The sequence below is a fragment of the Pseudomonas sp. FW305-3-2-15-E-TSA4 genome (genome assembly GCF_058787295.1).
On sequence record NZ_JBYSZP010000030.1, the window covers coordinates 1 to 41,414 of the forward strand.

General features: G+C 61.8%; 43 protein-coding genes. 21 read left to right on the plus strand and 22 right to left on the minus strand.

Annotated features, from left to right (window positions below; translation table 11 throughout):
• Positions 1 to 164: 164 nt before the first annotated feature.
• Both AC3WMV_RS27520 and AC3WMV_RS27525 read right to left on the minus strand, forming a co-directional pair.
• Positions 165 to 1,067: a transporter substrate-binding domain-containing protein gene (locus AC3WMV_RS27520; RefSeq protein ID WP_027610600.1), complete on the minus strand. Its 903-nt coding sequence runs from the start codon at positions 1,065 to 1,067 to the stop codon at positions 165 to 167.
• Between the two features lie 41 nt (positions 1,068 to 1,108).
• A complete protein-coding gene (locus tag AC3WMV_RS27525) occupies positions 1,109 to 2,350 on the minus strand; it encodes a D-amino acid dehydrogenase (RefSeq protein WP_097089000.1) in 1,242 nt (413 codons plus the stop codon).
• Between the two features lie 108 nt (positions 2,351 to 2,458).
• Here AC3WMV_RS27525 and AC3WMV_RS27530 point away from each other — a divergent pair, with 108 nt between their 5' ends.
• Positions 2,459 to 3,376 (plus strand): LysR family transcriptional regulator, encoded by a 918-nt coding sequence (locus tag AC3WMV_RS27530; protein ID WP_103369372.1) that lies wholly within the window; start codon positions 2,459 to 2,461, stop codon positions 3,374 to 3,376.
• Between the two features lie 43 nt (positions 3,377 to 3,419).
• Here AC3WMV_RS27530 and trhA read toward each other — a convergent pair whose 3' ends face one another.
• Positions 3,420 to 4,037, minus strand: a complete 618-nt coding sequence (gene trhA, locus AC3WMV_RS27535) for a PAQR family membrane homeostasis protein TrhA (RefSeq protein ID WP_103369371.1) — start codon at positions 4,035 to 4,037, stop codon at positions 3,420 to 3,422.
• 142 nt (positions 4,038 to 4,179) lie between these two features.
• Between trhA and AC3WMV_RS27540 the strand changes: the two genes are divergently transcribed.
• Positions 4,180 to 5,100 carry a LysR family transcriptional regulator gene (locus AC3WMV_RS27540; protein ID WP_103369370.1) on the plus strand — a complete coding sequence of 307 codons (921 nt, stop codon included), beginning with the start codon at positions 4,180 to 4,182 and terminating at the stop codon, positions 5,098 to 5,100.
• A 196-nt stretch (positions 5,101 to 5,296) separates the two neighbouring features.
• On the opposite strand, the gene madM is transcribed toward AC3WMV_RS27540, so the two are convergent.
• From madM to pilG, 17 genes are all read right to left on the minus strand, one after another.
• Positions 5,297 to 6,061, minus strand: coding sequence for a malonate transporter subunit MadM (madM, locus tag AC3WMV_RS27545; RefSeq protein ID WP_103369369.1), 765 nt, complete (start codon positions 6,059 to 6,061; stop codon positions 5,297 to 5,299).
• A gap of 1 nt (position 6,062) precedes the next feature.
• Positions 6,063 to 6,479, minus strand: coding sequence for a malonate transporter subunit MadL (madL, locus tag AC3WMV_RS27550; protein WP_103369368.1), 417 nt, complete (start codon positions 6,477 to 6,479; stop codon positions 6,063 to 6,065).
• 66 nt (positions 6,480 to 6,545) lie between these two features.
• Positions 6,546 to 7,466: a malonate decarboxylase subunit epsilon gene (gene mdcH / locus AC3WMV_RS27555; protein WP_103369367.1), complete on the minus strand. Its 921-nt coding sequence runs from the start codon at positions 7,464 to 7,466 to the stop codon at positions 6,546 to 6,548.
• Positions 7,463 to 8,083, minus strand: coding sequence for a malonate decarboxylase holo-ACP synthase (locus AC3WMV_RS27560; protein WP_103369366.1), 621 nt, complete (start codon positions 8,081 to 8,083; stop codon positions 7,463 to 7,465). The genes mdcH and AC3WMV_RS27560 overlap by 4 nt, the downstream gene beginning before the upstream one ends.
• Positions 8,077 to 8,862 carry a biotin-independent malonate decarboxylase subunit gamma gene (mdcE, locus tag AC3WMV_RS27565; protein ID WP_103369365.1) on the minus strand — a complete coding sequence of 262 codons (786 nt, stop codon included), beginning with the start codon at positions 8,860 to 8,862 and terminating at the stop codon, positions 8,077 to 8,079. Before mdcE ends, AC3WMV_RS27560 begins: the two co-directional genes overlap by 7 nt.
• The gene (locus tag AC3WMV_RS27570) at positions 8,859 to 9,710 is read right to left on the minus strand and encodes a biotin-independent malonate decarboxylase subunit beta (protein ID WP_103369364.1); all 852 of its coding nucleotides are present in this window, start codon (positions 9,708 to 9,710) and stop codon (positions 8,859 to 8,861) included. The genes mdcE and AC3WMV_RS27570 overlap by 4 nt, the downstream gene beginning before the upstream one ends.
• Positions 9,703 to 10,002, minus strand: coding sequence for a malonate decarboxylase subunit delta (locus tag AC3WMV_RS27575; protein ID WP_003229075.1), 300 nt, complete (start codon positions 10,000 to 10,002; stop codon positions 9,703 to 9,705). Before AC3WMV_RS27575 ends, AC3WMV_RS27570 begins: the two co-directional genes overlap by 8 nt.
• Positions 10,002 to 10,874: a triphosphoribosyl-dephospho-CoA synthase gene (locus AC3WMV_RS27580; RefSeq protein ID WP_103369363.1), complete on the minus strand. Its 873-nt coding sequence runs from the start codon at positions 10,872 to 10,874 to the stop codon at positions 10,002 to 10,004. Before AC3WMV_RS27580 ends, AC3WMV_RS27575 begins: the two co-directional genes overlap by 1 nt.
• Positions 10,874 to 12,544: a malonate decarboxylase subunit alpha gene (mdcA, locus tag AC3WMV_RS27585; RefSeq protein WP_103369362.1), complete on the minus strand. Its 1,671-nt coding sequence runs from the start codon at positions 12,542 to 12,544 to the stop codon at positions 10,874 to 10,876. Before mdcA ends, AC3WMV_RS27580 begins: the two co-directional genes overlap by 1 nt.
• Before the next feature lie 102 nt (positions 12,545 to 12,646).
• Positions 12,647 to 13,402, minus strand: coding sequence for a hypothetical protein (locus tag AC3WMV_RS27590; protein WP_146038512.1), 756 nt, complete (start codon positions 13,400 to 13,402; stop codon positions 12,647 to 12,649).
• Positions 13,403 to 13,636: 234 nt separating this feature from the next.
• A complete protein-coding gene (locus tag AC3WMV_RS27595) occupies positions 13,637 to 14,002 on the minus strand; it encodes a DUF6124 family protein (RefSeq protein WP_103369360.1) in 366 nt (121 codons plus the stop codon).
• A 531-nt stretch (positions 14,003 to 14,533) separates the two neighbouring features.
• Complete coding sequence (locus tag AC3WMV_RS27600) at positions 14,534 to 15,004, minus strand: chemotaxis protein CheW (RefSeq protein WP_096795755.1); 471 nt, start codon at positions 15,002 to 15,004, stop codon at positions 14,534 to 14,536.
• Positions 14,997 to 20,897, minus strand: a complete 5,901-nt coding sequence (locus AC3WMV_RS27605; RefSeq protein WP_103369359.1) for an Hpt domain-containing protein — start codon at positions 20,895 to 20,897, stop codon at positions 14,997 to 14,999. The genes AC3WMV_RS27600 and AC3WMV_RS27605 overlap by 8 nt, the downstream gene beginning before the upstream one ends.
• 11 nt (positions 20,898 to 20,908) lie before the next feature.
• The gene (locus tag AC3WMV_RS27610) at positions 20,909 to 22,963 is read right to left on the minus strand and encodes a methyl-accepting chemotaxis protein (protein WP_027610585.1); all 2,055 of its coding nucleotides are present in this window, start codon (positions 22,961 to 22,963) and stop codon (positions 20,909 to 20,911) included.
• A 154-nt stretch (positions 22,964 to 23,117) separates the two neighbouring features.
• Positions 23,118 to 23,657: a chemotaxis protein CheW gene (locus tag AC3WMV_RS27615; protein WP_103369358.1), complete on the minus strand. Its 540-nt coding sequence runs from the start codon at positions 23,655 to 23,657 to the stop codon at positions 23,118 to 23,120.
• Positions 23,658 to 23,667: 10 nt separating this feature from the next.
• A complete protein-coding gene (gene pilH / locus AC3WMV_RS27620; protein WP_025109154.1) occupies positions 23,668 to 24,033 on the minus strand; it encodes a twitching motility response regulator PilH in 366 nt (121 codons plus the stop codon).
• Between the two features lie 60 nt (positions 24,034 to 24,093).
• Positions 24,094 to 24,498 (minus strand): twitching motility response regulator PilG, encoded by a 405-nt coding sequence (gene pilG / locus AC3WMV_RS27625; RefSeq protein ID WP_003229093.1) that lies wholly within the window; start codon positions 24,496 to 24,498, stop codon positions 24,094 to 24,096.
• Positions 24,499 to 24,723: 225 nt separating this feature from the next.
• Between pilG and gshB the strand changes: the two genes are divergently transcribed.
• The 7 genes from gshB (at position 24,724) to AC3WMV_RS27660 (ending at position 30,836) form a co-directional block, all read left to right on the plus strand.
• Positions 24,724 to 25,695, plus strand: coding sequence for a glutathione synthase (gshB, locus tag AC3WMV_RS27630; RefSeq protein WP_103369357.1), 972 nt, complete (start codon positions 24,724 to 24,726; stop codon positions 25,693 to 25,695).
• Positions 25,696 to 25,802: 107 nt separating this feature from the next.
• The gene (locus tag AC3WMV_RS27635; RefSeq protein WP_007964106.1) at positions 25,803 to 26,702 is read left to right on the plus strand and encodes an energy transducer TonB; all 900 of its coding nucleotides are present in this window, start codon (positions 25,803 to 25,805) and stop codon (positions 26,700 to 26,702) included.
• Positions 26,703 to 26,937: 235 nt separating this feature from the next.
• The gene (locus tag AC3WMV_RS27640) at positions 26,938 to 27,510 is read left to right on the plus strand and encodes a YqgE/AlgH family protein (protein WP_025109150.1); all 573 of its coding nucleotides are present in this window, start codon (positions 26,938 to 26,940) and stop codon (positions 27,508 to 27,510) included.
• The gene (gene ruvX / locus AC3WMV_RS27645) at positions 27,510 to 27,947 is read left to right on the plus strand and encodes a Holliday junction resolvase RuvX (protein ID WP_003229101.1); all 438 of its coding nucleotides are present in this window, start codon (positions 27,510 to 27,512) and stop codon (positions 27,945 to 27,947) included. The genes AC3WMV_RS27640 and ruvX overlap by 1 nt, the downstream gene beginning before the upstream one ends.
• Before the next feature lie 81 nt (positions 27,948 to 28,028).
• Entirely contained in the window at positions 28,029 to 28,535 is a 507-nt protein-coding gene (gene pyrR, locus AC3WMV_RS27650) for a bifunctional pyr operon transcriptional regulator/uracil phosphoribosyltransferase PyrR (RefSeq protein ID WP_027610583.1), read from the plus strand.
• A 28-nt stretch (positions 28,536 to 28,563) separates the two neighbouring features.
• Positions 28,564 to 29,568 carry an aspartate carbamoyltransferase catalytic subunit gene (locus AC3WMV_RS27655; RefSeq protein ID WP_003229107.1) on the plus strand — a complete coding sequence of 335 codons (1,005 nt, stop codon included), beginning with the start codon at positions 28,564 to 28,566 and terminating at the stop codon, positions 29,566 to 29,568.
• Entirely contained in the window at positions 29,565 to 30,836 is a 1,272-nt protein-coding gene (locus AC3WMV_RS27660; RefSeq protein WP_103369356.1) for a dihydroorotase, read from the plus strand. The genes AC3WMV_RS27655 and AC3WMV_RS27660 overlap by 4 nt, the downstream gene beginning before the upstream one ends.
• 152 nt (positions 30,837 to 30,988) lie before the next feature.
• On the opposite strand, the gene AC3WMV_RS27665 is transcribed toward AC3WMV_RS27660, so the two are convergent.
• Positions 30,989 to 31,420: an NINE protein gene (locus AC3WMV_RS27665; RefSeq protein ID WP_007964113.1), complete on the minus strand. Its 432-nt coding sequence runs from the start codon at positions 31,418 to 31,420 to the stop codon at positions 30,989 to 30,991.
• A gap of 248 nt (positions 31,421 to 31,668) precedes the next feature.
• Between AC3WMV_RS27665 and AC3WMV_RS27670 the strand changes: the two genes are divergently transcribed.
• Entirely contained in the window at positions 31,669 to 32,295 is a 627-nt protein-coding gene (locus AC3WMV_RS27670) for a C40 family peptidase (RefSeq protein WP_003229112.1), read from the plus strand.
• Between the two features lie 143 nt (positions 32,296 to 32,438).
• Here the strand turns inward: AC3WMV_RS27670 and AC3WMV_RS27675 are convergent, their stop codons facing one another.
• The gene (locus AC3WMV_RS27675; RefSeq protein ID WP_003229114.1) at positions 32,439 to 33,473 is read right to left on the minus strand and encodes a type IV pilus twitching motility protein PilT; all 1,035 of its coding nucleotides are present in this window, start codon (positions 33,471 to 33,473) and stop codon (positions 32,439 to 32,441) included.
• A 56-nt stretch (positions 33,474 to 33,529) separates the two neighbouring features.
• On the opposite strand from AC3WMV_RS27675, the gene AC3WMV_RS27680 reads away from it, so the two are divergent.
• From AC3WMV_RS27680 to AC3WMV_RS27730, 11 genes are all read left to right on the plus strand, one after another.
• Positions 33,530 to 34,216: a YggS family pyridoxal phosphate-dependent enzyme gene (locus tag AC3WMV_RS27680; protein WP_103369355.1), complete on the plus strand. Its 687-nt coding sequence runs from the start codon at positions 33,530 to 33,532 to the stop codon at positions 34,214 to 34,216.
• 28 nt (positions 34,217 to 34,244) lie between these two features.
• Positions 34,245 to 35,063, plus strand: coding sequence for a pyrroline-5-carboxylate reductase (gene proC, locus AC3WMV_RS27685; RefSeq protein ID WP_103369354.1), 819 nt, complete (start codon positions 34,245 to 34,247; stop codon positions 35,061 to 35,063).
• Between the two features lie 10 nt (positions 35,064 to 35,073).
• The gene (locus AC3WMV_RS27690) at positions 35,074 to 35,664 is read left to right on the plus strand and encodes a YggT family protein (RefSeq protein ID WP_096795760.1); all 591 of its coding nucleotides are present in this window, start codon (positions 35,074 to 35,076) and stop codon (positions 35,662 to 35,664) included.
• Positions 35,661 to 35,954, plus strand: coding sequence for a DUF167 domain-containing protein (locus AC3WMV_RS27695; protein WP_103369353.1), 294 nt, complete (start codon positions 35,661 to 35,663; stop codon positions 35,952 to 35,954). Before AC3WMV_RS27690 ends, AC3WMV_RS27695 begins: the two co-directional genes overlap by 4 nt.
• A 231-nt stretch (positions 35,955 to 36,185) precedes the next feature.
• Positions 36,186 to 37,325: a homoserine O-succinyltransferase MetX gene (metX, locus tag AC3WMV_RS27700; RefSeq protein ID WP_103369352.1), complete on the plus strand. Its 1,140-nt coding sequence runs from the start codon at positions 36,186 to 36,188 to the stop codon at positions 37,323 to 37,325.
• Positions 37,326 to 37,332: 7 nt separating this feature from the next.
• Entirely contained in the window at positions 37,333 to 37,953 is a 621-nt protein-coding gene (metW, locus tag AC3WMV_RS27705) for a methionine biosynthesis protein MetW (RefSeq protein ID WP_103369351.1), read from the plus strand.
• 26 nt (positions 37,954 to 37,979) lie between these two features.
• A complete protein-coding gene (locus AC3WMV_RS27710; RefSeq protein ID WP_027610575.1) occupies positions 37,980 to 38,414 on the plus strand; it encodes a DUF4426 domain-containing protein in 435 nt (144 codons plus the stop codon).
• Entirely contained in the window at positions 38,411 to 39,007 is a 597-nt protein-coding gene (gene rdgB, locus AC3WMV_RS27715; RefSeq protein WP_096795762.1) for an RdgB/HAM1 family non-canonical purine NTP pyrophosphatase, read from the plus strand. Before AC3WMV_RS27710 ends, rdgB begins: the two co-directional genes overlap by 4 nt.
• Positions 39,004 to 40,209 (plus strand): radical SAM family heme chaperone HemW, encoded by a 1,206-nt coding sequence (gene hemW / locus AC3WMV_RS27720; RefSeq protein ID WP_007964125.1) that lies wholly within the window; start codon positions 39,004 to 39,006, stop codon positions 40,207 to 40,209. The genes rdgB and hemW overlap by 4 nt, the downstream gene beginning before the upstream one ends.
• Before the next feature lie 29 nt (positions 40,210 to 40,238).
• On the plus strand, positions 40,239 to 40,562 hold the full coding sequence (locus tag AC3WMV_RS27725; RefSeq protein WP_003229134.1) for a DUF3392 domain-containing protein: 324 nt from the start codon (positions 40,239 to 40,241) through the stop codon (positions 40,560 to 40,562).
• Positions 40,563 to 40,701: 139 nt separating this feature from the next.
• Entirely contained in the window at positions 40,702 to 41,250 is a 549-nt protein-coding gene (locus AC3WMV_RS27730; RefSeq protein ID WP_103369350.1) for an RNA 2'-phosphotransferase, read from the plus strand.
• Positions 41,251 to 41,414: the final 164 nt, after the last annotated feature.

Here is a 41,414-nt window from a genome sequence, read left to right on the forward strand (position 1 = left end):
GATTGAATGCCATGCTGCGAGACGGCACAGAGTGGCGGTGACGAATGGTGGCAGTAAGACAGTTGCTCCCACATTGGATTTCCAGTGAGCACAAATTTTGTGTACACCCGAGAACTACTGTGGGAGCGGGCTTGCTCGCGAAAAGCTTCCCCTCGGTCTGACTGTCACTCCACCGGATCACTGACTGGCCTGGCAATGATCGCCTTCAACTCGCTGGTCATCGGAAACTCCAGGTTCAACCCCTTTGGCGGGATCGGCTGTTCGAACCACTTACGGTAGATCCCGTTGATCTCCCCCGAGCTGTACAGATCGGCCAGCGCGTCGTTCACCAGCGCGAGGAATGGCGGATCATCCTTGCGCACCATGCAGCTGTAGATTTCCCGCGATTGTTCCTCCCCCACCACGACCCAGTTGTGCGGGTCCCGCGCCTTGGCCCGCTCGCCGTAGAGCAATGCGTCGTCCATGTAGAAGGCCGCTGCCCGTCCCGACTGCAGCATCTGGAACGCCTCGCCGTGATCCTTGGCGCTGATCACGAACATGTTCAGTTTGTGGTCGAGGTTGTAGCTCTTCAGATAGCGCTCGTTGGTGGTGCCGGCGGTGGTCACCACGTTCTTGCCGCGCAGGTCATCGAAGCTGTGAATGCCGCTGTCCTTTGCGGTCAGCAACTGCCCTTTTACGTAGATGAAACCGTAGGAGAACGCGACCTGTTTCTGCCGCTCGGCCGTCACCCCGGTGGAGCCGCACTCAAGATCAACCGTGCCGTTCTGCACCAGCGGAATCCGCGTCTGCGACGTCACCAGGTTGTACTTCACCTTCAGCTCCGGCAACGCCAGTTGCTGCTTGATCCGCTCGACAATCTTGCCCGCCAGCTCCACCGAATACCCCATAGGCTGTCCGGTGTGATCGCCCACATACGAGAACGGCACCGACGCATCGCGATAGCCCAGGGTGATGCTGTTGGCGCTGGCGATCTTGCCAAGCGCGCCGGTCAGCGGCACTTCATTGGCCTGTGCCTGGGCGCCGATGAACAGCGCCAGTGTGCAGCCGAGCAACGTGATTTTTTGCATTGTTATTCTCCGTTGTGGTTGGGGTGTTTGAGCAGAAGCCGTCACGCCGCACGGGGATTGAAGCCGTGCAGATCAATGGATGTACGCTGCTGGCCGATCAGTTCGCTGAGCAACTGCCCGCTGCCGCAGGCCAGGGTGAAACCGAGCGCGCCGTGGCCGAGGTTGAGCCACAGATTGCGATACGCCGTGGCGCCCAACAACGGTACGCCGGTTGGGGTGGCCGGGCGCATGCCCGCCCACTCCACAGCCGCGTCGTAATTGCCGGCATCGGGAAAGGTGTCGCGGGCCTGGCGCTTGATCAGTGCCAACCGCTCGGGATCTACCGCCGGGTCGAAACCGACGATGTCGACCATCGCCGCCACGCGTAACTGTTCGCCGATGCGCGCGTAGACGATCTTGCGGTCGTAGTCGGTGATGCTCACGTCCGGCGCCCGATGCCCGTTGCCGATCGGCACGGTCAGGCTGTAACCCTTCAGCGGATACAGCGGCACGTGCAGGCCGGGCAGCGCCAGCAAAGGGCTTCGGTGCCCGGCGGCGATCACCAGTTGGTCGACCGGCAGGGTTTCGTCGCCAAGCTCAATGGCGGTGACGGCGCCGTGGCTGTGACGAATGCCGCTGACTGCCTGACCGAAACGAAACTCGCAGCGGCCCGACGCCTTCAATCGCACCGCCAACTGCTGGCAAAAGGCGTGACAGTCGCCGACTTCTTCATCCGGCGTGTAGATCGCGCCCACAAACGGCGCCTTGGCCAAGGCCGGTTCCAGTTGCGCACATTCGGTGGCGGACAACACCTGTTGTTGCTGCGGATCGGCCAGGCCCTTGCGCGCATGGTCGAAGCTGACGGCATTGCGGAAGGTCACCAGTTTGCCGTTGCGCCGCCAGTTGAAACCGGTGAGTCCGTCATCCTCGCGCCAGCGTTTCAGCGTGCTCTGGCTGAACAGCGCCAGACGCAACAGATGCGCCGCGTTTTCGCGGTTGACCGAGGTTCGGCAGGCGGCGAGAAACGACGCCATCCAGCGCCACTGCGCCGGGTCCAAACGCGGGCGCAGCTTGAGGGGTGAGTCGCCGCGCAGCATCCAGCCGATCGCCTGCATCGGCACGCCGGCATCGGCCAGCGGCGCCACATAGCGGTAGGACAACTGGCCGCCGTTGGCGAAGCTGGTTTCGCTGCCCAGCGACCGCCGCGCCTCGACCACTGTCACTTCGAAACCGTCGCGCACCAGCGCATAGGCCGTTGCCAACCCGATCACGCCGCCGCCGATGATGCACACACGCTGAGCCATGTCCGTCCCTATTTCTATGTGAAGACGAGGCTGAGGTTAGGGTGAGGTGACAGGCGCCGAACAATGAATAAAGATGCCAGACCTATAAACAAAGGTTATGGACTCGCCATGCGCCTTCGCCACATCGAGATTTTCCAGGCCATCCGCCAGACCGGCTCGGTCAGCGCCGCTGCGCAATTGCTGCACGTCTCGCAACCGGCGGTGACCAAAGTGCTGCAGCACGCCGAGCAGCAGTTGGGCTTTCCGTTGTTTCTGCGGGTGCGCGGTAAATTGCAGGCGACCCCGGAAGCGCTGGAGCTGGAGCGCGAAGTCGACAAGGTCACGGAAAGTCTGCAGGGCGTGCGGCGCCTGGCACAGAGCCTGCGCCGCGAACCCGGCCACAGCCTGCGGATCGGCGCGACTCCTGCGCTGGCGCTGTCGTTGCTGCCACCGGCGATCCGGCAATGGACGGCGCAGTTCCCGGACATCGCCTGCGAACTGTCCAGTGCCCACAGCCGCGAGTTGATGCAGAACCTGCTGATGCGCGAAGTGGACGTGGCCCTGACGTTGCAGTTGCCGGATCACCCGGGGCTGAAAGCGCAGCCGCTGGCGGCGGGGGTGCTGGTGGCGTTGGCGCCAAAGGACTTCTGGCCGCCGGCAGACGTCGGCAAACCGCTGCCACTGATGGAGCTTGCGGATGTGCCGCTGATTGGTTTATCCAGCGCCGATCCATTGGCGGCAAGGCTCGACAGCTATCTGGAAGCGGTGGAGCCACCGCCACGGGTGCGGATTGCCGTGCAGACCTATTCGCTGGCACGGGCGATGGTCGAGTCCGGTGCCGGCGTCGCGGTGATCGATCCGTTCACCGCACTGGGCGCCTCTGTGGCAACCACCACCCTCCGCCCCCTCGCCCCGCCACTGCCGATCACTTTGTACGCCGTGACCCGCGCCAGCGAGCCACCACCGCATACGCTCAACGATCTGCTGCAGATTTTCAGTCAGCGAGCTGAACAACAACTCAATAACCTGCACTCGGCACAAGTCTGATGTGGGAACACAATCTAATGTGGGAGATTGGGGACAATTCCAGTTAGAGGACATAAAACAGAATCGCCACAAAGTGCAGCAGACTCCCGGCGATCACGAACAGATGCCAGATCCCGTGCGCATGCCGTAACCGGTGATCCAGGGCAAAAAAGATGATGCCCACGGTATACAACACCCCGCCCGACGCCAGCCAGGCAAAGCCTGCCCTGCCCAACGCCGCAATCAACGGTTTGACCGCCACCAGCACGATCCAGCCCATCACCGCATAGATCACGATCGACAGGATTCGCGCTTCGGAGCGTGGTTTGATCTCCTGCAGGATGCCGATCAGCGCCAGCCCCCAGACAATTCCGAACAGCGTCCAGCCCCACGGCCCGCGCAGCGTCACCAGACAGAACGGCGTGTAGCTGCCGGCGATCAGCAGGTAGATCGAGAAATGATCAACCTTCTTCATGATCGCTTTCTTGCGCCCGCGCACGCTGTGGTACACGGTCGAGGCGCTGTAGAGCACCAGCAAGGTAAAGGCGTAGATCGCCACGCTGACAATTTTCCACGGACTGCCGTCGAGGCTGGCAATCACAAGCATCCACACGCCGCCGATAAATGCGGCCACTGCCCCGACCAGATGCGTCCATGCGTTGAGTTTTTCCCCGTGATACATGTGTCGCTCACCTCGTTATTCGTTACCGCAGCGCGCAAGGCTCGGGCCTTGAGCGTAAAAGCGCAATGTTTCTGTTCAACGCGGACCTGCGCACGCCACGGTAATTGGGCACAATCGGTCGATACCAAAAAGAGTCCGCGCCATGCTGATCGACGAAGAATTGACCCTGAAAAAACTCGAGGTGTTCCTCGCCTTCATGCGCACCGGCAACCTGGCGCGCGCCGCTGTCGAGTTGCAGACCAGCAATGTCAGCGTGCACCGGGCGATCCATTCGCTGGAAAGCGCCCTGCGCTGCCCGCTGTTCAAGCACGAAGGGCGCAACCTGACGCCACTGGAAAGCGCCTACGTGCTCGAAGAACGCGCGCAGAAGCTGATTCAGGACGTGGTCGAAAGCGTGCGCCTGACCCGCGAGGCCGCCGGGTTCTCCGCTGAACGCTTCAAACTCGGCTCGCTGTATTCGCTGACGGTGAAAACCGTACCGCAACTGATCATGGGCCTGAAGATCCGTCGCAGCGAACTCAACATCGACCTGATCCTCGGCTCGAATATCGACCTGCTCTACAAGCTGAAGAACATGGAAGTCGACGCGATCCTGGTGTCGCTGGACGACACGGTCAGCGACCCGGACTGCGAGCAGATCCCGCTGTTTTCCGACGACATTTTCCTCGCCACGCCGGCAGATTCAAGATTCGCTCAACGCAGTGAAGTCGATCTGGCCGAGGTGCGCGATGAAACCTTCATCACCCTGACCCAGGGCTTCGCCACCCATCAGGACGGCATCCGGGTGTTCAAACAGGCGGGGGTCGAGCCGAAGGTGGCGATGCAGGTCAACGACATCTTCACCCTGCTGAGCATGGTCAGCTCGGGGGTGGGTTATGCGTTGCTGCCAGGAAGGATTGCGGCGGTGTACGAGAACCGGGTGAAGCTGATTCCGTTGCAGGAGAAGTACCGGTTGCAGCAGCACATTGGCGTGGTGTTCTTGAAGGCCAAGGAGCGTGATCCGAATCTGCTGGCGTTGCTGGCGGAGTGTCGGATGTATGCCAATCGACAGGTTGGGATTTAGAGCAAAATCAAGATCAAGAGCTACCCCCTCACCCCAGCCCTCTCCCCCAAGGGGTAGAGGGGGAAAGGGAGCAGATCTTCATGGGTTTCAAGACCTGAGTTCGACTCAGGACTTTCAAGTCGGCATACCTCCAGCATCCAACTCGGTCAGTCCCCTCTCCCCCCGGGAGAGGGTTAGGGTGAGGGGCTTTTGATTTTCAGCCCACAATCCCGCGAACAATGAAGAACAACAGCGAAGGCCCCAGCAAGCACCCAAGCCCGGTGTGAAACGTCGCCGTCAACGCCCCATAAGGCACCAAGCGCCGATCCGTCGCCGCCAGCCCTGCGGTCACCCCGCTCACCGTTCCGGCCAGACCACCGAACACCATCGCCGAACGCGGGTTATCCAGGCCCATCCACCGCGCCGCGACCGGCGTGCCGACCATCACCAGAATCGCCTTGATCAACCCGGTGGCAATCGACAGCGCCATCACATCCGAGGTCGCGCCAATCGCTGCACCGGTCACCGGGCCGACGATGTAGGTCACCGCGCCCGCGCCGATGGTGGTCATGCTCACCGCATCGCGATAGCCGAAGGCCCAGGCCATGCACGCGCCAACAATGAACGGCAGGATGGTTCCGAGCAGCAGCGCAATCACACCAATCATCCCGGCCTTCTTCGCCTCGGTCGCCTGCACTTCGAACGCCGTGGCGACAATCGCGAAATCCCGCAGCATCGCCCCACCCATCAGGCCGATGCCGGAGAACAGCGTCAGATCCGCCAGGCCTTTCTGGCCACCGGTCATGGTGCCGCCGACCCAGGCCAGCACCAGACCGATGACGATGGCAATCGCCGAGCCGTGAATGCGCCCGAAGGTCAGGCGTTTCGAGAGAATCACCGAGACCCACATGATCACGCCGACGAAAGCGAACGCGGTGATCAGGCCATTGTGTTCCAGACCGTTTTCAATGAGTGCCCACATGTCAGCGACCTCCTACCGGGGTGCCGACCGGAGTGACTTCCACCGGTTCGTCGGGCAATGGTTCACCCTTATGGGTGCGGCTGATCAAGGCAATCGTGCAGCCACAGACCAGCACCGAACCGATGGCCGCCAGCACCGCCACCGGGCCGCCGTGCAGGGCGGTGACGACGTTCTGTTGCGCGGCCATCGCTACCACCACCGGAATGTACATCGCGCCCCAGAAGCCGACGCCCATTTCGCAATCCCTGGTCATGCCGCCGCGTTTTTGCATCCACAACCGCGCGCAGATCAACAGGATCATGGCGATGCCGACCCCGCCGACGTTGGATTTGACGCCCAGCAACACGCCGAGCATGTCGCCCATGATCACCCCTGCCAGCGTACAGATCGCCAACAGCGCCACACCGTAAATAATCATTGTTGTAGTCCTCAAAGTGCATCGTCGAATGTTGTTTTTGTTGTTCGAAGCCTGAGTCGCGGCGGTTTATGGTCGGCGGCCACCCTCCTCTCGCAACAGCGCCTGCAAGGTGTCCAGACGCGCACTGTCAAAGGCAGTGACCGTGCCCGATTCAAACACCCGGCGCGCCAGCCCGGTCAGCACCGCACCGGGCGGCAGTTCGATTTGTAAACGTACGCCGCGCTCGTAAGCGCTTTGCACGGTGCCGCGCCAGTCCACCACGCGGCACATGTTGAAAGCGAGGTCATCACGCAACGCATCAGGCTTGATCAGCGGACGCGCGCGACTGCCACTCAGATAAGCGATTTTCGGGATTTGCAGTTCCACTTTGGCGAAGGCCTCGGCGAGGATTCGCGCAGGCTGATCCAGCAACGGACAGTGCGACGGCACGCTCACCGCCAGGCGTTTCGCCAGACCGGCGCCACGACTGCGCGCCAGTTCCGCCACCGCTTGCATGGCCTTGTCGCTGCCGGCAATCACCACCTGGTTATCGGCATTGATGTTGGCCAGATACACCGGCGACTCCGCGCTGTGCACCTGCGCCAGCAGCGTTTCGACGGTGGATAATTGCAGACCGATGATCGCGGTCATGCCATAGCCCTGTGGATAAGCCTGCTGCATCAACTCGCCACGCAGGCTGACCAGATGCAGCGCATCGCTGAAGCTCAAGGCCCCGGCGACCACCGCTGCCGGGTATGCGCCGATGGACAGGCCGGCGACGTAATCCGCCGTGATTCCGTCCTGCAGCAATTGTCGTGAAGCAGCGACCCCGGCGATCAACAGGCACAGCTGAACCGCCCGGGTGCTGCGTAACGCATCGGCAGAATCGAGCAGCGCGACATCTTCACCGAGCACATCGCTGGCCTCGGTCAAGGTTGCCCGAGACAAATGCTGGAGCATGCCCGGTTGCTGCGCGCCCTGACCGGGGAACACCAACAGACTGCTCACGCTGCCTGCTCCTGCGGGTTCCACGGGTCAGCCACCAGACAGGCTTGATGGGCGTTTTTCAGCAGCACCCGTGCAGACCCGCCGGCCCATTCGCGCAAAGCCACTGCACCGAACGGCGTCTGCAACTGCATATCGACCCGGCACACAGCTTGATCAAAGAGCTCGACCAGTTTGCGTGCCTGATTGCGGGGGATCAGCTGCGGTGTACGCAGAATCAGATCGAGATCGCTGGCCGCGTGCATCGCCCTAAAACCACTGGCCAATTCAAACCCGACACTACCGCTGATACCCCAGACCCAACCGCAATCATCGAGCATCGGCCGCAGTTGTTTGAGTGCCTGCATCACCGGTAAATCACGCTCGCACTCAACATGACACAGCGCCTCAGGACTAACGCGACAGGCAATCGAATCGACCGGCATGAACGCCGCCAGCCGCTGCTCACGCACCACACCGCGCACGCCCACCGCGACCAAACCTTCAGCGCTCACCGCCCGCCGCACCACCACCGGTTGCCTGGCAGCCAGCGACTCGATCGCCCACTGCGGCGCATCCGCCGGCAGCTGCGCCGGGGTCATGCCCCACAGCAGGTCGTGGGCCAGTGGCAGGTTCACCACTGCGCCCTCAGCAGTTCACGCACGCGACTGGATGCCTCACGGTTTTTCGCGCCGAGACGCTTGCGCAAGTCAGTGCTGGAGATATCGTCGATGGCCTGTTTCAGGCACTCGGTCACCCGCGCCAGATCTTCCACAGTCGGCTGCTCGATCTGCTGCACCGACAAGGTTTCCCAGAGCAATCCGAGGCTGGCATAGCTGTCGATGTCATAGGCCATCGGCGGCACGCTGGCAGCCAGTGCTTCCAGTTCCTCGACACTGCGCAAGGTCACCCGCGCCGCCGAGGCCTTGCCCATCGCATGCACCATCACCCCGGGATCACGCAGGGCAATCAAGCGGTTGGCCTGATAACCGTGAGCGAGAAACGCCCCGGACATGGCCTTGCCCACCAGCAGCGCAATCACCGGATGCCCGGCCAGACGGGCGCGGGCATAACTGTCCGCCGCACCGGCCAGTGCCTGGTGAATGCCGAGGGCTTCTTCGCGACGACCGTAAGCCTGGCTCGGGACGTCGACGATGGCGATGATCGGGCGTTTCTGCGCTTTATCGCGATCCGCCGTGATCGCGTCATCCACAGTCTTGGCCAGCCCCCAGCCTTCGAGCAAACCGACTTCGCCGTTGCGAGCCCGTGGGAAACGGTTGTCGGGGTCAGCAACCACAGCGATAAACCGCCCCAGCTCACCGTCAGCAACCTTCAACGATGGCGGCAAACCTCCGACCGCTTTCGCCCCACCAGTCAGGGCGTTGAACCAGTTCAAACCGCGCACGGAATAACCACTCATGAGCGCTCTCCTTGATACAGATCGCGAACCACCGACGGTTCGATTTGCTTGTCGGTGTCCAGGCTCGCCAGACGTTCCAGGAACCATTCGGCGCGCTGACTGCGCGGCTGAGCAGGCAAGCCTTGTTGCAACAACTCGCCCACCTGCTGGCGAATCTGTGCCACATCATCGGCGACATAACGATCCACCAGCCCGCTGGCAAAACGCTGCTCGCCACCAGTCAGGCTCCAGATGAAGGGCCGGTCGCGGGAGTCGTACTCTTCGATCCCGGCTTCCTGCTCGATCACTTGGGGGCCGTTGAGGCCGAGGCGCGCTTCCTGGGTCACCAGCAAATAGCTGCACAACGCAGCGGCAATCGACATACCGCCGAAACAGCCGACACTGCCCGCGACCACACCAACCACCGGTTGGTACTGCTGCAAATCGACAATCGCCGCATGAATATCGGCAATCGCCGCCAGCCCGAGGTTGGCTTCCTGCAAACGCACGCCACCGGTTTCCAGCAGCAACACGGCGCGGGTCGGGATGCCTTTGCGGTTGTCTTCGGCGGCCAGTTCCAACGCGCCGGCAATCTTCGCTCCGCCGACTTCGCCGAGGCTGCCGCCCTGAAACGCGCCCTCGATGGCGGCGATCACCAGCGGCAAACCGCCAAGGCTGCCCTTGGCGATCACCACGCCGTCATCGGCTTGCGGCACCACGCCCTGGCGTTCGAGCCATGGCGACATGACCCGTTGAAACGGGTCGAGCAATTCGCGGAAGGTCCCGGCATCGAGCAAGGCTTTCGCCCGTTGCCGAGCCCCGAGTTCGACGAAGCTGTGCTTGTGCAACAGCGCTGCGCTGTCAGTCATGGCCGATCTCCTCGAAACCTTGTTCCAGGCGCAAACGCACCACCCCCGGCGTGGCGCCGAAATCGTGGATATCGATGGCCATCGCCGGTGGCGTGGTGCCGTCGAACATCCGCGCAAACAGATGCTGCCAGCGCTGTTGCGCGCCGTTGACCGAGGTCTGCACATTGATCGTCAGCTTGCCAGCCAGACCCGGTTCGATCAGCACTTCCAGATCGCCCGAGCCGACACAACCGACCAGCGCCCGCCCGCGTGGCGGCTGCCCGGCGGGGAATTCAAAGGATAAGGTTTCCATCAAAACGCTCCCTGAAGGATGCCGTCGCGCTCGATTCGATCGAGCAGCAGCGTGGCGGCGAGCAAGTCGGCGGCGCCACCGGGCGAGGCATTCAATGCGATGAGTTGTTGATCCAGTTCGTGCAGGCGCCGACGCCCGCCGAGGCTGGCGCTGCCGCCGGCGTCGAGCACCGCTTGCGCGCCGTGTTGCATGGCGTGCAGGCCTTGTTCACCGGCGCGGTAGAGCACGCATGTGTCGGCCAGATCGGTCATGATCGCCAGCAGCGCATCGAGCCGGGCGTTCTGTTCGCCGTGGCCGCTGGCGCGGCTGCGTTTGAGTTGCGGCAGGCCGCGTTGCAGCACGGACGGAAAGCCGAGTTGCGCTTCCTCACGGGCACCGCGTGCGCCGTAACGCAGGGCGACTTGCGCGCCGTGGCTCAGCGGTTTAGGTGCGTAGCGGTCATCGACTAATGCCAGACGTGCGGCGCGAACAGAGACAGCGTTGGCACTTGAGGATTTCGGTACCAGCGCAGCGGCGGTCACCAGTAATCCCAGTGCCCAAATTGCCCCGCGATGGGTATTCACCCCGTTGGTGGTCGCGAGCATCGCTTGCTCGCCTTCGCGACCGATGCGACCAATCGCTTCGCGTAACGGCAAACCGACTTCGCCCATCGCGCTGGCGGCCTCGGCCATTTCCTTGAACGCCGGCCACAACGACAACGCCGAAGCGTGCATCAGGCCCAAGTGCAGATCGGTGTGCGCGCCATTGCCACGTCGGTCGACCAGCGCCGGTTTCGGCGACAGATCGGCTTCGTCGATCAGCGCATCCACCGCCAGATCGGCCAGGTGTTCGCTGAGGCTCAGGGGTTTCGCTTGCAGGTTGAGTGCGTGCATTACCAGCTCCTGAACTTGGCGGGCGGGTTGTACAGGCCGCCGGACCACTCGACCAGATCGGCCACGCTTTTCGCCGCCAGCAGTTCGCGGGTGGCGTCGGTGCGGCGGATGCCGAGGTCTTCGGGCAAGGCGATCAGGCCTTCGCGGCGCATGCGTTCGGTGTCTTTCGGGTTGTGGCGCAGGCCGATGGCAGTCACGCCCGCAACCGCAGCGATCATCGCTTGGCGTTCTTCCAGCGAGCGCGCTTTGTACAGGTAGGCGATGCCCTCTTCGGTGAGCAGGTGGGTAACGTCGTCGCCGTAGATCATGATCGGTGCCAGCGGCATACCGCTTTTCTTCGCCACTTCCACCGCGTCGAGGGTTTCGACGAAGGTCGGTTTGCCGCCCTCCTGAAAGGTCTCGACCATTTGCACCACAAGTTTCTTGCCGCGTTCGAGCATCGGTTGCTGTGAATCGTCGTGGCGCATGTCGAGCCAAGCCGGGGTGCCGTGACGGCGACCGCGCGGGTCGTGGCCCATGTTCGGTGCACCGCCGAAACCGGCGAGGCGACCACGGGTGACGGTCGAGGAATGGCCGTCGCCATCGACCTGCAGGGTCGCGCCGATGAACAGATCCACCGCGTATTGCCCGGCGAGTTGGCAGAACATCCGGTTGGAACGCAGCGAGCCGTCGCGCCCAGTGAAGAACACGTCCGGGCGCGCGGCGATGTAGTTTTCCATACCGAGTTCGGTGCCGAAGCAATGCACGCTTTCGACCCAGCCGCTTTCGATCGCCGGGATCAACGTCGGGTGCGGGTTGAGCGTCCAGTTGCGGCAGATCTTGCCTTTGAGGCCGAGGGATTCACCGTAGGTTGGCAGGATCAATTCGATCGCGGCGGTGTTGAAACCGATGCCGTGGTTGAGCGACTGCACGTTGTGTTTTTCGTAGATCCCGCGAATCGCCATCATCGCCATCAACACGTGCACCGGTTTGATGTGCCGTGGGTCGCGGGTGAACAGCGGTTCGATATAGAACGGCTTGTCGGCCACCACCACGAAATCCACCCACGAGGCCGGGATGTCGACGCGCGGCAGTTCGCTGACGTCATCCACCAACTGGTTGACCTGAACGATGACGATGCCATCGCTGAACGCCGCCGGTTCGATCAGTGCCGGGGTGTCTTCGGTGCTGGGGCCGGTGTAGATGTTGCCGGCGCGGTCGGCCATGAACCCGGCCGAGAGCACGACGTTGGGGATCAAGTCCACCACCAGCCGGGCGTAGAGTTCGATGTAGGTATGAATCGCGCCGATTTCCAGCAGACCGTCTTCGAGCAACTGGCTGATGCGCAGGCTTTGGGTGCCGGCGAAGGAAAAATCGAGCTTGCGGGCGATGCCGCGCTCGAACAGATCCAGATGCTCGGAGCGACCGACGCTAGGCATGATCATGTGCAGATCATGCAGCTTTTCCGGATCGGCTTTGGCCAGCGAACGGGAAAGGAAATCCGCCTGCTTCTGGTTGTTGCCCTCCAGCACCACCCGGTCGCCGGGATGGATCAACGCTTCGAGTGCGGCGACGATCTTGTCGCTGGGCAACACCACACCGTCGGCCAGCCCGCGCACCTTGTCGAGACGCCGCTGCTTCTCGTCACGCCGCCGCGTCCAGCGCGAGTCGGCGGAAATTGTTGTTGTCATGCTCACTCCACGGGGTTCGCTGTCGTGGAGCTACGTTAGGCGTGTGGATTGGGGGCATCAATCAAGCGCGGTGGTGAATCATTACGCTGAGCGTAACGGACACTATAACGGCGGAGTTCGACTCCGACTCCGATTCAACTTCCACTCCCATAAGCTGATGATTAGCTGAGGCACTAACAACACTGCGAAAGTTACTGCGACTAAAGACGGCGAAAAATGCCAGACGCCCGCGAGGGATTGAAAGAACACCGCAGTCAGCAATGACAGTAAGCCCAAGACTATCAGCAGCGACATGCCCTCCCATTTGTTCCAGCCCTTTCCTAGCTCTGCAGCCCCAAGCCCCATACCTGCCAACACGATACTCACCAGAAAACCAGTGAACTGTCCCTTGGTCGCCACGGGCTGTGCGAAGAGTGCTAATCCTGAACTCAGAACCAACATCAAAAGGCTCTCGATAACACCGAACCAAAATAAGATTTGAAATGCCTTCATCAGGTGATGCCGAACAAACGCACGCTGCCTTAGCTCAACCTTTCGTTTGGGTTTAGTGAGCATTGCGGACACCAAAAGCGCTGAACTTACCCCTCCAAGACTCATGATGACGAGGTTTTTGATGATCTCCTTCGACCGGCGCTCCAATCCGTAAAATGTCGAAAGGTCCATATACGTCAGAATCCAAACCGCTCCTATCATCGAAACGCCGAAACCTATTACTTGCCCGATGACCGAGCGATTCATAGAGAGCACCACTGCGGTGATAATTGCTACTGCCGCCCAGCACAGAAGTACGCCGCCAAACGGCGTCTCGTTGTATACCGCCAAAAACCAATCCATTGCATTACTGACCAAAAGCATCACTTAAATATCACTCCTTCCCCTACTGGCTCCATCTTATCGGCACCCCCAACCAGAGCTTTATGCATCAAGACACTCGATGTGACAGCTGCAAAATGTGCAGCGCACATGACGGCCTCTTCGCGAGCAGGCTCGCTCCCACATGGGATTCTTAGTGAACGCACAATTTTTGTGCGCCATAGATCCACTGTAAGAGAGAGCCTGCTCGCGATGGCGTCGCCTGACTCGACGCATTTATCAGTCAGTCGGCACCAACCTGTCCAACACACGGTTGACCGCCATCTCCGCCACCATCACTACTTGAGCAATACCCTGCAGGGTCTTGCGGTGCGCGCTTTGCACCAGCGCCGCATGGTTGTTGAGCATGACCGTAGCGGAGCCAAGGGATTCGCTGGCGTCGGCCAGCAGGGATTCGCTGTCGGCGTCGGGGTTGGCCATGTACAGCGTGTTGGGGGTGTAGGGCGTGGCCATGAGGTCGGGTTTTGGCGGGCCGAGGTAATGGTCGAGGGCGCGCTCGGCGGCTTCGTGGAATTTCTTTGATTCGGGGGCTTCGTAAGGGGATGCCGTGTCGGTGACCGGCGGGTTAGGCGTTACTTTGAACATGGGGATAAACCTCTATTAGGCCGCACCATCCCGCTGCTAAACGATAGGGTGGCGGCTATGCGCAAGTTAGCAGACCGGTCAATCCCCAACCCGGCGCACCCGAAGGTGCCATGCGCACAGCCACCATCAAGCGCAGGCGAATGCCTGACTGGATGAATCTCGTGCACGGGGGAAAGGACAAAGCCGGGCTGCTAAACCCGATCACTGGGAATCAGTGACGGGATCAAGTTACGCAGCCTGCCGAGGGCGCACAAGCCGGCGGATTCTGGTGCATGCGTAGGCAGCGGCGCAAGGATTTGTAGGCGGATTAGGCGTAACACTGAGTGTCTTTAAACAGCTGTGCTGAAGGTGTTTATTGCACTGCAGGAATTGAGGATTTGCCTGTGAGAATTTGCTGATTCAATTGGCCCTATCGCTGGCAAGCCAGCTCCCACAGGGTTTTGTGTGATTCACAAAATCCGAATACGACGCGGACACTGTGGGAGCTGGCTTGCCAGCGATGAGGCCAGTCAAAGCACCACAAAGGCTGGATCAGTGAACCAGCCCTGCCTCCACCAACAACTGCTCCAACCCCAACAAATCCGGGACTTTCGCCACCTGCTCCCCGACCTGCACCGCCGCCTGCTCCAGCGCACACAACGGCACATCGACATAACTCAACTGGCTGTCGAGCTTGTACGAACGCGGGATCCCCTGCACCAGCAGCGCAATGAATTTCAGCTGCGGCAGCCCACCAAGGGCATTGAGGATGACGATCCGCGCGCGTTCGCCGATGACGACTTTCTGCCCGCAGGCCGACTCGAAACTCAGCAGCGGAATCTGCCGTTCGCGCCAGCTCACCCGCCCCAGGTACCACGGCGGTGTGTCGAGGTCGAAGGCGCTGGCCTGGTAGTCGATCAGCTCGGCCACGGCGACGTTGGGCAGGATCAGGTTGCGGTCGGCCAGCGGCAGCAGCAGGCCGGTGAGTTGGCTGGTGCGCGCGTTGTGGCGGCGCTCATGCATGTTTCTTGCTCCAGTGGGCAATGCTTTCGAGCAGCACCGATTCCTGATACGGCTTGCCGAGGTAGTCGTTGACGCCGATGGCCATCGCGCGGTCGCGGTGTTTCTGCCCGGTGCGCGAGGTGATCATGATGATCGGCAGGTGTTGCAGGCGCTCATCGTTGCGCACTTGGGTGGCGACTTCGAAACCGTCCATGCGCGGCATTTCGATGTCGAGCAGCATCAGGTCGGGCATGTGTTCTTCGAGCAGCAGCATCGCGTCGACACCGTCCTTGGCGGTCAGCACGTTCATGCCGTGACGTTCGAGCAAACGGCTGGTGACCTTGCGCACGGTCACCGAGTCATCGACCACCAGCACCAGCAGTGGCTTCTGCGGTTCGCTGTCGATTTCCGTCTGCGCCGGACGCTGCGCAACCCGCGCCTGCATCGCGCGAATCGGTGCGAGCAGATCAAGAATCAGCACCACCCGGCCATCGCCGAGAATCGTCGCCCCGGACACGCCCTGCACCGCCGCAAACTGCGGGCCGAGGCTCTTGACCACGATCTCGCGAGTGCCGGCCATCGCATCGACCTGCACCGCGATGTGCCGGTCATTGCACTGCACCAGAAGCACCGGCAACGGCAGGCTCTGGCCGAGCAGTTTCGGGCGCGGCGCGGTTTTCAGCAGCTCGCCCAGATAGCACAGTTCGTAGCGCTGACCGGCGTAGTGGTAGCTCGGCGGATCGTTGCGGTAGTGCGCTTCCAGATCATTCGGCAACACGCGGACGATGCCTTCGATGGTGTTCAGCGGAATCGCGTATTGATCCTCGCCGCATTGCACCATCAGCGCGCGGTTGACCGACACGGTGAACGGCAGACGAATGCGGAAGTGCACGCCCTGCCCCGGCACCGAGTCGATGCTCATGGTGCCGCCGAGCTGCCGGACTTCCTCATGAACCACGTCCATGCCGACGCCGCGCCCGGAAATCTGGGTGATCTTTTCCGCCGTGGAGAACCCCGGCTGCAGGATGAATTGCAGCACGTCGCGGTCGCTGAGTTCGGCGTCCGGTGCCAGCAGGCCGCGCTTGATCGCCTTGCGCCGCACCGCTTCCAGCGGCACCCCGGCGCCGTCGTCGCGAATATCGAAAACGATGTCGCCACCCTCGCGGGTCAGGTCCAGGGTGATCGTGCCCTGCGCCGGTTTGCCCGCCGCCAGCCGCACTTCGGCCGACTCCAGACCATGGTCGACGGCGTTGCGCAGCATGTGCTCCAGCGGCGCGGCCATGCGCTCCAGCACGTTGCGATCCATCTCGCCTTCGGCGTTGCCGATGATGAACGCGACGTCTTTGTTCAGCTCTTCGGCGACCTGCCGCACGATACGTTTCAGGCGCGGCAGCATGCGTTCGAACGGCACCATGCGCGTACGCATCAGGCCTTCCTGCAACTCGGTGTTGATCCGCCCCTGTTGCTGCAACAGGTTCTCGGCGTCGTGGTTGCGGCGCTCGAGGGTTTCCTTGAGATCGAGCAAGTCGGAGGCGGATTCGAACAGCGCCCGCGACAGTTGCTGCAACTGCGAATGGCGGTCCATTTCCAGCGGGTCGAACTCTTCGTAACCGAGGCGTTCGGCATCAACTTGCTGACGGCTGAGGATCCGTCCCTGGGTTTCGGTGTCGAGTCGGCGCAACTGATCGCGCATGCGTTCGATGGTGGTTTCCATCTCGTTCAGCGCGGTTTGTGCATCGCTGACTTGCTGCTCGATACGCCCACGGAAAATCGAGGTTTCCCCGGCCAGATTGACCAAGTCATCGAGCAGTTCGGCAGAGACCTTGACCATGTCTGCGCCGGCATCAGCGGCGGGTGCCGCAGGTTCGGTCTTGGCCGCAAGCGGCAACGGCGGCGGTATGTCCGGAGTCACCGGGTGGCTGAAATTCTGGATCGCATTGATCAGCCGATCCGCTGGTGGGCATGGCTGCCCGGCGCGCACGCCGTCGAGCATCTGCGCCAACCGGTCATGCCCGCGCTGCACCAGCGCGAACAGTTCGGCGGACGGTTGCAGCACGCCGGTGGCGAGGCTTTCGTAAAGGTATTCGAGCTCATGGGCGAGGTCGCCGATCGGGCCGATCTCGACCATCCGCGCGCCGCCCTTAAGGGTGTGCAGATCGCGCAGCAGGGTTTCCACTTCCTGCCGATTGCCCGGCTCGGCCTGCCAGCGAAGCAACGCCGCGCCGGAGCTTTCGATGATGTCGAAACCTTCTTCGAGGAAGATTTCCAACAGCTCCGGATCATGCGCTGTGCTGTCGGGTGCAGCCGTCGGCTGCGCTGTTTCGGCACTGCCGGACTGGCCCTGACGGAATTGGCGGATCGCTTCGATCAAGTCTTGCGCCGGGGTCAGTGGCTGATGGTTGTGCAACTGTTCAAGCAACTGGGCCAAGCGGTCGTGGCTCTTGTGCAGCAAGCGTCCGAGCAGCTCACTGTAGCTGTGGCGACGATCTACCAGACCTTCGTAGAGACTTTCCAGCTCATGGGCCAGATCGCCGATGGCATCGACCTCGGCCATCCGCGCGCCACCCTTGAGGGTGTGCAGATCGCGCTGCAACGACGACAGCGGCGCAGCGTTGTCCGGGTCGCTCAACCAGCGCTGCAAGGCTTGTCCGGCACTGTCGAGAATGTCCACCGCTTCTTCGAGAAAGATCTCGACGATCTCGTCGTCCGGTGCGGTCTCGGCATTGGCGTGGGCGAGTTCGGCAGTCGCGGCGCCCAGTTCGCTGATGCTCAAGGTCCTGCTGCCGTCGCTGCGAATCAGCCCCATGGCGGTCGGATCGAGGCTTTCATCGAGCAGTTCGTGCAGGGCGCGAATGCGCTGCGGCTGTGGGGTGATTTCCTGACCGGCGGCCAGTTCGTCGAGCATGTTGATCAGCGCTTCATGGGCGTTCTGCGCTTCGTGGAAGAACCTGTCGCTGACCGCCAGGCTGCTTTCTTCGACGGCGCCATACAGGTCGAGCAAGGCTTCGCAGAGCACGTCCACCGGCAGCAGATCGGCGAGGTGTGCGCCTTCGCCCAGAGTTGTGAGTTCGTCCAGCAGCGCGCTGAGTTCCTGGCGCTCGCCGGGGTGTTGCTGCCAGCGTTGCAACAGGCTTTCGGCGTCGAGCAGGATGTCCATGCCTTGAGCGAGGAAGTTGTTGATCAGTTGCGGATCGCGCTTGATCCGCAGGCCGGTGTTCGGCGCGTTGAGGATCGCCTCCAGGCGTTCGGCCAGCAGCGTTTCGGTGCGTTTGATCAGCGACTGCGCACCGACAATCGGTGCCAGCGGATCGTGCTTGAGCTGGCGCAGACCGACGCGGAACAGGCCTTCGGCTTCAAGGAGCAATTCCACTTCATCGAGATCCAGCGGCAACTGATGCGCCTTGAACTCGCGCGCCAGTTTATCCAGCGGCGTGGCCAGTTCGGCAATCGGCAACACGCCGGCCATCGACGCACTGCCCTTGAGCGTGTGCAAGGCGCGCTGCAATTCGTCGCTGGCCGGCAGCGGCACATGCTCGGCAGCCTGATCGAGGAAGCGGTTGAGGCTGGCGAGGTGGGTCTCGGCTTCGTTGCGGAAGATTTCCAGCAACAGCGGATCGAGGGCCGCCACGTCGGCGACGTCTTCGGCTGCCAGCGGCTCGACGCCTTTGGCCAGCGCATGCGCGCGGGCCGCCAGTTGATCGACATCGCTGCGCTGACGCTGGCGGTGCGTGGCGAATTCGCTGATCAGTTCCGGCAGCAGCAACACGGTGTCGGTGAGCAACTGCTGCACCTGCGCGCCAGGTTCGACGCTGTGTTCCAGCACGCGGTTGAGCAGGTTTTCCACCGCCCAGGCCAGCTCGCCAAGGATCAAAGCGCGAACCATGCGCCCGCTGCCCTTCAAGGTATGAAAAGCGCGGCGCAGTTCGGTCAGGGCGGTGCGGTCATGAGTGTCGGCCGACCAGCGCGGCAGGTATTCGTGCAGAACCTCGAGCACCTCGTCGGTCTCTTCGAGGAATACTTCGCGCAGTTCATCGTCCACCGGTTCTTCGTCGGCGGGCGGCGGCATCAGGTTGCCGGGGGTGATCAAGGCCGGCGGGTTGACCGCCGACACCGGGCTGGCCAGCACCTCGGCCAAGGACTGCACGATCTGCGGATCATCCAGCGCCTGCAGGTCTTGCATCACCAGCGCTTCGCTGGGGCTGAGTACATCGTCGAGCAGCGGCACGTGCTGCTCATGTGGAAAGAAACCCAGGCTGGCGAGGCTCTTCTGTGCGACATCCAGCAGTTGCTCATTCGGCGCTTGCGGGTCGTCGCTCAGGCGTTCGAGGTAATACTCGAGGCTGGTGATGACGTCGGCGAGATGATCCAGTTGCTGCCAGCCCGGCTCGTGCGGATCGAGCAGCAAATGCTCGCGAATGAAGCTGTTGCAGGCTTCGACCAGACTCGCCGCCCGGCTCAGCGGAATCATCGCCAGCGCGCCGCGCACCTGGGTCAGCAGTTCCGGCAACGGTTGCAGTTGCTGGCGATCCCAGTCGGCGTCGATGTAATCGACGATCATGTCCTTGGCCTGTTGCAGGCAGATGCGTGCTTCCTTGATCACGATCTGATGAATCTGCGTCAGGTCGGTGGTCGGCAGGCGCGCGTCTTCGGGGCTTTCCGGCTCGACGGTGCCGACCATCCCGGCGAGGTTGGCTTCGACGTAAAGCAGCGCGCCGGCAACGTCCATCAGGGTCGCGTCATTCGGTTCGCGCTGGCCCTGAGCGAGGCTGAGGACCACCGCCAGTTGATCGATGATGACTTTGCGCGGCTGGCCGAAACCGAGCACCGCGAGGGTGTCGGCGATCTGCCGCAGCGGCGCCAGCAGGCTCTCTAGGTCGGAGGTGTGCTGACGGTCGCTGCGCACGAACAGGTCGAGACGCTCCTTGACCCGCACCAGCTCTTCGCACAGCGCCGCCAGCACCGAGCGCATCGCATCGCGGTCGGGGCCGGCCAGACGCGCACGTTCTTCGTCGACCATCGCGCTGTCGGGCAACGCGTCGTCCAGGGAGTAGCGATCTTTCATGGTCAGCATCTGCCCGGTGGGATGTTCGGCTTTGGCAATATAGAACAGCAGGCTTTTCAGCAGCTCCGGCGGGGGCGGCTGATTGAGGCCGCGCGGGCCTTGTTCGAGCAGGCGTTTGAGTTCCTTGTCGGCGTCCTTGAACAGGCTGCGCAACGCCGGGCTGTTGGCGATGGCGCCTTCGCGCATGCCTTCGACCAGCGCGGAAGCGACCTGCCACAGCGGGCTCAGGGGCGCATCGGCGCTGAGCGCTTCGAGGCGCTGGAAAACTTTCGCCAGGTATTCGAGGTGGGTCTGGTCATCCTGCTCGCGCAGCAACCCGACCAGCGCCATTTGCAGCATCTGACGCAACTTGCGCAGCACGTTGGGCCACTCGACCGGCTCCAGCGCGGCCAGCGCTTCTGCGCTCAACGCCGGCAAGTCCGGCAAGGGCGGGCTGAACAGGCTGGTTTCCGAGAGCAGGCTGTCGCCGCGCGCGCTGCGCAGGTCGTTGATCAGCGGCAGCACCACCAGCGGCAAGTCGCGGCGGGCGCTCTGCACCCGATCGAGGTAGATCGGCAATTGCCCGAGGGCTTGCAGCAGCAAGTGCAGGGCTTCATCGCGATGGGCGACGCGCCCGTGCTGCAAGGCTTCGACCAGATGCTCCATCTCTTCGGCGAGCAACGCGGCGCCGTAGAACTCGACCATCTGCAAACTGCCATGCACCTGATGGATATACGCCAGACACTCATCCAGCCCCGGCGCGGCCTGCGGGTCATCGAGCACGGTTTCAATCGCCTGATGCGCCTGTTTCAGCGTTTCGGCAATTTCACCCTTGACCCATTCGAGGGCCACGTAGTCGTGCCGGTCACCCATAACCACTCCACTCACGCCTTATCCGTCGCGGACGCCGACGGCAAGGTGAAACCGGATACCGAACGGCGCAGCTGACTGGCCATTTTCGCCAGATTGCCGATGCTCTCGGCGGTGGCGGTGGAGCCGGACGAGGTCTGCGTGGTGATCTGCTGAATCACGTTCATCGTCAGCGAGATCTGCCCGGCCGACGAGGTCTGCTGCTGCGCCGCGTTGGAGATGCTTTGAATCAACGCGGCGAGGGTTTTCGAAACGCCTTCGATTTCTTCCAGTGCCACTCCGGCATCCTGCGCCAGTCGGGCGCCGCGCACCACTTCGGTGGTGGTCTGCTCCATGGAAATCACCGCTTCGTTGGTGTCGGTCTGAATCGCCCGCACCAGGGTTTCGATCTGCCGGGTGGCGGCGGACGAACGTTCGGCCAACCGCTGCACTTCGTCGGCGACCACGGCAAAGCCGCGCCCGGCATCCCCGGCCATCGAGGCCTGAATCGCCGCGTTGAGCGCGAGGATGTTGGTCTGGTCGGCAATGTCGTCGATCAGGCTGACGATGTCGCCAATTTCCTGCGACGACTCGCCCAGACGCTTGATGCGCTTGGCGGTGTCCTGAATCTGTTCACGAATGTTGTCCATGCCGTGGATGGTGTTGTGCACCACCTCGTTGCCCTTGTTGGCGATCTCCACCGAGCGCTCGGCCACCGCCGAGGATTCAGCGGCGTTGGCCGAGACCTGATCGATCGACTGAGCCATGTCGCTGATCGCGGTCGAGGCTTCGGAAATCTGCTGCGCCTGATGCTCCGAGGCCTGGGCCAGGTGCATGGCGGTGGCCTGGGTTTCCTGCACGGCGGCGGCGACCTGGCCGGCGGTGAGGTTGATGGTCGCGACCAGATCGCGCAGTTGGTCAACCGAGTAGTTGATCGAATCGGCGATGGTCCCGGTGAAGTCTTCGGTCACCGAGGCGGTCACCGTCAGGTCACCGTCGGCGAGGTCTTCGATCTCGTCGAGCAGGCGCATGATCGCGTTCTGGTTGCGCTCGTTCTTCTCGGCGGTCTCGCGCAACTGGCGGTTGGTTTCACGAACCATGACCATGCCGATCAGGATGATCGAGGCCAGCGCCAGCAAACCAAGGACGTAGCCGCCGATGGTGTCGGTGTTGCGCCCGCCGGCAAGGTTTTCGAAACCGCTGGCGAGGTGTGAGGCTTCGTCGAGCAGGGTCTGCGACAGGCTGAAGATATTGCTCGCCGACTCCCGGACCTTGAACAGCTCCGGCGAGGTTTCGAGGATTTCATCCACGGAGCCGGAGACGAACTGGAACAGCTCGGAAATTTCACTCAGCCGCGCACGGGCATCACGGTCTTCGACCTGGCTGATTTTCAGGGTCGGGTTGCCCTGCAACATGCCGTTGAGGACTTGGCCGAAACGGGTGGCGTCGCGGCCAAACGCATCGGCAGCCTGCTGCGAATTCTCGTCGCCAGCGAGCACGGTGTTAACCGCGCCGAGAATGCGTTCAGCCAGCAGCGATTGGCGCTGGGCCATCGCCACCTGCGCAGCTGGCGCACCGCGCTGCAGGAGGATCTCGACGACTTTTTCGTATTCGATCTGCAACTGCGGCACGGTTTCAGCCAGGGTCGCGGCGACCTGATGCAGCGAGAGCACGGTCTGCTCACTTGAGAGAATCGCATCGGTGTTTTTCAGCAGGCGTTCCCAATCCAGCTGCACCGCGCGCATTTCCGGGCGCACGGTGGCCGGCGCGGGCGGCAGGCCGGTGGCCGGATCGCCCTTCTTCAGGTAACCCCAGCGCTGGGCAAAATCGTTGCGCGCATCGCTCAGCAGCTTGAACGCTGCCGACTTCCCGGCAGCCGCTTCGGTGGCGTTCTTGGCGATGCGTTGCGACAGCACGCGCAGCTCACCGGCGTGGCCGATGTACTGCTTGTCGTAGTTGGCCTGGGTGTTGAGGTAGGCGAAGTTGGCGAACAGCAGCATGATGAACACGATCAGTGCGATGAACAGCACGATGATCTGCGAGCGACTGCGCGACCCTTCCGCCGATTTGCCTGTTTTTGCCTTTGTCATCGGTCCTCGCCCTTAACCCACATCTTTGAGGCCTGCTGCAATCCCTGTGGGAGCGAGCCTGCTCGCGAAAGCGTCGGGTCAGCCAATATTTATCTTGCCTGACACGCCCTCTTCGCGAGCAGGCTCGCTCCCACAGGGGACAGTGTTGAATCTGTTATATCGCGACGCTCATGAACACCGGCGATTTGGCCAGCGCAAACAGGCTGAACACCCGCCAGTTCTGCTCACGCCGGAAATAGCCTTTGACGAACTCGGCCTTGGAGCCCTGGCGCTTGCTGATCGAAATCGGTTCGAAGCTGTCCTGCTCGAAGTGCTGCAGGCCGAATACCTCATCCACCAGCAACCCGGCGAACACATCATTGTGCTCCACCACCAACACACGCCGCTGTTTGCGCAACGGCGACAGCTCGTGACCGAAAAAGCCGCACAGGTCCATGATCGGCAGCAAGCGCCCACGCAGGTTAGCCACCCCTTTGACCCACGGCTTGACCCCGGGCAACTGAGTGCAGCGCGGTTCGTGCAGCACTTCGCTGACCTCGCCCATCGGCGTCACGTACCAATGCTCACCGAGGCGAAAGCCGATGCCGCTCCAGCAATCCTGACGGCCGGGCTGCGACGGCAGATCCGCCGCCAGCAGACGGCAGCGCTGGTCGATCTGCCACAGCAGCTCGAACGCGGTCAGCGACTGGTTCATGGCCGCGCGATCAACCGGCCAGCACGTTGTTCAGGGTCTTGATCAGCATGTCTTCTTCGACCGGTTTGGTCAGGTAATCCTTCGCGCCCTGGCGCGTGCCCCAGACCTTGTCGGTTTCCTGATCCTTGGTGGTGATGATGATCACCGGGATGTGGCTGGTCTCGGCATCCTTGGTCAGTTGCCGGGTAGCCTGGAAGCCGTTGAGGCCGGGCATGACGATGTCCATCAGCACGGCGTCGGGTTTTTCCTGACGGGCCAGGGCCACGCCGTCGGCGCCGTTCTCGGCCTTGAGCACTTCATGGCCGTGCTTTTCCAGCATGCCGGTGAGTTTGTACATTTCAGTCGGCGAATCATCGACGATCAGGATACGTGCCATGGTCTTCCCCATTTTTCTTGTCGACCCCCGGCCCGCTGGCCGAGCGTCACTGTACGTGTCTTACTGCGGCAAAACGGCGGCGAAGCCCGGAACATGGGCCTGAATCGCGTCGAGCAGTTCTTCCTTGCTGAAAGGCTTGGTCAAAAATTGATCAGAACCGACAATCCGCCCCTTGGCCTTGTCGAACAGCCCGTCACGCGACGACAGCATGATCACCGGCGTGGCCTTGAACGCACTGTTGTTCTTGATTAAAGCGCAGGTCTGATAACCATCCAGACGCGGCATCATGATGTCGACAAAAATGATCCCGGGGTGGTGGTCGGCGATCTTGGCCAACGCGTCGAAACCGTCGATGGCCGTGATGACTTCGCAGCCCACATTTTTCAACAGCGTTTCGGCGGTGCGACGAATCGTTTTCGAGTCATCGATCACCATGACCTTCAAGGCGCTGGACTGCTGTTCCATAAGAGGGCTCTACCGTCGCCTTTGCGAATCAAATTGTCCGTTTTGCGATGAGTAATGGCTGGAAACCCTTGATGCTCAAGGGCCAGCACGCTATGCCAGCCTTTTTAGCACAGTCTCCAGATGCAATCTATCGACGGGTTTTTCCTTGACCGAAAACCCTGCCAGCGCCACTCTGGCGGCACTTTTTCAATACCGATCCGGTAGCCAATTTTCGAGGAAAACCCAATGAGCGTTCGCGTCGGGATTGTCATGGACCCTATCGCCAGCATTTCCTATAAAAAGGATAGCTCGCTGGCCATGCTGCTGGCCGCGCAGAAACGTGGCTGGGAACTGTTCTACATGGAGCAGCGCGACCTGTATCAGGCCGAAGGTCAGGCGCGGGCACGCATGAAGCCACTGAAAGTCTTCGCCAACCCGGAAAAATGGTTCGAACTGGACGCCGAGCAGGACAACCTGCTGAGCGACCTGGATGTGATCCTGATGCGCAAGGATCCGCCGTTCGACATGGAGTTCGTCTACTCCACCTACTTGCTGGAACAGGCCGAAACCGCCGGTGTGCTGGTGGTCAACAAGCCGCAGAGCCTGCGCGACTGCAACGAAAAACTGTTCGCCACGCTGTTCCCGCAGTGCACCCCGCCGACCGTGGTCAGCCGCCGCGCCGATGTGCTGCGTGAATTCGCCGCCAAGCATGGCGATGTGATCCTCAAGCCGCTGGACGGCATGGGCGGCACTTCGATTTTCCGTCACCGCGTGGGCGATCCGAACCTGTCGGTGATTCTGGAAACCCTGACCGCCCTCGGCAATCAGCAGATCATGGGCCAGGCCTACCTGCCGGCGATCAAGGACGGCGACAAACGCATCCTGATGATCGACGGCGAGCCGGTGGATTACTGCCTGGCGCGAATTCCGGCGCAAGGCGAAACCCGTGGCAACCTCGCGGCCGGTGGTCGTGGCGAAGCGCGGCCGCTGACCGACAAGGATCGCTGGATTGCCGCCCAGGTCGGCCCGACTTTGCGCGAGAAAGGCCTGCTGTTCGTCGGTCTGGACGTGATCGGTGAAAACCTCACCGAAATCAACGTCACCAGCCCGACCTGCATCCGCGAAATCGACAACGCTTTCGGTACCGACATCGGCGGCATGCTGATGGATGCCATCGACAAGAAGCTGCAAGCCGCCGGCAAAAAGCCGCAAGCTTGACGTGTGTCACATGCAGCCTGTCGCTTGAAGCGTGAAGCCCAAGGCGCGAAACCAACATTGCGTTATCATGCGCAGCCTCTGAAAAACGCGATGTTGGTTTTCTTGTCATGACCCTCCCGTCCGATCTGCCCGCAGAACTCGCCCACCGTGGCGTGCGCCCGGCCGATCGCCTCGGATTTACCCTGTTTCTCGCGGCGCTGATTCATTTGGCGCTGCTGCTCGGGGTCGGCTTTACCATGGTCGAACCCAAGCAGATCAGCAAAACCCTGGAAATCACCCTCGCCACCTTCAAGAGCGAAACCAAGCCGAAAAAGGCTGATTTCCTCGCTCAGGAAAACCAGGAAGGCAGCGGCACCCTCGACAAGAAGGCGATTCCCAAGACCACCGAGGTCGCGCCGTTCCAGGACAATCAGGTCAAGAAGGTCACCCCGCCCCCGGCCGCCAAACCGGAAGTACGCGAAGCGGCGCCCAAGGCTGCGGTGACCACGGTGGCGCCGAAACAGCAAAAGGCGCCGACCAAGAAAGAAGAAACCAAAACCGAGACCAAACCTGCGGTCAACGCGCCGACGTTCGACAGTTCACAGCTGTCCAGCGACATCGCCAGCCTCGAAGCGGAACTGGCCAACGAACAACAGTTGTACGCCAAGCGCCCGCGGATTCACCGCTTGAGCGCGGCCTCGACCATGCGCGACAAGGGCGCCTGGTACAAGGATGACTGGCGCAAGAAGGTCGAGCGCATCGGCAACCTCAATTACCCGGAAGAAGCGCGGCGCAAGCAGATTTACGGCAACCTGCGGCTGATGGTCTCGATCAACCGCGATGGCTCGCTGTATGAAGTGCTGGTGCTCGAGTCCTCCGGCCAGCCGCTGCTGGATCAGGCGGCGCAGCGCATCGTCCGGCTGGCGGCACCGTTTGCACCGTTTACCGGCGATCTGTCGGATATCGACCGACTGGAAATCATCCGCACCTGGAAATTCGCCCGGGGCGACAAGCTCTCCAGTAACTGACCGCCGGCATACAGGTTTTTTGTGGTGAGGGGATTTATCCCCGATCGGCTGCGAAGCAGTCGCAAAACCAGCATGCGCGGTATGTCAGGCATATCACGTCAATGGATTCAGGGCCGCTTCGCGCCCCATCGGGGGTAAATCCCCTCACCACAAAGGTTCAGCTTCAACAATGGATCTGCGTTGTTCTCTGATCCTCAGCTTGTCAGTTCGCCCCTTGAACGCCACACTATCGCTCATGAAAAACGTCAGCCCCAGCTACCTCAAGCATCACTTCCTGATCGCCATGCCGCACATGGCCGACCCGAACTTTGCCCACACCTTGACCTACATCGTCGAGCACACGGCCAATGGCGCCATGGGGCTGGTGGTCAATCGACCGCAAGAGCTGAATCTGGCTGACATTCTCGAGCAATTGCGCCCGGACATCGATCCGCCAGCGCTGTGCCAGCATGTGCCGATCTTCATTGGTGGCCCGGTGCAGACCGATCGCGGTTTCGTCCTGCACCCGGCGGGCAAGACCTTTCAGGCCACCGTCGAACTGGACGGTGATCTGGCGCTGTCCACCTCGCAGGACGTGCTGTTCGCCATCGCCGACGGCGTAGGCCCGGCGAAAAGCGTGATCGCCCTCGGTTACGCCGGTTGGGAAGCCGGGCAACTGGAGGCTGAGCTGGCCGACAACGCCTGGCTGACCTGCCCGTATGACGCCGACATCCTGTTCAATACCAGCAGCGAGCTGCGTCTGGAAGCGGCGGCACGGCATCTGGGGATCAACCTCAGCCTGCTGACCAGTCAGGCGGGGCACGCCTGATGGCCCTGCGCCTGATTCTCGGCTTCGACTACGGCACCAAACAGATCGGCGTTGCGGTCGGCCAGGTGATTACCGGCCAGGCCCGCGAGCTGTGCACCCTGAAAGCGCAGAACGGCGTGCCCGACTGGAATCAGGTCGAAGCGCTGTTCAAGGAATGGAAACCCGACGCCGTGGTGGTCGGCCTGCCGCTGAACATGGACGGTACGCCCAGCGAGATGTGCCTGCGCGCGGAGAAATTCGCCCGGCGCCTCAATGGCCGCTTCAATGTGCCCTTCTATACCCACGACGAACGCCTGACCACCTTTGAAGCCAAGGGTGAGCGACTGGTGCGTGGCGGGCAGAAAGGCAGTTACCGCGACAACCCGGTGGATGCCATCGCCGCCGCCCTGCTGTTGCAGGGCTGGCTCGATGAAAACACTGCATTGTTTGAATCCTGACAAGCGCTTCGGCGCTTTTCTTTTGGTTATAAACCCAGCCACGTCCGGCAGGACGCGGCTCGGAATCACGAAGGAGCAACCATGAGCCTGCCCAATCCCGCCGATCTGATCAGCCAGATGGCGACCCGCCTCAAGGCGCACCTTGCACAGCGTGATATCAGCGAACCGCGTTACATCGGCATCCGCACTGGCGGCATCTGGGTCGCGCAGGCCTTGCTCAAGGAATTGGCCAGCGATGCGCCGCTGGGCACGCTGGATGTTTCCTTCTACCGCGACGACTTCAGCCAGAACGGCCTGCACCCGCAAGTGCGCCCGTCGGCCCTGCCCTTCGAGATCGAAGGCCAGCACCTGGTGCTGATCGATGACGTATTGATGAGCGGCCGCACCATCCGCGCCGCCATGAACGAACTGTTCGACTACGGCCGCCCGGCCAGCGTGACCCTGGTCTGCCTGCTCGACCTGGACGCCGGCGAGCTGCCGATCCGTCCGAACGTGGTGGGTGCGACCCTGTCGCTGGCCGCCAACGAGCGGGTCAAGCTGTCCGGCCCGGAGCCGCTGACGCTCGAACTGCAAGACCTGAATTCCTAACCCGCCCTTATTGAGAGTCCCCCTCGCGATGACGCCTCTAGATACCAAGCGCCCGCTGCAGCTCAATGATCAGGGCCAGCTGCGCCACTTCCTCTCGCTCGATGGCCTGCGCCGCGAGTTGCTGACGGAAATCCTCGACACTGCCGACTCGTTCCTCGAAGTCGGTGCCCGGGCGGTGAAGAAGGTCCCGTTGCTGCGCGGCAAGACCGTGTGCAACGTGTTCTTCGAAAACTCCACCCGCACCCGCACCACCTTCGAACTGGCGGCCCAGCGGCTGTCGGCGGACGTGATCACCCTGAACGTATCGACCTCGTCGGCCAGCAAAGGTGAAACCCTGCTCGACACCCTGCGCAACCTCGAAGCGATGGCCGCCGACATGTTCGTCGTGCGCCACGGTGATTCCGGCGCCGCACACTTCATCGCCGAACACGTCTGCCCGCAGGTGGCAATCATCAACGGCGGCGACGGCCGTCACGCGCACCCGACCCAGGGCATGCTCGACATGCTCACCATCCGTCGGCACAAGGGCGGTTTCGAAAACCTCTCGGTGGCGATCGTCGGCGACATCCTGCACTCGCGGGTGGCGCGCTCGAACATGCTCGCGCTGAAGACCCTCGGCTGCCCGGACATCCGCGTGATCGCGCCGAAGACTCTGCTGCCGATCGGCATCGAGCAGTACGGCGTCAAGGTCTACACCGACATGAACGAAGGCCTGAAGGACGTCGACGTGGTGATCATGCTGCGCCTGCAGCGTGAGCGCATGACCGGCGGCCTGCTGCCGAGTGAAGGCGAGTTCTATCGCCTGTTCGGCCTGACCACCGCGCGTCTGGCCGGGGCCAAACCCGATTGCATCGTCATGCACCCGGGGCCGATCAACCGTGGGGTAGAGATTGAGTCCGCGGTGGCCGACGGCCCGCACTCGGTGATCCTCAATCAAGTCACCTACGGCATCGCCATCCGCATGGCCGTGCTGTCGATGGCCATGAGCGGGCAAACAGCGCAACGTCAATTCGAGCAGGAGAACGCCCAGTGAAGCTCAGCATTCTCGGCGCCCGCGTCATCGATCCAAGCAGCGGCCTGGATCAAATCACCGACATTCACGTTGAAGCCTGCAAGATCGTCGCCCTCGGCGCCGCACCGGCCGGTTTCACCGCTGTGGAAACCATCGACGCCAACGGTCTGGTTGCAGCACCGGGCCTGGTCGACCTGAATGTGGCCCTGCGCGAGCCGGGCTACAGCCGCAAAGGCACGATCGCCAGTGAAACCCGCGCAGCGGCGGCCGGCGGCGTGACCAGTCTGTGCTGCCCGCCGAAGACCAAACCGGTGCTCGACACCTCGGCCGTGGCCGAACTGATCCTCGACCGCGCCCGCGAAGCCGGCAACACCAAGGTGTTTCCGATTGGCGCGCTGAGCAAAGGGCTGGACGGCGAACAGCTTGCAGAGCTGGTGGCGCTGCGCGACGCCGGGTGTGTGGCGTTCGGCAATGGTCTGGAGAGTTTCCGCAACACCCGCACCCTGTGCCGGGCATTGGAATACGCGGCGACCTTCGACCTGACGGTGATTTTCAATTCGCAGGATCACGATCTGGCCGATGGCGGTCTGGCCCATGAAGGCGCGGTCGCCAGTTTCCTCGGCCTGCCGGGGATTCCGGAAACCGCTGAAACCGTGGCTCTGGCTCGCGATCTGTTGCTGGTCGAGCAGACCGGCGTGCGCGCGCACTTCAGCCAACTGACCAGCGCGCGCGGCGTGGCCCTGATCGCTCAGGCGCAGGCCCGTGGCTTGAAGGTCACGGCGGATGTCGCCCTGTATCAGTTGATTCTCACCGATGAAGCGCTGATCGACTTCAGCAGCCTGTATCACGTGCAACCACCGCTGCGCACCCGCGCCGACCGCGACGGCCTGCGTGAAGCGGTGAAGTCCGGGGTGATTTCGGCGATCTCCAGCCATCACCAGCCGCATGAACGCGACGCCAAACTGGCACCGTTCGGTGCGACCGAACCGGGCATCAGCAGTGTGGAGTTGCTGCTGCCGCTGGCGATGACGCTGGTTGAGGATGGTTTACTGGATCTGCCGACCCTGCTGGCGCGCCTGAGTGCCGGGCCTGCGGACGCGCTGCGTCTGCCGGCGGGCAAACTGGCGGTGGGCAGTGCGGCGGATATCGTGCTGTTCGATCCGAAAGCATCCACCGTGGCTGGTGAAGGCTGGCTGTCGAAGGGCGAGAACTGCCCGTTCCTCGGTCACACCCTGCCGGGTGTGGTGCGTTACACCTTGGTGGATGGGCGGATCAGTCACCAGGCGTAACCGGCTGCTGAGGGACATTGTGGCGAGGGGATTTATCCCCGATGGGCTGCGCAGCAGCCCTCAATCTACAACCGCGGTGATTCAATTCCTCCGCGGTTGAATGTTTTAGGGCCGCTACGCGCCCCATCGGGGATAAATCCCCTCGCCACAGGTTACTGAAAGGCGCCGCGATTCTGCGCGTTACGCACCGAAACCTGATCATTCAGTGTCCAGAAGTCATACAGCACACCAATAAAGAACAACCCGCCGGTCAGCAGATACAGCAACCCGCTGATCCACTTGCCCTGGTACATCCGGTGCACGCCGAACACGCCCAGGAACGTCAGCAGAATCCACGCCACGTTGTATTCGATCGGCCCTGCGGTGAAACGCAGATCCGCCTCGCGATCCATTGCCGGGATCAGGAACACGTCGATCAGCCAGCCAATGCCCAGCAGACCGAAGGTGAAGAACCAGATCGTCCCGGTCACCGGTTTGCCGTAATAGAAGCGGTGAGCGCCGGTGAAACCAAAAATCCACAGCAGATAACCGATGATTTTGCTGTGCGTATCCTGCGGTGCAGCAACCTGCTGATAGCGGTTCATGAAGACCTCGATTCACTCGATAGATAAATTTTCTTTAATTCTTTGTGACTTTTTTACATGTAGCCGACGTACGGCAAATGTTACCGTGTCGTCCGTCAAAGCCTTATAGCACCGGACTTCTGACCGACAATTGCGTCCGTTTGCCGCTTGTTTGGTTCCGTTGCCCTCCGATGGAATCGACCAACGGCCTCGGAAGGGACAAAAAAGCTGTTATAAAGTTGCGCGCTAACACATAAGAGCCACGCCTAATGCGACCATTTTTCAAGACATGGCTAACTATTTGCCTATTAATGCCACTGGCCGCCCACGCCACCAATCGTGAGCAACGTCTTCCCAACGTTAACGGTTTCACCCCTAAATCCCATGCTTCGGCTCCTTCGAGCAAGAGCAGCAAACAAACGAAACACACCACGCTCGCCAGCAAGAATCACGGCAAGCTGGTGCCACCGATGGCCAACAAGGAAAGCAGCAACGTCCTGAGCCGTGCGGTGAACGTCCTCGGTACTCCCTACCGTTGGGGCGGCAGCAGCCCAAGTAAAGGGTTCGATTGCAGTGGTCTGGTGAAATATGCGTTCAACGACGCCACATTCGACCTGCCACGCACCTCCAACGCGATGGCCAGCGGGCATGGCGAGAAAGTCGAACGCAAGGATCTGAAGCCGGGCGACCTGATTTTTTTCAACATCAAGAGTCGTCGGGTCAACCATGTTGCCATCTACCTGGGCAACGACCGCTTCATCCACGCACCGCGTCGTGGCAAAGCGGTGAGCATCGATACGCTGAACAAGCCGTACTGGGAACAGCATTACGTGGTTGCCAAGCGTGTGCTGCCGAAAGAACCGGCCGGCAAGCAGATGCGTGTGGTTCAGCGCTGAGTCGACTGATCCGGAATCTGCTCAAGCAGTACTGACCCCTTCGCGAGCAAGCCCGCTCCCACATTTGATTTGTGAACGACACAGATCCAATGTGGGAGCGGGCTTGCTCGCGAAAAGGCCAGTGAAAGCAACACAAGCCTCTCTTAGAAATTATCCGGCGTACGCGCCTTTTCCCGCGCATGCTCGCGGCTGATCAAGCCCTTGGTCACCAGCTCCTTCAGGCACATGTCGAGTGTCTGCATCCCCAACGACCCTCCGGTCTGAATCGCCGAATACATTTGCGCCACCTTGTCCTCGCGGATCAGGTTCCGGATCGCCGATGTTCCCAGCATGATTTCGTGCGCCGCGACCCGCCCGCCGCCGATCTTCTTGATCAGCGTCTGCGACACCACGGCCAGCAGCGACTCCGACAGCATCGAACGGACCATAGACTTCTCGTCGCCGGGAAACACATCGACAACACGGTCGATGGTCTTGGCGGCCGACGTCGTGTGCAGCGTGCCGAACACCAGATGCCCGGTCTCGGCAGCGGTCAGGGCCAGGCGAATGGTTTCCAGGTCGCGCATCTCGCCCACCAGAATCACATCCGGGTCTTCGCGCAGCGCCGAGCGCAACGCCGTGGCGAAGCTGCGGGTATCGCGATGGACTTCGCGCTGATTGATCAGGCATTTGCGCGATTCGTGGACGAACTCGATCGGGTCTTCGATGGTGAGGATGTGGTGATGGCGATGGGTGTTGAGGTAGTCGATCATCGCCGCCAACGTGGTCGACTTGCCGGACCCGGTCGGCCCGGTCACCAGCACCAGCCCGCGCGGCGCATCGGTGATCTTGCGAAAGACGTCGCCCATGCCGAGGTCTTCCATGCTCAGCACTTTCGAGGGAATGGTGCGGAACACCGCGCCGGCGCCCCGGTTCTGGTTGAACGCATTGACCCGAAAGCGCGCGACGCCGGGGACTTCGAACGAGAAATCCGTTTCCAGGTGTTTCTCGAAGTCGACCCGCTGGGTGTCATTCATGATGTCGTAGATCAATTCGTGCACTTGCTTGTGATCCAGCGCCGGCAGATTGATCCGCCGCACATCGCCATCGACGCGGATCATCGGCGGCAGACCGGCCGACAGGTGCAGGTCGGAAGCGCCCTGTTTGGCGCTGAACGCCAGCAGTTCAGTGATATCCATAGCGTCCCTCAATTCCAGTAGAATGCCGCGAACCTTCAGACCGCCGGCGCCTCTTGATGTCCACGATAGCAGACAACATCCTTCAGGTTAGTTCGCGTATCCAGGCTGCCACCGCTGCTGCCGGGCGCGCCGAAAACAGCGTTCAATTGCTCGCCGTCAGCAAGACCAAACCGTCGCAGGCCCTGCGTGAAGCCCATGCCGCCGGCCTGCGTGATTTCGGCGAGAACTATCTGCAGGAAGCCCTGGGCAAACAGCTCGAACTGGCCGACCTGCCCTTGATCTGGCACTTCATCGGCCCCATTCAATCGAACAAGACTCGCGCCATCGCCGAGCATTTCGACTGGGTGCACTCCGTGGATCGCCTGAAAATCGCCCAACGCCTGTCCGAACAGCGCCCGGCCGAGCTGCCGCCGCTGAACATCTGCATTCAGGTCAACGTCAGTGGTGAGGCCAGCAAGTCCGGCTGCACCCCGGCCGACCTGCCGGCGCTGGCCGAGGCCATCAGCGCCCTGCCCCGATTGAAACTGCGCGGGCTGATGGCGATTCCCGAGCCGACCGAAGATCGCGCCGAACAAGATGCCGCTTTTGCTGCCGTGCAACGTTTGCAGGCCAGCCTGAATCTGCCGCTCGACACACTTTCCATGGGTATGAGCCACGACCTCGAGTCGGCCATCGCTCAAGGCGCCACTTGGGTGCGGATCGGTACCGCCCTGTTTGGCGCCAGAGATTACGGTCAGCAATGACCGACAGCCATCTGAAAAAGGACCTGACATGAGCAACACACGCATTGCCTTTATCGGTGCCGGCAACATGGCCGCCAGCCTGATCGGCGGCCTGCGGGCCAAGGGTCTGCAAGCCAGCCAGATTCGCGCCAGCGATCCGGGCGAAGAGACCCGCCAACGCGTCAGCGCCGAACACGGCATCGAAACCTTCGCCGACAACGCCCAGGCCATCGACGGCGTCGACGTGATCGTACTGGCGGTCAAGCCACAGGCGATGAAAGCCGTGTGCGAAGCCATCCGCCCAAGTCTGAAACCGCAGCAACTGGTGGTGTCGATCGCCGCCGGCATCACTTGCGCGAGCATGACCGCATGGCTCGGCGAGCAGCCGATCGTGCGCTGCATGCCCAACACCCCGGCGCTGCTGCGTCAGGGCGTCAGCGGTTTGTACGCCACCAGCGAAGTGACTGCCGAACAGCGTCAGCAGGCTGAAGAGCTGCTGTCCGCCGTGGGCATTGCGCTGTGGCTGGACGAAGAGCAGCAACTCGATGCCGTGACCGCCGTCTCCGGCTCCGGCCCGGCGTACTTCTTCCTGCTGATCGAAGCGATGACCGCCGCTGGCGTCAAACTCGGCCTGCCAAAGGAAATCGCCGAGCAACTGACCCTGCAAACGGCTCTGGGCGCCGCGCACATGGCGGTATCCAGCGATGTCGACGCTGCCGAACTGCGCCGCCGCGTGACCTCGCCAAACGGCACCACAGAGGCCGCGATCAAGTCATTCCAGGCTAACGGCTTCGAAGCCCTGGTAGAAAAAGCACTCGGCGCCGCCGCGCACCGCTCGGCCGAAATGGCCGAACAACTGGGCAAATAAGGAGCCTTACATGATTGGATTGAACACCGCAGCGGTTTACGTGCTGCAAACCCTCGGCAGTCTGTACCTGCTGATCGTGCTGCTGCGCTTCGTCCTGCAACTGGTGCGCGCGAACTTCTACAACCCGCTGTGCCAATTCGTGGTCAAGGCTACCCAGCCGCTGCTCAAACCACTGCGCCGGATCATCCCGAGCATCTTCGGCCTCGACATGTCTTCGCTGGTGCTGGCGATTCTGGTGCAACTGGCCCTGATGGCCCTGACCCTGCTGCTGACCTACGGCACCACCGGCAACCCGCTGCAACTGTTCATCTGGTCGATCATCGGCGTGACCGCGCTGTTCCTGAAGATCTTCTTCTTCGCCCTGATCATCAGCGTGATCCTGTCGTGGGTCGCCCCGGGCAGCCACAACCCGGGCGCTGAACTGGTGAACCAGATCTGCGAGCCGGCGCTGGCACCGTTCCGCAAGATTCTGCCGAACCTCGGCGGTCTGGACCTGTCGCCGATTTTCGCCTTCCTGGCGCTGAAGCTGATCGACATGCTGGTGATCAACAATCTGGCGGCGATGACCATGATGCCGGACATCCTGCGCCTGCTGATGTGAGCTGGTTTCGCTGGGACGGCGACGATCTGATCCTCGAATGTCATCTGCAACCGGCAGCCCGCAGCGATGATTTCGCTGGGCTGCACGGTGACCGCCTGAAGATCCGCCTCACCGCGCCGCCGGTCGAGGGCAAGGCCAATGCGTATCTGATGGGCTTTCTGGCCAAGGCGTTTGGGGTTTCCAAAAGCCAGGTCAGTTTGCTCAGCGGCGAGTTGAACCGGCAGAAACGGGTGAAGATCTGTTCGCCGAAGAAGCTGCCGGAGTTGCCTGATCTGGTGCGTCCGGTCTGATCCACTGTGGTGAGGGGATTTATCCCCGATGGGTCGCGAAGCGGCCCCCTTGTTGCTGCCAACCCCATTCTCTCGGCACGACCAAAGATTTCAGGGCCGCTACGCAGCCCATCGGGGATAAATCCCCTCACCACAAGGACTTCGCTCAATCAACGATCAGGCCTTATCGTTGCTTGCCGCTAACCCCCCCGGTCTTTAGACTTACGCCTCATTTCAACGAGAGCAGGGTCGATGCCAGCTGCCTTTCCCCCCGATTCTGTTGGTCTGGTGACGCCGCAAACGGCGCACTTCAGTGAACCTCTGGCCCTGGCCTGTGGCCGTTCGCTGCCCGCCTACGACCTGATCTACGAAACCTACGGCACGCTGAACGCGCAAGCGAGCAACGCTGTGCTGATCTGCCACGCCTTGTCCGGGCATCACCATGCCGCCGGCTATCACAGCGCCGACGACCGCAAGCCCGGTTGGTGGGACAGTTGCATCGGCCCGGGCAAACCGATCGACACCAACAAGTTCTTCGTGGTCAGCCTGAACAATCTGGGCGGCTGCAACGGCTCCACCGGCCCGAGCAGTATCAACCCCGAGACCGGCAAGCCGTTCGGCGCCGATTTCCCGGTGCTCACCGTCGAAGACTGGGTGCACAGTCAGGCGCGTCTGGCTGACCTGCTCGGCATTCGTCAGTTCGCCGCCGTCATCGGCGGCAGCCTCGGCGGCATGCAGGCGTTGCAATGGACCATCACTTACCCGGATCGCGTGCGCCACTGCCTGGCCATCGCTTCGGCGCCCAAGCTGTCGGCGCAGAACATCGCCTTCAACGAAGTGGCGCGCCAGGCGATCCTCACCGACCCGGAGTTCCACGGTGGTTCGTTCCAGGAACAAGGTGTGATCCCCAAGCGCGGGCTGATGCTGGCGCGGATGGTCGGGCACATCACCTACCTGTCCGACGACTCGATGGGCGAGAAATTCGGCCGCGGCCTGAAGAGCGAAAAGCTCAACTACGACTTCCACAGCGTCGAGTTCCAGGTCGAAAGCTACCTGCGCTATCAGGGTGAAGAGTTTTCCGGGCGTTTCGACGCCAATACCTATCTGTTGATGACCAAGGCGCTGGATTACTTCGATCCGGCGGCGAACTTCGACGATAACCTGGCGAAAACTTTCGAAAACGCCACCGCCAAGTTCTGCGTGATGTCGTTCACTACCGACTGGCGCTTCTCCCCGGCCCGCTCGCGGGAGCTGGTGGACGCGCTGATGGCGGCACGCAAAGACGTCAGCTATCTGGAAATCGACGCGCCACAGGGCCACGACGCCTTCCTGATTCCGATCCCGCGCTATTTGCAGGCGTTCGGCAATTACATGAACCGAATTACGGTGTGAACAAGCCATGAGAGCTGATCTGGAAATCATCCAGGAATGGATCCCCGCCGGCAGCCGCGTGCTCGACCTCGGTTGCGGCGACGGCGAATTGCTGACCTGGCTGCGCGACCACAAGAACGTCACCGGTTATGGCCTGGAAAACGACGCCGACAACATCGCCGAGTGCGTGGCCAAGGGCATCAACGTCATCGAGCAGGACCTGGACAAGGGGCTGGGCAACTTCGCCAGCAACAGTTTCGACATCGTCGTCATGACCCAGGCCCTGCAAGCCGTGCACTACCCGGACAAGATCCTCGACGAGATGCTGCGGGTCGGTCGTCAGTGCATCATCACCTTCCCCAACTTCGGTCACTGGCGCTGCCGCTGGTACCTGGCGAGCAAGGGCCGGATGCCGGTGTCGGAATTTCTGCCGTACACCTGGTACAACACGCCGAACATTCACTTCTGTACCTTCGAAGACTTTGAAGAACTTTGTCGCGAACGTGATGCGAAGGTCATTGATCGGCTTGCCGTGGATCAACAGCACCGCCACGGGTGGGCCAGTAAGCTATGGCCTAATCTGTTAGGTGAGATTGGTATCTACCGCGTCAGCAGCCCGGTGCTTGCAGATCATCGGGTCGCGGTCTGAACCACGACATTTCGAGGAGAACGATCATGGGTCGCTTGATTACTGTGCTATTGGCTGCCTGCCTGAGTCTGTCGGCGGTGGCCGCCGATGCCATCAAGGGCGAACGCAAGGAAGTGTTCGGCGACGTTACCGTGCACTACAACACTTTCAACTCGACCTTCCTGACACCCGACATCGCCAAAGCAGCCGAGCTGATCCGCAGCAAGAACCAGGGCGTGATCAATGTCTCGGTGATCAAGGACGGCAAACCGCTGATCGCCAACGTCACCGGCACGGTCAAAGACCTGACCAGCCAGAGCGTGCCGCTGAACTTCCGCCAGGTCACCGAACAGGGCGCGATCTACTACATCGCCCAGTACCCGGTGGAGCAGCAGGAAACCCGCACCTTTGAAATCAAGGTGCAGAACGGTGACAAGATCAACACCATCAACTTCAACCAAGAACTCTTTCCCGGCGAATGATGAACCTCACGCAACTCGTACTGGCCAGCCATAACGCCGGCAAACTCAAGGAACTCCAGGCCATGCTCGGCGACTCGGTGCAACTGCGCTCGATCGGCGAATGGAGCAAGGTCGAACCGGAGGAAACCGGTCTGTCGTTCGTCGAGAACGCGATCCTCAAGGCGCGCAATGCCGCGCGCATCTCCGGCCTGCCGGCGCTGGCCGACGATTCCGGTCTGGCGGTGGATTTCCTCGGCGGTGCACCGGGCATCTACTCGGCGCGCTATGCCGACGGCAAGGGCGATGCGGCGAACAACGCCAAACTGCTCGAGGCCCTCAAAGACGTGCCGCAAGCCGAGCGCGGCGCGCAGTTCGTCTGCGTGCTGGCACTGGTGCGGCATGCCGATGATCCGCTGCCGATCCTCTGCGAAGGCCTGTGGCACGGGCGCATCCTGACCGCCGCCAGCGGCGAGCACGGTTTCGGCTACGACCCGCTGTTCTGGGTGCCGGAGCGAAACGTGTCCAGCGCCGAACTGAGCCCGGCCGACAAGAACCAGATCAGCCACCGCGCCCGTGCAATGGATCTGCTGCGCCAGCGTCTGGGCCTGAAATGACCGACAGCCACCCCGCGTCGTCGCTGATCATCGGCGGCGCCGCCTCTTCGCCTCGGGCGCCGCTGCCTACGCTGCCGCCTCTGGCGCTGTACATCCACATCCCGTGGTGTGTGCGCAAATGCCCGTATTGCGATTTCAACTCGCACACCGCCAGCCCGGTGCTACCGGAAGAGGAATACGTCGACGCGTTGCTGGCCGATCTCGATCAGGACCTGCACGCGGTGTATGGCCGTGAAATCAGTTCGATCTTCTTCGGTGGCGGTACGCCGAGCCTGTTCAGCGCGCAAGCCCTCGGGCGCTTGCTCAAAGGCGTCGAGCAGCGCATCCCGTTCGCCCACGACATCGAGATCACCCTGGAAGCCAATCCCGGCACCTTCGAGCAAGAGAAGTTCGTTGCGTATCGCAAGCTCGGGATCAATCGCCTGTCGATCGGCATTCAGAGCTTCCAGCAGCAGAAACTCGAAGCCCTCGGGCGCATCCATAACGGCGACGAAGCGGTGCGCGCGGCGGGAATGGCGCGTCAGGCCGGGTTCGACAACTTCAACCTCGACTTGATGCACGGCCTGCCCGATCAGTCGCTGGACGATGCCTTGAGCGACCTGCGTCAGGCCATCGAACTGAAACCGACGCACATCTCCTGGTATCAGCTGACACTCGAGCCGAACACGGTGTTCTGGAACCAGCCGCCGGTGCTGCCGGAAGACGACACGCTGTGGGACATTCAAGAAGCCGGACAAGCGCTGCTGGCCGCGCACGGTTACGCGCAATACGAAGTCTCGGCCTACGCCCAGCCCGGGCGGCCGGCGCGGCACAACCTCAATTACTGGAGTTTCGGCGACTTCATCGGCATCGGTGCTGGCGCCCACGGCAAGCTCAGTCATCCGGACGGGCGCATTGTGCGCACCTGGAAGACGCGCTTGCCGAAGGACTATCTCAACCCGGCCAAGAGTTTCCAGGCCGGCGAGAAAGCCCTGAGCAATGACGAGATGCCGTTCGAGTTCCTGATGAACGCCCTGCGCCTGACTGCCGGGGTGGAATCACGCCTGTATCCCGAACGCACCGGCCTGCCGCTGGAAAGTCTCGCCGAACACCGCCGCGAGGCCGAACAAAGTGGCCTGATGCAGGTCGAACCGTCACGTCTGGCGGCCACCGAGCGCGGACAACTGTTTCTCAACGACTTGCTGCAGAAATTTCTGAGCTGAGCCCTAACGGCCGCCCCAAGGAAAACCGCATGGATTTGATACTCGATCTGCTCGCCACCGTGTCCCGCTGGAGCCGCAGCAACCTCTCGGAAATCGCCCTGGCCCTGGTGGGCTGCCTGCTGGTGCTGTTCGGCGCCGACTTCAAAGGCTGGGTCGAGCAGCGTCTGGGCAGCATCGCCGGCGCCCTGCGCGTACCACTGATGGCCCTGCTGTGCGTAATCGGCAGCGGCGCCGCGCTGATCTATGCGACGCCGTGGGTGGTCAAGGGCCTGAGCCAGTTCAACAACTACAGCCTGGCGCCGGTGCTGCTGGTGGTGCTGGTGCTTATCGGCGTAGTCGCTGACCGCCGCTGACTTTCAGCCATCACCAAAAACAACTGTGGGAGCGGGCTTGCTCGCGAAGGCGTCGTATCAGTCAACATCAACGTTGAATGATTCACCGCTTTCGCGAGCAAGCCCGCTCCCACAGTTGATCGCAATGACAGGGAAGTTCATGAGCAAAAAACTGTTGGACGAGACAAGCAAATTTCTCAGCTTCGTATTGCGCCACGAACCTCAGGCGATCGGTCTGACGCTGGACTCTGAAGGCTGGGCAAATATCGACGCGCTGATCAGCGGCGCCGCGCGTGACGGTCGTAAACTGGATCGCCAACTGATTGAAGCGGTCGTGACAAGTAGCGACAAGAAGCGCTTCTCGATTTCCGAGGACGGCCAACTGATTCGTGCGGTTCAGGGCCACTCAACGAAAAGCGTGGATTTGCAGTTCGAGCAGAAACAGCCACCGCAAACGCTGTATCACGGCACAGCGACGCGCTTTCTTGAGTCAATCAAAGAACAAGGCCTGATCCCGGGATCACGCCATCACGTGCACCTTTCCCAAGACATCGACACCGCTTCGGCCGTCGGGCAGCGCTATGGCACCGTGGTGATTCTGCAAGTCGCCGCACGGCAGATGGAAGAACAGGGTTTCAAGTTCTATCAGGCCGAAAACGGCGTCTGGCTGACAGAACAGGTGCCAGCTCGGTTTCTTTCAACCGTGTAATTTCTGAGCACACAAAACAACTGTGGGAGCGGGCTTGCTCGCGAAGGCGTCGTATCAGTCAACATCAACGTTGAATGAATCACCGCTTTCGCGAGCAAGCCCGCTTGTGTCTGAGTAAGGGAATAAACTCTGAGGTGAGAGGGGTGGATGGCAAGCTGTGAGTC

Bases quoted from the DNA above. Each gene is read 5' to 3' on its own strand.
- AC3WMV_RS27520 (WP_027610600.1), bottom strand. From the start codon at position 1,067: ATGCAAAAAATCACGTTGCTCGGCTGCACACTGGCGCTGTTCATCGGC.
- AC3WMV_RS27525 (WP_097089000.1), bottom strand. From the start codon at position 2,350: ATGGCTCAGCGTGTGTGCATCATCGGCGGCGGCGTGATCGGGTTGGCA.
- AC3WMV_RS27530 (WP_103369372.1), top strand. From the start codon at position 2,459: ATGCGCCTTCGCCACATCGAGATTTTCCAGGCCATCCGCCAGACCGGC.
- trhA (WP_103369371.1), bottom strand. From the start codon at position 4,037: ATGTATCACGGGGAAAAACTCAACGCATGGACGCATCTGGTCGGGGCA.
- AC3WMV_RS27540 (WP_103369370.1), top strand. From the start codon at position 4,180: ATGCTGATCGACGAAGAATTGACCCTGAAAAAACTCGAGGTGTTCCTC.
- madM (WP_103369369.1), bottom strand. From the start codon at position 6,061: ATGTGGGCACTCATTGAAAACGGTCTGGAACACAATGGCCTGATCACC.
- madL (WP_103369368.1), bottom strand. From the start codon at position 6,479: ATGATTATTTACGGTGTGGCGCTGTTGGCGATCTGTACGCTGGCAGGG.
- mdcE (WP_103369365.1), bottom strand. From the start codon at position 8,862: ATGAGTGGTTATTCCGTGCGCGGTTTGAACTGGTTCAACGCCCTGACT.
- AC3WMV_RS27570 (WP_103369364.1), bottom strand. From the start codon at position 9,710: ATGACTGACAGCGCAGCGCTGTTGCACAAGCACAGCTTCGTCGAACTC.
- AC3WMV_RS27575 (WP_003229075.1), bottom strand. From the start codon at position 10,002: ATGGAAACCTTATCCTTTGAATTCCCCGCCGGGCAGCCGCCACGCGGG.
- AC3WMV_RS27580 (WP_103369363.1), bottom strand. From the start codon at position 10,874: ATGCACGCACTCAACCTGCAAGCGAAACCCCTGAGCCTCAGCGAACAC.
- mdcA (WP_103369362.1), bottom strand. From the start codon at position 12,544: ATGACAACAACAATTTCCGCCGACTCGCGCTGGACGCGGCGGCGTGAC.
- AC3WMV_RS27595 (WP_103369360.1), bottom strand. From the start codon at position 14,002: ATGTTCAAAGTAACGCCTAACCCGCCGGTCACCGACACGGCATCCCCT.
- AC3WMV_RS27600 (WP_096795755.1), bottom strand. From the start codon at position 15,004: ATGCATGAGCGCCGCCACAACGCGCGCACCAGCCAACTCACCGGCCTG.
- AC3WMV_RS27605 (WP_103369359.1), bottom strand. From the start codon at position 20,897: ATGGGTGACCGGCACGACTACGTGGCCCTCGAATGGGTCAAGGGTGAA.
- AC3WMV_RS27610 (WP_027610585.1), bottom strand. From the start codon at position 22,963: ATGACAAAGGCAAAAACAGGCAAATCGGCGGAAGGGTCGCGCAGTCGC.
- AC3WMV_RS27615 (WP_103369358.1), bottom strand. From the start codon at position 23,657: ATGAACCAGTCGCTGACCGCGTTCGAGCTGCTGTGGCAGATCGACCAG.
- pilH (WP_025109154.1), bottom strand. From the start codon at position 24,033: ATGGCACGTATCCTGATCGTCGATGATTCGCCGACTGAAATGTACAAA.
- pilG (WP_003229093.1), bottom strand. From the start codon at position 24,498: ATGGAACAGCAGTCCAGCGCCTTGAAGGTCATGGTGATCGATGACTCG.
- gshB (WP_103369357.1), top strand. From the start codon at position 24,724: ATGAGCGTTCGCGTCGGGATTGTCATGGACCCTATCGCCAGCATTTCC.
- AC3WMV_RS27635 (WP_007964106.1), top strand. From the start codon at position 25,803: ATGACCCTCCCGTCCGATCTGCCCGCAGAACTCGCCCACCGTGGCGTG.
- AC3WMV_RS27640 (WP_025109150.1), top strand. From the start codon at position 26,938: ATGAAAAACGTCAGCCCCAGCTACCTCAAGCATCACTTCCTGATCGCC.
- ruvX (WP_003229101.1), top strand. From the start codon at position 27,510: ATGGCCCTGCGCCTGATTCTCGGCTTCGACTACGGCACCAAACAGATC.
- pyrR (WP_027610583.1), top strand. From the start codon at position 28,029: ATGAGCCTGCCCAATCCCGCCGATCTGATCAGCCAGATGGCGACCCGC.
- AC3WMV_RS27655 (WP_003229107.1), top strand. From the start codon at position 28,564: ATGACGCCTCTAGATACCAAGCGCCCGCTGCAGCTCAATGATCAGGGC.
- AC3WMV_RS27665 (WP_007964113.1), bottom strand. From the start codon at position 31,420: ATGAACCGCTATCAGCAGGTTGCTGCACCGCAGGATACGCACAGCAAA.
- AC3WMV_RS27670 (WP_003229112.1), top strand. From the start codon at position 31,669: ATGCGACCATTTTTCAAGACATGGCTAACTATTTGCCTATTAATGCCA.
- AC3WMV_RS27675 (WP_003229114.1), bottom strand. From the start codon at position 33,473: ATGGATATCACTGAACTGCTGGCGTTCAGCGCCAAACAGGGCGCTTCC.
- AC3WMV_RS27680 (WP_103369355.1), top strand. From the start codon at position 33,530: ATGTCCACGATAGCAGACAACATCCTTCAGGTTAGTTCGCGTATCCAG.
- proC (WP_103369354.1), top strand. From the start codon at position 34,245: ATGAGCAACACACGCATTGCCTTTATCGGTGCCGGCAACATGGCCGCC.
- AC3WMV_RS27690 (WP_096795760.1), top strand. From the start codon at position 35,074: ATGATTGGATTGAACACCGCAGCGGTTTACGTGCTGCAAACCCTCGGC.
- metX (WP_103369352.1), top strand. From the start codon at position 36,186: ATGCCAGCTGCCTTTCCCCCCGATTCTGTTGGTCTGGTGACGCCGCAA.
- metW (WP_103369351.1), top strand. From the start codon at position 37,333: ATGAGAGCTGATCTGGAAATCATCCAGGAATGGATCCCCGCCGGCAGC.
- AC3WMV_RS27710 (WP_027610575.1), top strand. From the start codon at position 37,980: ATGGGTCGCTTGATTACTGTGCTATTGGCTGCCTGCCTGAGTCTGTCG.
- rdgB (WP_096795762.1), top strand. From the start codon at position 38,411: ATGATGAACCTCACGCAACTCGTACTGGCCAGCCATAACGCCGGCAAA.
- hemW (WP_007964125.1), top strand. From the start codon at position 39,004: ATGACCGACAGCCACCCCGCGTCGTCGCTGATCATCGGCGGCGCCGCC.
- AC3WMV_RS27725 (WP_003229134.1), top strand. From the start codon at position 40,239: ATGGATTTGATACTCGATCTGCTCGCCACCGTGTCCCGCTGGAGCCGC.
- AC3WMV_RS27730 (WP_103369350.1), top strand. From the start codon at position 40,702: ATGAGCAAAAAACTGTTGGACGAGACAAGCAAATTTCTCAGCTTCGTA.